Annotated in this window: 40 protein-coding genes and 1 pseudogene; 32 read left to right on the top strand and 9 right to left on the bottom strand. The window is 30.7% G+C overall.

Going from position 1 to position 57,671, the window contains the following annotated elements; translation table 11 throughout:
* Positions 1 to 103 precede the first annotated feature (103 nt).
* Complete coding sequence (locus tag BLV79_RS06685) at positions 104 to 1,192, top strand: FIST signal transduction protein (protein WP_074717347.1); 1,089 nt, start codon at positions 104 to 106, stop codon at positions 1,190 to 1,192.
* A complete protein-coding gene (locus tag BLV79_RS06680; RefSeq protein WP_083354487.1) occupies positions 1,143 to 2,195 on the top strand; it encodes a methyl-accepting chemotaxis protein in 1,053 nt (350 codons plus the stop codon). Before BLV79_RS06685 ends, BLV79_RS06680 begins: the two co-directional genes overlap by 50 nt.
* 120 nt (positions 2,196 to 2,315) lie before the next feature.
* Here BLV79_RS06680 and BLV79_RS06675 read toward each other — a convergent pair whose 3' ends face one another.
* Positions 2,316 to 3,743 carry an RsmF rRNA methyltransferase first C-terminal domain-containing protein gene (locus BLV79_RS06675; RefSeq protein WP_074717345.1) on the bottom strand — a complete coding sequence of 476 codons (1,428 nt, stop codon included), beginning with the start codon at positions 3,741 to 3,743 and terminating at the stop codon, positions 2,316 to 2,318.
* 150 nt (positions 3,744 to 3,893) lie between these two features.
* Here BLV79_RS06675 and BLV79_RS06670 point away from each other — a divergent pair, with 150 nt between their 5' ends.
* Positions 3,894 to 4,286 (top strand): Fur family transcriptional regulator, encoded by a 393-nt coding sequence (locus BLV79_RS06670; RefSeq protein ID WP_083354486.1) that lies wholly within the window; start codon positions 3,894 to 3,896, stop codon positions 4,284 to 4,286.
* A 146-nt stretch (positions 4,287 to 4,432) separates the two neighbouring features.
* Here BLV79_RS06670 and BLV79_RS06665 read toward each other — a convergent pair whose 3' ends face one another.
* Positions 4,433 to 6,208 carry a helix-turn-helix domain-containing protein gene (locus BLV79_RS06665; RefSeq protein WP_074717344.1) on the bottom strand — a complete coding sequence of 592 codons (1,776 nt, stop codon included), beginning with the start codon at positions 6,206 to 6,208 and terminating at the stop codon, positions 4,433 to 4,435.
* A gap of 643 nt (positions 6,209 to 6,851) precedes the next feature.
* Here BLV79_RS06665 and BLV79_RS12435 point away from each other — a divergent pair.
* Positions 6,852 to 11,267: an alpha-amylase family glycosyl hydrolase gene (locus BLV79_RS12435; RefSeq protein WP_083354485.1), complete on the top strand. Its 4,416-nt coding sequence runs from the start codon at positions 6,852 to 6,854 to the stop codon at positions 11,265 to 11,267.
* Between the two features lie 223 nt (positions 11,268 to 11,490).
* On the opposite strand, the gene BLV79_RS06650 is transcribed toward BLV79_RS12435, so the two are convergent.
* On the bottom strand, positions 11,491 to 12,456 hold the full coding sequence (locus BLV79_RS06650; protein WP_074717343.1) for a LysR family transcriptional regulator: 966 nt from the start codon (positions 12,454 to 12,456) through the stop codon (positions 11,491 to 11,493).
* Between the two features lie 162 nt (positions 12,457 to 12,618).
* Here BLV79_RS06650 and BLV79_RS06645 point away from each other — a divergent pair, with 162 nt between their 5' ends.
* Genes BLV79_RS06645 through BLV79_RS06635 form a run of 3 tightly spaced genes read left to right on the top strand, consistent with a single transcriptional unit; the run spans position 12,619 to position 16,909 of the window.
* Positions 12,619 to 14,352, top strand: coding sequence for an ABC transporter ATP-binding protein (locus BLV79_RS06645; protein ID WP_074717342.1), 1,734 nt, complete (start codon positions 12,619 to 12,621; stop codon positions 14,350 to 14,352).
* Positions 14,345 to 16,114 carry an ABC transporter ATP-binding protein gene (locus BLV79_RS06640; RefSeq protein WP_143470226.1) on the top strand — a complete coding sequence of 590 codons (1,770 nt, stop codon included), beginning with the start codon at positions 14,345 to 14,347 and terminating at the stop codon, positions 16,112 to 16,114. The genes BLV79_RS06645 and BLV79_RS06640 overlap by 8 nt, the downstream gene beginning before the upstream one ends.
* A 15-nt stretch (positions 16,115 to 16,129) precedes the next feature.
* Complete coding sequence (locus BLV79_RS06635) at positions 16,130 to 16,909, top strand: Cof-type HAD-IIB family hydrolase (RefSeq protein WP_074717328.1); 780 nt, start codon at positions 16,130 to 16,132, stop codon at positions 16,907 to 16,909.
* A 182-nt stretch (positions 16,910 to 17,091) separates the two neighbouring features.
* Here BLV79_RS06635 and BLV79_RS06630 read toward each other — a convergent pair whose 3' ends face one another.
* Genes BLV79_RS06630 through BLV79_RS06620 form a run of 3 tightly spaced genes read right to left on the bottom strand, consistent with a single transcriptional unit; the run spans position 17,092 to position 20,307 of the window.
* Positions 17,092 to 18,243, bottom strand: a complete 1,152-nt coding sequence (locus BLV79_RS06630) for an ABC transporter permease (protein WP_074717327.1) — start codon at positions 18,241 to 18,243, stop codon at positions 17,092 to 17,094.
* On the bottom strand, positions 18,230 to 19,312 hold the full coding sequence (locus BLV79_RS06625) for an ABC transporter permease (RefSeq protein WP_074717326.1): 1,083 nt from the start codon (positions 19,310 to 19,312) through the stop codon (positions 18,230 to 18,232). Before BLV79_RS06625 ends, BLV79_RS06630 begins: the two co-directional genes overlap by 14 nt.
* A 50-nt stretch (positions 19,313 to 19,362) precedes the next feature.
* Positions 19,363 to 20,307, bottom strand: a complete 945-nt coding sequence (locus BLV79_RS06620) for an ABC transporter ATP-binding protein (RefSeq protein WP_074717325.1) — start codon at positions 20,305 to 20,307, stop codon at positions 19,363 to 19,365.
* Between the two features lie 147 nt (positions 20,308 to 20,454).
* On the opposite strand from BLV79_RS06620, the gene BLV79_RS06615 reads away from it, so the two are divergent.
* The 17 genes from BLV79_RS06615 (at position 20,455) to BLV79_RS06535 (ending at position 42,279) form a co-directional block, all read left to right on the top strand.
* Entirely contained in the window at positions 20,455 to 21,570 is a 1,116-nt protein-coding gene (locus BLV79_RS06615) for a sensor histidine kinase (RefSeq protein ID WP_074717324.1), read from the top strand.
* A 9-nt stretch (positions 21,571 to 21,579) separates the two neighbouring features.
* The gene (locus BLV79_RS06610) at positions 21,580 to 22,215 is read left to right on the top strand and encodes a response regulator transcription factor (RefSeq protein WP_074717323.1); all 636 of its coding nucleotides are present in this window, start codon (positions 21,580 to 21,582) and stop codon (positions 22,213 to 22,215) included.
* A 271-nt stretch (positions 22,216 to 22,486) separates the two neighbouring features.
* On the top strand, positions 22,487 to 24,283 hold the full coding sequence (locus BLV79_RS06605; RefSeq protein WP_074717322.1) for a methyl-accepting chemotaxis protein: 1,797 nt from the start codon (positions 22,487 to 22,489) through the stop codon (positions 24,281 to 24,283).
* A gap of 346 nt (positions 24,284 to 24,629) precedes the next feature.
* Complete coding sequence (locus tag BLV79_RS06600) at positions 24,630 to 26,312, top strand: endo-1,4-beta-xylanase (protein WP_074717321.1); 1,683 nt, start codon at positions 24,630 to 24,632, stop codon at positions 26,310 to 26,312.
* A gap of 110 nt (positions 26,313 to 26,422) precedes the next feature.
* Positions 26,423 to 28,474 carry a family 43 glycosylhydrolase gene (locus BLV79_RS06595; protein ID WP_074717320.1) on the top strand — a complete coding sequence of 684 codons (2,052 nt, stop codon included), beginning with the start codon at positions 26,423 to 26,425 and terminating at the stop codon, positions 28,472 to 28,474.
* Between the two features lie 134 nt (positions 28,475 to 28,608).
* The gene (locus BLV79_RS06590) at positions 28,609 to 29,523 is read left to right on the top strand and encodes a LysR family transcriptional regulator (RefSeq protein ID WP_074717317.1); all 915 of its coding nucleotides are present in this window, start codon (positions 28,609 to 28,611) and stop codon (positions 29,521 to 29,523) included.
* Positions 29,524 to 29,611: 88 nt separating this feature from the next.
* Complete coding sequence (locus BLV79_RS06585) at positions 29,612 to 30,727, top strand: 5-methyltetrahydropteroyltriglutamate--homocysteine S-methyltransferase (RefSeq protein WP_074717315.1); 1,116 nt, start codon at positions 29,612 to 29,614, stop codon at positions 30,725 to 30,727.
* A gap of 274 nt (positions 30,728 to 31,001) precedes the next feature.
* Positions 31,002 to 31,835 (top strand): NUDIX domain-containing protein, encoded by an 834-nt coding sequence (locus BLV79_RS06580; RefSeq protein ID WP_074717312.1) that lies wholly within the window; start codon positions 31,002 to 31,004, stop codon positions 31,833 to 31,835.
* Positions 31,828 to 32,361: a cysteine hydrolase family protein gene (locus tag BLV79_RS06575; RefSeq protein ID WP_074717310.1), complete on the top strand. Its 534-nt coding sequence runs from the start codon at positions 31,828 to 31,830 to the stop codon at positions 32,359 to 32,361. The genes BLV79_RS06580 and BLV79_RS06575 overlap by 8 nt, the downstream gene beginning before the upstream one ends.
* Before the next feature lie 21 nt (positions 32,362 to 32,382).
* Positions 32,383 to 33,840, top strand: a complete 1,458-nt coding sequence (locus BLV79_RS06570; RefSeq protein WP_074717308.1) for a nicotinate phosphoribosyltransferase — start codon at positions 32,383 to 32,385, stop codon at positions 33,838 to 33,840.
* A 276-nt stretch (positions 33,841 to 34,116) separates the two neighbouring features.
* Entirely contained in the window at positions 34,117 to 34,443 is a 327-nt protein-coding gene (locus tag BLV79_RS06565) for a CAT RNA binding domain-containing protein (RefSeq protein ID WP_074717306.1), read from the top strand.
* Complete coding sequence (locus BLV79_RS06560) at positions 34,433 to 35,989, top strand: glucose PTS transporter subunit IIA (RefSeq protein ID WP_074717304.1); 1,557 nt, start codon at positions 34,433 to 34,435, stop codon at positions 35,987 to 35,989. Before BLV79_RS06565 ends, BLV79_RS06560 begins: the two co-directional genes overlap by 11 nt.
* A gap of 128 nt (positions 35,990 to 36,117) precedes the next feature.
* A complete protein-coding gene (locus tag BLV79_RS06555; RefSeq protein WP_074717302.1) occupies positions 36,118 to 37,554 on the top strand; it encodes a glycoside hydrolase family 1 protein in 1,437 nt (478 codons plus the stop codon).
* A gap of 227 nt (positions 37,555 to 37,781) precedes the next feature.
* On the top strand, positions 37,782 to 38,654 hold the full coding sequence (locus tag BLV79_RS06550) for a Cof-type HAD-IIB family hydrolase (RefSeq protein WP_074717300.1): 873 nt from the start codon (positions 37,782 to 37,784) through the stop codon (positions 38,652 to 38,654).
* 67 nt (positions 38,655 to 38,721) lie between these two features.
* Entirely contained in the window at positions 38,722 to 40,080 is a 1,359-nt protein-coding gene (gene trkA / locus BLV79_RS06545; RefSeq protein WP_074717298.1) for a Trk system potassium transporter TrkA, read from the top strand.
* Between the two features lie 46 nt (positions 40,081 to 40,126).
* Entirely contained in the window at positions 40,127 to 41,569 is a 1,443-nt protein-coding gene (locus BLV79_RS06540) for a TrkH family potassium uptake protein (protein WP_074717296.1), read from the top strand.
* A 206-nt stretch (positions 41,570 to 41,775) separates the two neighbouring features.
* Positions 41,776 to 42,279: a CarD family transcriptional regulator gene (locus tag BLV79_RS06535; RefSeq protein WP_074717294.1), complete on the top strand. Its 504-nt coding sequence runs from the start codon at positions 41,776 to 41,778 to the stop codon at positions 42,277 to 42,279.
* A 195-nt stretch (positions 42,280 to 42,474) separates the two neighbouring features.
* Here BLV79_RS06535 and BLV79_RS06530 read toward each other — a convergent pair.
* A pseudogene (locus BLV79_RS06530) lies at positions 42,475 to 42,837 on the bottom strand (metal-dependent transcriptional regulator); the annotation flags it as partial.
* A 424-nt stretch (positions 42,838 to 43,261) separates the two neighbouring features.
* Between BLV79_RS06530 and BLV79_RS06525 the strand changes: the two are divergent.
* The gene (locus BLV79_RS06525) at positions 43,262 to 44,239 is read left to right on the top strand and encodes a putative ABC transporter permease (protein WP_074717290.1); all 978 of its coding nucleotides are present in this window, start codon (positions 43,262 to 43,264) and stop codon (positions 44,237 to 44,239) included.
* A gap of 112 nt (positions 44,240 to 44,351) precedes the next feature.
* On the opposite strand, the gene BLV79_RS06520 is transcribed toward BLV79_RS06525, so the two are convergent.
* Together BLV79_RS06520 and BLV79_RS06515 are read right to left on the bottom strand one after the other, a co-directional pair.
* Positions 44,352 to 45,890, bottom strand: coding sequence for a L,D-transpeptidase family protein (locus BLV79_RS06520; protein WP_143470225.1), 1,539 nt, complete (start codon positions 45,888 to 45,890; stop codon positions 44,352 to 44,354).
* Between the two features lie 10 nt (positions 45,891 to 45,900).
* Positions 45,901 to 47,148 (bottom strand): 6-phosphofructokinase, encoded by a 1,248-nt coding sequence (locus BLV79_RS06515; RefSeq protein WP_074717288.1) that lies wholly within the window; start codon positions 47,146 to 47,148, stop codon positions 45,901 to 45,903.
* Positions 47,149 to 47,306: 158 nt separating this feature from the next.
* On the opposite strand from BLV79_RS06515, the gene BLV79_RS06510 reads away from it, so the two are divergent.
* The 7 genes from BLV79_RS06510 (at position 47,307) to radA (ending at position 57,229) form a co-directional block, all read left to right on the top strand.
* A complete protein-coding gene (locus tag BLV79_RS06510; RefSeq protein ID WP_074717286.1) occupies positions 47,307 to 48,341 on the top strand; it encodes a S66 family peptidase in 1,035 nt (344 codons plus the stop codon).
* A 116-nt stretch (positions 48,342 to 48,457) separates the two neighbouring features.
* Positions 48,458 to 49,561, top strand: coding sequence for a DUF1002 domain-containing protein (locus tag BLV79_RS06505; protein ID WP_074717284.1), 1,104 nt, complete (start codon positions 48,458 to 48,460; stop codon positions 49,559 to 49,561).
* Positions 49,562 to 49,592: 31 nt separating this feature from the next.
* Entirely contained in the window at positions 49,593 to 50,891 is a 1,299-nt protein-coding gene (locus BLV79_RS06500) for a glycosyltransferase family 2 protein (RefSeq protein ID WP_074717282.1), read from the top strand.
* A 55-nt stretch (positions 50,892 to 50,946) separates the two neighbouring features.
* Entirely contained in the window at positions 50,947 to 52,266 is a 1,320-nt protein-coding gene (locus BLV79_RS06495; protein ID WP_074717280.1) for a hypothetical protein, read from the top strand.
* A 33-nt stretch (positions 52,267 to 52,299) separates the two neighbouring features.
* Positions 52,300 to 54,744: an ATP-dependent Clp protease ATP-binding subunit gene (locus BLV79_RS06490; RefSeq protein ID WP_074717278.1), complete on the top strand. Its 2,445-nt coding sequence runs from the start codon at positions 52,300 to 52,302 to the stop codon at positions 54,742 to 54,744.
* A gap of 582 nt (positions 54,745 to 55,326) precedes the next feature.
* Positions 55,327 to 55,740, top strand: coding sequence for an endosialidase (locus tag BLV79_RS06485; protein WP_074717276.1), 414 nt, complete (start codon positions 55,327 to 55,329; stop codon positions 55,738 to 55,740).
* 103 nt (positions 55,741 to 55,843) lie between these two features.
* A complete protein-coding gene (gene radA / locus BLV79_RS06480) occupies positions 55,844 to 57,229 on the top strand; it encodes a DNA repair protein RadA (protein ID WP_074717274.1) in 1,386 nt (461 codons plus the stop codon).
* Positions 57,230 to 57,671: the final 442 nt, after the last annotated feature.

Genomic DNA, 57,671 nt, shown 5'->3' with positions numbered 1-57,671 from the left:
ACATGTGTGTGAAAATGAATTGAATTATTCTAAAAAGAAAAGATGATAGTTTAATTTTTTTATGGACATATATATAACGATGGATGGTCAAGGAGGATTATACATGAAGACATTTGTTGGTAGTGGAAGTGGTCCAGTCAGTAAAGCACTTCAAGAAGCTACATCGGGATTACAAAACCCTAAGATGATAATGTTTGTTGCACCTTACGAACAGATGGCTGAAACAGCTAGAATTATTAAGGAAAAATATCCTAAAACTCAGTCAATCGGAACTTGTGGTACAAGTCTCGAAAATGGTGCTGTATCAGATAATGCTACAGTAGTTGTTGGATTTTTTGAGGATGTTGTAGTTAGATGTGGAGTGATTCATGAATTGAAAACCTGTCCACTTGCATATATAAAGAGTGTTCAAGATAATGTTACAGCTGTTTCTCCGGGTGTTGAAGATTCTGTTTTTATTGAGTTTTGTACTAATAATGAGGAGAAACTTGTTTCGACATTATATACATATCTTGTAAAGAAAAATCTTCCATTGCTTGGAGGAACTACGTTTGGAGTCCCAGATGGAAAAGAAAATTTAGTTGCGTATGAAGGTAATGTTTATGGTGATTCGTGTGTTTATGCAATAATTAAGAATACAACTGGAAAAGTTAAAACATATAAAGTTAATATTTATGAAAAAAATGATAGAATTTCTCATTTTGCGACAAAAGTTGATCCAATAACAAGAACATTATATGAATTAGATGGAAGACCAGCAGCTGATGTTTATAGCGAGGCTTTAGATGTACCAAAAAATAAAATTATAGATAATGTTTTAAAAAACCCAATAGGACGTGTGGTTGAGGACAGAGTATATATATCTTCAATGTATGAATTAAAAGGGAATGGCGGTTTAGTAAATTACAAACAAATTAATAAGAATGATTGTATTTATTTTTTGAAACTTGGTGATTATGATGAGATAGAACATAAACAGAGAGAAGAAATAAAGAATGATTTTAGAAAAATTTCTTTTGTTTTTTCTGTTGATTGTATATATAGGTATTTGTTATATAAAAATGAAAATTATATAGGTACTTATGCAAAAAATATGGCAGCGTTAGGTCCACATGTAGGAATTGTTAGTGGAGGAGAGCAGTATGTTAATCAGCACTGTAATCAGACTTTGGTTTGTGCAGTGTTTGAATAAAAGAAGGAGGAAATGGGCAATGTTTGGATGGGGCAAAAATAATGTTGAAAAAGAGATAGAAGATAAAGCAATTTCCAATGACAATAAAAAAACAATAGAAGATAGTCTTACAGCTTTTTCTTTTATTAGTAAAACTGTAATTGAAAAAAAAGATAATTTGGCAGATGAAGAAGCAAATACTATTAAGGAATTAGACAAAGTAAAAAAATCTTATACACAGGCAATTGAGAATAATGATAAAATAAGCAGTTCAATTGATAATATCGGGCAAGAGTTTTTGAAAGTTGGAGATTCTTCAGATGAGTTTAATACAGTTATGAAAGAAGTAATTAATATTTCGTCAGGAGCTATTAGTGATGTCCATAATTTAATTACTAGTTCAGAAAAAATGGAAGAACAATTTAAAGAAATTGCTAAGATTTATGAAGAATTCCAAACAGGTTTTGAAGAGATTCAAGAAGCTACTCAAAGTATTATTGGTGTTGCAAATCAGACCAATTTATTAGCACTTAATGCATCAATTGAGGCTGCAAGAGCAGGTGAGCATGGAAAAGGATTTGCTGTTGTAGCAGATGAGGTTACAAAGCTTTCGATTGATATAAAAGAATTAGTTGGAAATATCAATAAGAGTATGGATGGATTACAACATAGTTCTGATTTATTGGCAAATTCTATTGATGCTGCAAAAATTGCACTTGAGGATTCAAAAAAACAAACAGATAGTACAGAAAAAGTTTTTAATGATATTACAAGTTCAGTTGCAAGAGTAGAAGGCGTTGGAAATGATATTAAAGCAGTAGTGGATAGCTGTGATAGTTTAGTTAGAAATATTCAAGATGACATGTCATCATATGAAGTTCAATATAGTTATGTTTTAGATAATCTTGAAGAACTAAAGAGTATGCTTACAAAGAAAGGCTTCTTGTATGAAGATATATCAAATATTATGGTACAGGCAGAGCCGCTGATTAATAGAATAAAAAAAGCATCTGATATAAAGTAACGTAGGCATAAAAAATATAGAACCTATCACTTTAGATTAAGTGTTGACCTTTCTTAGTTGGAATATGTCAAGATTAATATAAAGTGGTAGGTCTTTTTGTGTAACTATAAATGAATGTTTTTAAATATTTTTTCTTAAGCCTTTTGGATAGTGATTTTTCATGGTTTTTCCAGCAACTTTGCCCCATCCAAGAGAGTAACCGTTAACAGTTATTAAATACCAGCCTTTTTTTAAGTCGCAAGGGAAAGTTTCGCCTGCGATAAATTTTTTGGCTAAATCATAATCAATGTCATAAGAATTTTTTACAAGGTTGCTCGATAAAAATAGTGCAAGGGCATGCGAAGGTTCAAATCTATTTTTTAAGAAAGTTCCAAGATGTAAACCACGACGCAATAATTTAATACCACTAAGCGAAGGAACTCCATTAGGTACTAAATAGAGTTGATCTTTAAAGAGCTCTAATTTGCCATCAAGAGGTAATTTACAAATTGTATCATTGAAAAAGTTGTAATAGCTTTCCAAATTATTATTTTTATTGCCAAAGTTTTTGTTGTTTCTTTGGTAGTTTGGTTTGCTTTGGAGTTTTTCATTTGTTTGTTCAAGGACAGCCACAAAATGTCCCTCGCCTTTTAATAGGTGAGGCCAAAGACGTATTGTTTTTTGGATTTCAGTTTTATAAAAATCATAATCATCTTCTGAAATAATACTGCTGTTAGTTATTAGTGTTTTATAGTAATCAAGGTTACCATGTGACATTCCATTGTATTTATCAATATCTACAATTCTAAAATCGTTGTGTCTTTTGAGAAAACGATAAATAGATCCTTCGTTTTCTTCAGGAGCAAATGTACAAGTTGAAAAAACGATTCGTCCGCCTGGTGCTAACATCTGTGCAGCACAGTCCAAAATCATATCTTGTCTTTCACTGCAAATTTGTACGTTTTCAAGAGACCATTCATCTGTTGCATTTAAGTTTTTTTTGAACATACCTTCGCCAGAACAAGGTGCATCTACCATTATTTTGTCAAAAAAAACAGGAAAAACTTTTGTAAGCTTTTCAGGGGACTCGTTGGTGACGATTGCATTAGCAATGCCCATTCTTTCAATATTTTCAGATAGGATTTTACAACGTTTTGTATTAATTTCATTTGAAATTAAAAGACCAGTGTTGTTCATGGTGGAAGCAATTTGTGTGCTTTTTCCACCAGGAGCAGAACATAAATCAAGAACATAGTCACCTGGTTTGGCATCTAAATATGCAGCAGGAGCCATTGCACTTGGTTCTTGAATGTAGTAAACACCAGCTTCATGATATGGACTTTTGCCAGGACGATCTTCATTTTCATAAAAATATCCGTTTTTAGCCCAAGGTACTTCTGTTAATTGAATATTGTCAATATTTTTATCTTTAAAATTATCGTAGTCTGCTTTAAGCGAGTTAAAACGTAGACCATGTTTTCTTTCTATTTCATAGCTAGCAAGGAATTTATCGTATTCATCGCTAGAAAGCATTTTTTTAATTCGTTCTAAAAAAAGGTTAGGTAACATAAACATCTCCTAAATTAGTATATATATAAAGTTTGATAAAACCTTAAAGAGTATATCACATTTTTGTAAATTTTGCATTATTGAAAAGCAATAGTATGAATGATATAATTATTAATAAAATCGAGAATAATTACTATTTTGGAGAGATAAATGATTGTAAAAAAAAGTAAACAAAGAGATGCAATTTATAATTTTTTAAAAACAAGAGTAGATCATCCCACTGCAGAAGTTGTGTATTTAAATGTTAAACAGGAGTTTCCAAAGTTGAGTCTTGGAACAGTTTATAGAAATCTAATGCTATTGACAGAATTAGGGCAGATTCAAAGATTACAGATTGGGGATGGTTCAGATCATTTTGATGCTAATGTAAAACAGCATAGTCATCTAATTTGTAGTAAGTGTGGATGTGTGTGTGATTTGCCATATTGTGAAGAGTTAAATAATTTAGATGAAAAAATGGATAATATTTTTCAGGGCAAAATTCAGGGTCATAGTCTTGTGTTTTATGGATTATGTGAAGAATGTTGCAAGAATAATCAATAGGATATAATATAGAGAAAAAGAAAACCTTGGAGTAGTTTTAAATCAGTGTTTTATGATGAAAGACTGTCACAAGGTTTTATTTTTTATTTAACATTTCAGATGTTTATTTTATGTTTGCTTATTAAGTTTATTTATTACATTGCAGATTATATTTGTTTGTTTTTACAAATTAAATTGTTGTTTAAATCTGCCATATATTGTTCAAATGCATTTCGAAGATGTGGATGGGTGAAAAGAAAATGTATTGCAGGAGCTTTGCTCTTAGATACAAGTACCCATTTACCACCTTGACTTGAAATTAGGATGTTTTGCTGATTAGTATTTTCATTAGACTTAATAATATAATTTGGTACTTTGTCAGCATAACGTCGTGTTAATTCTAAGTGTTCTAAATACTCGATGTAGCTATATGAAATTGTCTTTTCGTAAAAAGCCTTAGAAAGAGAGAGCGATGGTTTGTTTTCCTCAAATTCTTCTTTAGATAAAATAGGAAATTCATCAATTAAGTAAGAGTGTTTGCATGATTGTGCAACAATCTTTCTACATTTTTGGGTTGTACTTATGATTTTTTCTCTGTCATCTAAGCTAATGCTATTGTGATCTAAAATTCTTTCTAATAAGCTGTCTGAAATAGTATGTAGTGGTAATGTTGGCAAAATCTCGTGTCTTGTTCCTTTTTCTTTTGCATTTTCAGAAAGAAAATCAAAAAAGTCTTTATATCTATCAGCCTTATATATTTCCATTAAAGGTAAAGCTTCATCAAATATCGCGTTCATTCTTTTTTTGTAAAAATTTAACTCATTTTTTATACGTGAAATATAAAAATATGATAAATTACCAGTTGATCTTAAATTTTCACCAAAGAATGAAAGATGTGGCGAATAGAATTCAAAATGATTAAAAATACCAGGACTAATATTATCTATATAGTATGATTTAATTTGTCCGGTAAGATAAAAAGGAATCCATGTACGCATACCCTCAAGAATGTTTTCAATAGGTAGATTAATATTGTGAATAATATTAATTTGAACATTTCTGATTAAAAGTAGCGCAAAACAGCTTATAAATAGTTGCAAATATTCTCTGTCTTGAAAGTAAGATGAGAGTGAAGAATCTGCAAAAAAATAAACAGGTCCCTGGCTGGTGTTTGATAGCATATACTTAAATAAATCAGCTGTAAATTGCTTGACTGCCGAACTAGAAATGTAAGTTTTGCACATAGGCAATTTAGTTGGTTCCGATTGTATGTGTTCAGCCATTAATCTATAAGCGTCAGTAAATTCATTAAGATTAAATTCGTCAATTAACGTTACAAATTCACTAATTATATCATTATAATCAATTCTTTGAGAATGATTAACTTGATTAGAACACATCCATTTGCTGATGATTTTTACAAAATCTTCCTCTTTTGTGATATCAATTACAGATTTTTGTATAATATTTGAAAGTTGAAGTTTGTCAGAATCACGTCTGTAGGTGTTGAAAAGATAGTGTCCTACGTTTTCTGAAAAAAGCTTAACATCTGCTGGATGACGTTGAGCTGTACGTATTCTAGAAATATAAGAAGGATCAAAATTCAAATATTTAGCTATGGACGAAACATTAATATTCATAGTCGATAGAATTAAACTAAATTTTTCAGAAAAAATATCATAGTCGACGTTATTATTGCTAAATGTATCTATAAATGAATTTTCGATGTCTTCTATTGATCCTATTTGTATATTTTTATCGCTGGCAATTTCTTTGATACCGGTTGCCAATTTATTTATTGTGTCACTATTCAAATTTGGCACTCTCAAACCATTTTTGTAGCGACTAATAACTGCAGCTGAAAGGTTAGTAGCAATTGAAAGCTCCTTAGCAGTGCAATTTAATTGTTGTATATATGATTTTAATTGATCTTTAAATTCCATTTGTTGCCCCTTTTATTTATTATTGTATGTAATATGCCTAAAATAATACACAAAAGAGAGTCGATGCATAAAAAATAGACAATTCAGTTGACAATATGTAAAATGTAACAAAATTTTGACAATATTGCCGTTGATAAATATTAAGTGTTCTGAAAAAATAAAATACATACAGATATAGTATAGAGGAATATCTAATATAATGCAATATTTTAACAGTTGAAAATTACCATTTTTGACATTGACAAGAATGGTAAACGGCTTGCAAAAGTAACACAAAAGTTATATTATAATTTGGTAAGTTATACTAAAGATTTTAGTTGATGTACAATTAAGGGGAGAGTATTGTATATAGAGCAAAGAAACTAGGTTATTTAATGCAGCAAGATAATCTAGTTTCTTTTTTTATATTTGGGCACATATTGCTAAAGCGAAACGATTTTTCTTTTTTTAACATTTCCAGAATGAAAATTTTAACATTCAAAAATATATCCAATTATTACAAAAAAATAACAATATTGAAAATTCACAAAAAATAAATATTATTTTGTGAATTTTTTGCATTGAAAGCAGACTTAAAAGTGAAGTACAATAATGTTACGAAATATTTCGAAAAAGGAATGAGCGATACAAAGGGGGAAATAGTTTGAAAAAAAGAAAGGTTTTAAAGGAATTATTGACAGGTGCGATAACCGTAACAATGTTTGTGACATTGATGTCACCGGTTTATGCAAAAACAGATAGCGAGTTGGTTAATCAGATTAAACAGACTAATCTAGAAGCTACGAATGGAAAAACTGTGCTTACTAGCGATGTTGTATCTACAAATGATACAAATCTGCAGATTGCGACGAATATTAAATCAATGGTACAGGTTGAAGTTGATGGCCAATATTATAATCTTGAACTATTTCAAAATAATTTGTTCGAAACTTCTATTGAATTGAAAAAAGGAAAACATATAGCTAATTTATATGTAAATGGAAATGAAGTAAAAAATGGAGTAGAAGTTTCAGTTGACAAGGATGTCGAAAAAGTATTTTTCCGTTTGGAAAATGGTGAATTAAAATTGTCAAACAAAGATGAAATAATTCATAAAGAAAGCATCGTAGGAAATTTTAATGGAATTGAATTTTTAAAGGAAAAAGGAAACAATAACACAAGATATGACATCGATGCATGGAATCCAGCAGCTGACAATGCTGAATTAGAATATGTCGGCGGTGGAATCTATAAGAGAACATTTTATTTTAAAAAATTAGATAAAGATGTAACAATAGCTGATGGAGGTTATAAAGTTGCACAGGATAATAAATGGGATGTTTCTTATGGAGATAATGGTAATAATGTAGAGGTAACTATACCAAAGGGAAGTGAGCAGTTTACAGTATTCGTTGATACAATAAATGGAAAAGTATATGATTCAATTCGAAGCGGTGAATTTGATTTAGTGCAAAATAGTGGAAATATTAAGAAAAATTCATTAGAAACAAGCGTTTCGATTATTGGAACAGTTAGAGATTCAAAAACAGATGATTGGGATATTTCAAAAGATGGCTATGAATTTAAACAGATTTCAGATAACATCTATGTTTATAACAAGGTGCTAAAAAAAGGACATTATGAGTACAAAGCTGTTTTTGACAAACAAAACTGGTATGAGGTAGGAGATAATAGAAGCTTTGATGTTAAGGACAAGCAAGAAAATGTAGTTATAATATACAATAACAAAACAGGTTTATTGTATGATTCAATTAATGACGAAAAGGTTGTAGCAGATACTCTAAAGGTAGAAACATCAAAAGTTGATGCAAAAGTAGTTGCTAATGCAAATGGAACATATACTTTTGTTTATCCTGAAAAAGAATCTAAAAAGATTAGTCTTTTTTATGGTAAAAAGGATACACAAGGTAAGGTAGATTTTAAGGAAGAGATTTTAAATTACAAAGGCGGAAATAAGTACACCTCAAGTGATATTTTCTTAGGAGATGAAAAATCAGAGGTTGTATATTATTACAAAGTTGATGGAGATAAAGTTGTTCCATCAGATGCAGAAAAAATCAATATCAATGATGAAGAATATGCAAAAATTGATAAGCCACAGTTTATGGGAAGAAATGTTTCTGTACCTGGAACATTTCCAGGAAAAAGCTGGGATCCAACATCAAACCGTATGACATATAAAGGAAATGGTTTATACGAAATTGTATTTAAAAATGTACCACCAGCTAACTATCAATATAAGATAGCTGTAGATGGAAGTTGGAATGAAAACTATGGTGCTGATGGAAATAAAGATGGATCAAATGTTTCGGTTCAGGTTTCCAAAACACAGGATGTTGAAGTATATTATAATGATTTTAGTCATAAAATGGTAACAAATGTTGATTATGTTTTTGCAGATATTTCATTATCAGGCACGAATATTCCAGATGGAACTAAATTAAAAGATGATGCATTGACAGGCATTTATTCTGCAAAAGTTAAATTGCCAGCAGGAAAATACAAAGATATAACAGCAACATTTGAAGGTAAGAGTTTTGTTTATCCTGAGTTTGAACTTCCACAGGAAAAAGAAGTAACATTCTATTTCGATCCTTCAACACAGATTTATTATAATGATGCTTCAGATGAAAAATTAAATGTAGAAGATATTTATTATGATTCAAAAGATTCCAAATATAAGAGTGTCTATGGAGCAGTTGCAACTAAACAAAAAGTTAAATTCTCTATTGATACAGGAAAAGATGCAAAAGAGGTTAAACTTGTTGTAAAAGGAGTTGATAATAAAACAATTTCTTTAAAGAAAGATTCTAAAGAGACGTCAAGATGGAGTGTTACCACTAAATTTGATAAGATTGGAGAATATCAATATTATTTTGTGGTTTCAAACGGATCTTCAGTAAAGGTTTATGGAGATGATGATGGATACTATGGAACAGGAATGGTATCAGATATTTCTCAAATTAAGCCATATGACTTGATTGTTTATAAGAAAGGCTTTAAAACACCGGATTGGATGAAAAATGGAACAATTTATCAGATTTTCCCAGATAGATTCTACAATGGTGATAAATCAAATGATGAAGCTCAAAAGTCAGCAAGAGGAGCATCTGGTTACGAGATGGTAAAAGATTGGACATTGCTTCCAGAAAATCCAGAACAAAAAAATCTTTTGCCAAAAGAACAATATGAAAAACATCATGCACTCTGGGGCGATGGAATTTGGAATAATGAAATTTATGGAGGAGATTTAAAAGGCATTACTAAAAAAATTGATTATTTAAAAGGATTAGGAGTTAGTGTTATTTATATTAATCCTGTATTTTCATCAATTTCAAGCCATAGATATGACACAAGTGATTACAAGAAGATAGACCCAATTTTAGGTACACAGGGTGATTTTGATGAGCTAGTTAGAGTGGCAAAGAAAAATAACATGCATATTGTTTTAGATGGTGTATTTAACCACGTTTCAGATGATTCTGTTTATTTTGATAGATATTATAAATATCTAAAAAAAGGTGCTAAAAAGGTAGGTGCATATCCATATTGGGCACATGTTTATGATTTGATGAATGAACAAAAAATGGATAAGGAAACAGCTATTAAAGAAACTGAAAAATTCTTTAAGAAAAAATATAATATTAAAGATTTCTCTTATGCACAATGGTTTGCAATCGATGGTGACAACGTGCTAGAAGATGATAAGGGAAATGCTGTAACTGATAGTATTGGTGAAAGAAAAGGTAAACCAGTTTACGCTTACGAAGGCTGGTGGGGCTACGATAGTATGCCAGTTATTAAGTCTACTAATGGTTCTGAATATCAAACTGGAGATTGGGGCAAAGAAATTATTGGAAATAAGAAAGGCGATGCAGTTTCTCAGTATTGGTTAAAGAAAGGAACAAGTGGTTGGAGACTTGATGTTGCTAATGAAATATCTGATGAAACATGGAAACATTTTAGAAAATCTGTAAAAGCATTAGATGAAGATAATGTTATAATTGGTGAAATATGGACAGATTCTTCAAAATATCTTTTAGGAGATATGTACGATTCAGTAATGAATTATTGCTTTAGAGATTCAGTAATTGGTTTTGCAAAAGGAAATAGCGCCTCATTAACAACAAAGGACATGGAAAAATTAAGAGAGCGTTATCCTAAAGAAGCATTTTATGCAATGATGAACTTAGTTGGTTCACATGATACAGCTAGAGTTTTATCTGTTTTAGATGGTGTCGAAGATGATAGAAAGCAAAAAGAAGAAGATAAGGCATTCCCATCATACGAGACAACTTCGGATGTTGCAAAACAAAGACAACATCTTGTTTCTTTGATTCAGTTTACTTATCCAGGTGCTCCTACAATTTATTACGGAGATGAAATTGGAATGGTTGGAGCAGATGATCCTGATGATAGACGTGCATTTGAATGGGGCAAAGGTAACAAGGAACTTGTCAATTGGTATGCTAAATTGTCAGGAATCAGAAAAGCTTATAAGACGTTAAGAACAGGTGATATTAAACCATTTACAACAAACGACAATTTATTATCATTTGTAAGAAGTGATGAAGATGATGATATGATAGTACTTGCTAATAATAGTGAAATTGAACAAGAAGTAACGATTGATTTAAAGGCTTTAGGTATTAAAGACGTCAAAAAATTGTATGATGTAATCAATAAGAAGAACATTAAAGTAAAAGACAACAAGATTACTGTCAAGGTAAATGGATTAAATGGTGTGATTTTGGCTACAAAAGAAAGAAAAGTTAAAGTAGACAAAAATGCATTAAAACCAGCATACGATGCTAAAGCAGCAGAAAAGAAAGATACCTCACAGGAAGAAAAAGCAAGGAAGCAGAAAGAAAAAGAAGAAAGAACTAAGAAAGAACAGGAGGAAAAAGCAAGGAAGCAGAGAGAAAAAGAGGAAAGAACTAAAAAGGAACAGGAGGAAAAAGCAAGGAAACAGAAAGAAAAAGAAGAAAGAACTAAGAAAGAACAGGAGGAAAAAGCAAGAAAGCAGAAAGAAAAAGAAGAAAGAATGCGTAAGCATTAAGTTTTAAGTGTTATTAGTTTGCATAATATATTATACCCCCAATACCCCCATAAAATATGTAAACTATAATACTTAAAAATGTAAAAAATTAAAAAAAATAGAAAAATATTTATACCCACCCCTCAATCCCCTAAAATGGATGCTTGTATCTTCAACATTTATTTGTTCAGAAAATTTTAGAACAATAGAGAAGTGTTGAAATATAGCATCCATTTTATTTTATCTAGTTGATTTTGGTATTATTTGTTTTGTTTTTTATTTTTTCAAGATCTTTTAATAAAAGAGAAACGGAGCTAGACGAATATTTTTTTTTATTTACAATTGCGCATATTGTTGATGAAATAAATGGTTTATTTATTTTTTTACAAATCATTTCATCAGAGTAATCTACCTGATCAGAAATAATAGATTGTGGAACAATAGCTATTCCCATATTGTTTTGAGCCCACAAAAAACAGGTTCGTGCATCGTCGGTAATGCAATAATAATTCGGAATAATGTTTTGCTCAGAAAAATATACATCTAGGATTTTTTTCCAACGTTTATAAATAATAAGAGGCTGGCTTGCTAGAATTTTATCTATATTTTCATAATCAGCTAACATTCCATTCGCAGAACAGGTTGACGTTTCCTTAGTGTATGTACTGCTTTGAGTAGTTTCAGCAAAAAAACGTTCATTGCCTACGGCATAAAGATTATTATTCTCTAATTCTAAAACCTGAAAATCCTTTGATTCTGTAAAAGGAGTTCGAACTATGGCAATATCTAAATGTTTTGAATTAACCATATCGACAAGAGTATAGGTGTTTTCTTCAGTTAATATAAAATTTATATCGGGATATTTTTTTGCAAAAGGCATGATAATTTTTTGTAAAACATAATTGTTTATTGATGAAACTATACCGATTCTAATTGTTCCACGAGTACCACTTTTGGTGTCGACTATTTCTTTTTTTAAATCCTCCGTTAATTCAAGAATATTTTTAGCACGATTGTAAAAAATTTGTCCGGCATCAGTAAGTGTGACTTTTCTAGAACCACGAATAATTAGTTTAGTATTAAGCTCTTCCTCAAGAAGTTTAATTTGCATACTAAGAGGAGGTTGTGTCATGTGAAGTTTTTTTGCAGCAGCATTAATTGTTCCTTCATCTATTATGGTTGTAAAATAAAGCATTTGTTTTGTATCCATATGTTCTCCTTTTTGATGAAAAAGTGTATTAAATCTAATTATAATACAAAAGATATACAAAAAATATATAGTATGTATTTGTTTTTTATTATTTTAATATAATTGGTTAGATGATACAATAAAAAAGTATAACAAATCAATATTTTGAAGAAAGGATTGATAATGAAATCTTTATTAGTTTATTTAAAAGAGTATAAAAAAGAATCTTATTTAGCACCTTTATTTAAGATGTTAGAAGCAACTTTTGAATTAATTGTTCCACTTGTAATGGCTAGAGTAATTGATGTAGGTATTAGAAATTCTGATGTGCCTTACATTATAAAGATGTGCTTAGTGCTTGTTGCTTTTGGAATATGCGGATTAGCTTCATCCATTACAGCACAGTATTTTGCTGCTAAAGCGGCAACAGGATTTGCAACTAAAGTGCGTCATGTTCTTTTTTCGAAAATTCAAGAATTTACATATTCACAGCTTGATAAATTTGGAACAGATACATTAGTTACAAGAATGACAAGTGACATTAATCAGTTACAGTCAGGTGTAAATTTGGCGTTACGTTTATTTTTACGTTCGCCATTTATAGTATTTGGGGCTATGATTATGGCATTTACAGTTGATTCAAAATCAGCAATGATTTTTGTAGTAACGATTCCGGTATTGGCTGTTGTAGTTTTTGGAATTATGCTTACTACAATTCCACTTTATGCAAAAGTACAGTCTAATCTCGATAAAATCATGACAAGTACAAGAGAAAACTTATGTGGAGTTCGTGTAATTAGAGCATTCAATATAGAGAAAAAAGAAAAACAAAAATTTGAAGCTAATAATGAAAAACTAAATTCATCACAGCAGTTTGTTGGAAGAATTTCAGGTTTAATGAATCCACTTACTTATGTGATTGTTAATCTGGCAACGGTTTATTTGCTATATAAAGGAGCAATAAGAATAGACAAAGGTGTTTTGACAAGTGGTCAGCTTATTGCACTTTTAAATTATATGTCTCAAATCTTAATTGAACTTATTAAATTAGCAAATTTAATTATCCAACTTACAAAAGCTGTAGCATGTGGTAACAGGATAGAAGATATTTTAAAAGAAGAACCAAACATGAAAGAAGGTTCTGTAGAGCAGATTGATTCGGATAATGAAGAAATTGCAGTAGAATTTAAACATGTATCGTTACGTTATGATGAAGAAGCTGGATTAGCGCTTGAAGATATTTCATTTTCAGCAAAAAAAGGACAAACAATCGGTATTATTGGTGGTACAGGAAGTGGAAAATCTTCTCTCGTTAATTTGATTCCTAGGTTTTATGACGTAAATGAGGGTTCGGTTAATGTTTTTGGAAATGATGTAAAAGAATATAAGAGTTCTATTTTAAGAGAAAAAATAGGAATGGTACTTCAAAAAGCTGAATTGTTTGCAGGAACGATTGAAGAAAACCTTCGATGGGGTAATCAAAACGCAACAAAGGATGATATCGAAAGAGCACTTGATATTTCACAGGCAAAAGAGTATGTTCAGGCCAAAAAGGATAATATAAAATACTTTGTAGAACAAAATGGAAGAAATCTTTCAGGCGGTCAAAAACAACGTTTGACAATTGCAAGAGCTCTTATGAAAAATCCAGAGATACTTATTTTAGATGATAGTGCTTCAGCGCTTGATTTTGCGACAGATGCTAAACTTAGAATGGCAATCAAAACTTTAAAAAATAATTTGACAACATTTATTGTTTCACAAAGAGCAGCATCAGTACAGTATGCAGATTTAATTTTAGTTCTTGATGATGGCAAAATTGTTGGTCAGGGAACACATGATGAATTGATAAAAACTAATGAAATATATCAAGAAATTTATTATTCTCAGTTCCCAAAGGAGGAAGTTGATGGCTAAAATGAATAAGATAAATCAAGGACAAAAAGAAACACTTAAAAAAGTTTTAAAGTATATTAAACAATACAGAAAGTATTTGATAACTTCTATGATTTTGGCTTTTATAACGGTTGTTTTAACTTTATATATTCCAAAAATCACAGGACAAGCTGTCGATTATATGATTGGCAAAAACAATGTTGATTTTAAGGGCGTAATTACAAAAATTGTTACAATAATTACGTTTGTAATTATAACAGGCTTGGCACAATGGTTTATGAATTTATGCAATAATAAAATGACTTTTTGTGTAGTAAGGGATATTAGAAATGATGCTTTTAAGAAAATAGAAAAATTACCTTTAAAGTATATTGATTCACATTCATATGGTGAAATTGAAAGTAGAGTTATTGCAGATGCGGATCAGTTCGCAGATGGTTTGTTAATGGGATTTACTCAATTGTTTACAGGTGTGATTACTATTTTAGGTACATTATTGTTTATGTTTAGTATTAACATAATAATTACTTTTGTTGTTATTTTGGTGACACCTTTATCATTTTTTGTTGCCGGTTTTATTTCAAAGCATACATTTCAAATGTTTAAAAAACAGTCAGAAATAAGAGGCAAACAGACCGCTTTTATAAATGAAATGATAGAAGGACAAAAAGTTGTAAAAGCATTTAACAGACAGCAAATCACATTGGAGAAATTTGATGAAATAAATGATAAATTAAATGAGTGTTCTTTAAAGGCTACATTTTTTTCATCACTAACAAATCCAAGTACAAGATTTATTAATAGCTTGGTTTATACTGGTGTTGGTATTGCGGGAGCAGTTTCAGCAATCAATGGACGGGTCACAGTAGGTCAACTTAGTGCTTTTTTAAGCTATTCAAATCAATATACTAAACCGTTTAATGAAATATCAGGAGTTGTTACAGAATTACAAAATGCAATTGCGTGTGCAGCAAGATTATTTGAATTAATTGAAGAAAAAGAAGAGATTAAAGAAGCTGATGAGGCTATAGTCCTAAATGATGTTGAAGGAATTATTGGAATTGATAATATGAGTTTTTCATATGTGCCTAATCAGCATTTGATAGAGAATTTTAATTTATCTGTAAAACCAGGTCAAAAGGTAGCAATTGTAGGCCCAACAGGTTGTGGGAAAACAACTCTAATTAACTTATTAATGAGATTTTATGATATAACAGCCGGGAAAATCACTGTAGATGGAAATAATATCAAAAATGTAACTAGAGGCTCATTAAGAAATAGTTACGGAATGGTATTGCAGGATACTTGGTTAAAAAGTGGAACAATTCGTGACAATATTACAATGGGGAACCCATCTATAACAGAAGAAGAAATGATAAATGTTGCAAAAACATGTCATATTCATTCTTTTATAAAGCGTTTACCTAAAAAATATGATACAATAGTTTCGGAAAATGGCGGCGATTTTTCACAAGGACAAAAACAGTTGCTTTGTATAGCAAGAGTAATGATGAGTAAGCCATCTATGTTGATTTTAGATGAAGCTACATCTTCAATAGATACTAGAACAGAAATAAAGATACAAGAAGCTTTTGAAAAATTAATGGAAGGCAAAACGACTTTTATCGTAGCACATCGACTAGCCACCATAAGAAGTGCTGATATTATTTTGGTAATGAAAGATGGTTCAATTATAGAAAAAGGAAACCATAAGTCATTAATGAATAAAAAAGGTTTTTATTATGAGCTTTATCAAAGCCAATTCCTTGGAAAAGAAATATAGTTTTAAGGAGATATTATGGTTAAATTAGTTGCGACAGATATGGATGGTACTTTGTTAGATAGTTCTAAAAATATGCCAAAAGATTTCAAAAAGTGGGTACTTTCACATTCGGATATTAAAACAGTTATTGCAAGCGGAAGACAGTATTACACTTTAGAAAAAGATTTTATGGATATAAAAGATAATCTTATTTTTATTGCAGAAAATGGTGGACTTGTTTTCGAAAAGGGTAAAATAATCTATAAAAATGAAATTCCTAAAGATGATATTGCAAGGTGTGTAAAATTTATTGAACAATTTCCTACAGCACATATGATAATTTGTGGGGCAAAAAGTGCATATATGCATGATAGTACTTCAGCTGATGTTATAAAAAATGCAACAATGTACTATGAAAAGTTAGAGTATGTCAGTGATCTTTTGAAAGCAGCACAAGAAGATGATATTGTCAAAATTGCTGTGTTTTTTGAAAACAAGGAGGCAGAGAAATTTTATGAAAAATTTAAAGCTGTTCCCAAATCATTAAATGCTGTTCTTTCAGGTATCAGCTGGATTGATATAGCATGTAAAAATGTAAATAAAGGTGTTGCAATTAAGGCTATTCAGGATACGTTTTCTATAACCAAAGAAGAAAGTATGGCTTTTGGAGATTATTTAAATGACTATGAAATGTTAGCAAGCTGTGCGCAAAGTTATGCGATGTTAAATGCACATGATAAAGTTAAAGAAGTTGCAAATTATATTACAAAAAGTAATGACGAAGATGGCGTTATGTGTGTATTAAGACAATTGTAGTAAAAAGAGTGTTTTTTTACAAATTTAAATAAAAATAAAGCATAAATAATAACATTATAAATTTAAAAAGAAAATCTAAGTAAGAAAATAACGTGCTTAGATTTTCTTTTTTTATTAAAGTTCGTCTCTTATTATATTTCATCAAGTATTAAAAGCTATCTAATACATATATTTTTTAATAATTAAAGCTCATCTTTATATCTCATTCTAATAACTGTAACTGCTGCCAAGTAGAAAACAAATGCATAAATAAGTTCGATTCCAATGTAATGAAATGTTTGTATAATGCTACCATTACTGTAGTTTTCTGCAAATTCGCATCCTTTGATATACCAAAAAGATGGTAGAAAATGAGATATTTTTAATACGTTTTCACCAAGGTAATTGATAGGAATAAAAATACCACCTAAAAAACTAAAGAATAGAGCAACTATATTTGTAACAGCAGAAATATAAACATCTTTTTTTATAATTTGGCCAAAGAAATATGCAAGTGAAAGTGTCATAACCATATAGCCAAATGCATTTAGGAAAAATAGAGCACCGTTTATTGTGAAAATGCTTTGCCCAATAATTATAAATGAAAGTATAGCAAATACAGAATATATAATTAATCCAAGTGTTGCAATTCCTAGAAAAATTTCAAAATTTTTCTTAGAGAAATGATACGAAGAACACTGAATTCGAGCTGCTAATTTTCTGGTGTTTAGTACTTTTAAAATTGATATTCCACAAATAAATGCCGTACAAATAAAAATGTAACCTAAATATGAAAAGAAATAATAGCGCATTGTAAAAGTTGAAGACTTTTTACTAACAAGATTTACTTCTGCGTGTATTTTAGATATTTTTTCAGCATAAGAGAGACTTTCGCTAAGGCTATGTCCCTGGTTTGAATAGGCAAGAGCTGTGGATAAATATCTATTAATTAAATCTTTCATCATGTTTGATGTCATAGTATTTGAAATTGAGTAGGTATCTATGCAGTTGTTGCCATTCTTTTTAATAAAATCCTCTGAAAAACCCTTAGGAATGATTACTACAGCGTCAACACTTCTGAAAAATAAATCATCCTGAATTGTTTCTTTTTTAAAGGAATTAATATTATAGCTTTCTGTGTTTTCTTTAATGTATTTGCTTAAAAGCTTACTTTCGGTAGTGCAATCCTTATCGCAAAGTGCAACAGTTAATTTTATATTTTTATATTCACTTTCAGATGGCGATGCAACTTTAGCAAGAAAAATCATAGTAATACATAAAAATATAACAATATATGTAATTAGTTGCCCGATTTTTGATCTTAATATTTTCAAAAATAGATTATATATTGGCATAACGGTTCCTCCTAATAAAAAAGTAACTTACAAGGCAAAGAATAAATGCAATTGCGCCTAGGTAAAAAAGGTTTGTATAATAACGATTTAAAGAGTCATATACATTTAAAGAATAAAGTGCATCTGACATTACAGTTGCAGGGTTTAGGCGATTTAAAATTGGGTAATTATGCTCAATCATAATTCGGACAGAAGGAGCACAAAGATCATCGGCAACTGAAAGTATCATACTAAAAGAAGTGGCCAAACCCAACTTACCACCAAGTGTTTTAGGAAACGAAAGGGAACCTATAAGGATTCCAAGTGAAAGACCACAGGCATTTCCGAGTAATAAAACAGGAAAAATTTCTAAAATTCTATCACCAAAATTTATTCTTAAAATATACTTCATATAAAAGAATGCAAGTGAAGAAACTAAAAACTGGAAAAATAAGCCAGCCAAAAATTCAGCTAATATAATTATTGAGCGTGGCGTTGGTGCGATGCTTCTTCGTGCACCTAGTGACGATAAATTCCCTTGAAAACAGTAAATTTGATCGATTCCACTAAATACTGCAAAAAGGCTAGACATTGCAAGTACAGCGTAAAAACTAGAAACTAAATTGTCTTGAGTGCCATGAGTTTTTAATTTGTCACGACAAGCGTAAACATTTGTAAAATTCATGGTTTCACGTTTTTGCAGGTACTCATCTAAAAAAGTGCTAAGTACAGATTCTTTTAGATTATTTCCTTTTACGGAGAGAGATATTTTATCATCAACATAGAAAATACCTACAATTTTTTCATCATCAAGTGCCTGTAGAGCTTTTTTTTCGTTCATATCTTTAAGTTTTAAAATAGCATTGTCGCCATCTGACATTACATCTAATACCTGATCAAAAATTGGATCGTTATGGTGATGTATAACAACAACAGGTATAGGTTTAGCTAATTCTGTTGTTTCTGTAATGTTTCCAAAGGCTGCGTACATGAAGCTAGATAATGCGATAGGAAACAATAATGTCCAAAATAATATATCTTTTTTCCTAAGAAAAGTAATAAAACAATATTTAAAATAATGAATAAACATGATAAACCTCCTAATTATCTTTAAGTATAGTCTTGACATTTTTTGAGATGTTATACATTATCTCTTAACTCAGTTCCTGTAATTTCAAGGAATACATCATTTAAAGTAGGGGTTTCAGAAGATATCCTTCCTAAATTACCAGGATGTTTGCTTAAAATATTCATAACATGAGCTAAATTGTTGCGACCACCTTTAAAAGTAAGATTTAAAACATTATCATTATAGGAATAACTAGAAAAGTTAGGAAGCTTAGCAAATTCTGAAGAAAAATCTGATGCTAAATCAGCTACTTCAATCGTTATCTTTTCAGTTTTATGAATCATTGCTTTGAGTTCGTCTTTTGTTCCCATCGCAATGCTTTTGCCTTTGTCCATAATTACAATTCTTGAACAGAGTTGCTCAATTTCTTCCATGTAGTGTGAAGTATAAATAATTGTTGCACCTTTGCGATTTAATTCTTTTATTCCATCAAGAATTTTATTTCGACTTTGTGGATCTACAGCAACAGTTGGTTCATCGAAAAAAATAAGTTTTGGTTTGTGAGCAATTCCACAGGCAATGTTCAATCTTCGAAGGAGACCGCCGGATAGTTTTTTAGGTTTAAATTTATAAAAATCTGTAAGTTCTACAAAGTTTAAGGCTTCTTCAACATATTGCTTACGAATTTTTTTGTCTTTTATATATAGACCACAAAAATAATCAACATTTTCATAGACAGTAAGATCGTCAAAAACAGCAACATCTTGCATAACTACGCCAATATCTTTTTTTATATCATAAGAGGTAGCCTTCATTTCTTTTCCGAAGACTTTAATTGAACCCTTATCATATGTTAAAAGAGCTAAAATGCAGTTGATAGTTGTAGTTTTTCCAGAACCGTTTGGGCCAAGTAATCCAAGAATTTCACCCTCGTCAACTGTTAAATTAAAATGATCAAGTGCAACAAGTTCTTTGTATCTTTTTACAAGGTTATTAATTTCAATTACATTAGACATAAGTTTTCCTCCAATTTATTTAATATTCTAATAATATAATTTACATGGTATATTTTTTATGATTTAATTATATAAAAAGTATAATTATTGTATAAGTGAAGAATGTCAGTAATTGTAAGTGACAAATGTCATGAAAATGGAGGAAAAATGAGACAAGAATTATTAGATAAGGGGATAGTTTTTGCGTGTGGCTTTTTGTCTTTATATATTATAGCTGCAGATGAAGCCATAGTAATTGCGAGTTTATTAGCAATTATTATTACATTATTGCCAAATATAAAATTTGGTGTTGAAAAATGTGACATAACATATTTAGTAGAGTTTTTTGGGATATTATACATTTTAGCAGGAATAAAATGGTTGGTATGCTTTCCGTTTTACCCATTGATTGCCTACGATTTTTTTAAGAAAAAAAGATATATTGTTATCGGGGGCATTTTTGCTATTTTAATGTATTATCTTCTTATAGCACAGAATTTATATTCAGATGTAGAGTCTATTGATAAGCAAAAAGAAATATTTATCTATACTATATTACTATTACTTATTAGTCTTAGATTATCTTTTGTTTCTCAAAAACGTGGAATATTAACTGAAAAAATAAAAAAAATGCGAGATGATAATCAAGAAAATGAAAACTTTTTAAAAGAAAGAAATAAGATTTTGTTAGAACAGCAGAATGTTGAGATACGTATGGCTACTTTAAAAGAGAGAAATAGAATTGCGCGAGAAATACATGACAATGTTGGTCATATGCTAACAAGAGCAATTTTGCAAACAGGTGCATTAAAAGTACTTGAAAAAGAAGAAAAGTTAAAAGAGCAGTTAAATGACTTACAACAGACATTAAATGTTGCTATGAATAATATTAGAAACAGTGTGCATGATTTGCATGATGATTCAATTAATTTAGAAAAAGCAGTAAAGGAATTGATAATGGCTTTTCCAAAGTTAGATATTGACTTTGAATACGAAGTTGAAAATCAAATTGATAAAAATATTAAATATGGTTTTCTCGCAATTATAAAAGAGGCTTTGACTAATACCTTAAAGCATAGCAATGGAAATAAAGTGAGAATCGAAATAGTAGAAAATCCAGGTTTTTATAAACTTGTCGTTACAGATAATGGAACAGAGATTCAAGAAAATTTTGTTGGAGGAATGGGAATTTCTAGCATTCAAGAAAGAGTTGAAACATTGAATGGAGTATTAAGGATTTCAACAGACAATGGATTTAGGATTACTATCACAATTTTTAAATAGGAGGACATAATGAAGAAAAAAGTAATTTTAATTGATGATGATAAATTAGTTACAATTTCCTTAAAAACAATTTTAGAGAATAATGGTGAGATTGAAGTGGTAGCAACTGGAATGGACGGAGACGATGCAATTGAATTGTATAAAAAATATAAACCAGATGTGGTTTTGATGGATATTCAAATGAAAAACAAAAGTGGTTTATCGGCAGCAGAAGAAATTTTGCATGAAAATAATAGTGCTAAAATATTATTGTTAACAACATTTCAGGATGATGAATATATAGTAAAAGCATTAAATATAGGTGCAAAAGGATATATTTTAAAACAAGATTTTGAATCAATTGAACCAGCAGTTATTGCGGTTGCAGCAGGTCAAACTGTTTTTGGAGGAAAGGTTATGAGTAGAATTCCTCAATTAATGGGAAAAGATAAAGGCGATAATAGTTTGATTTTTGAGGAAAAGGGAATAAATGATAAAGAAATGGATATAATTAAACAAGTCGCAGACGGCAAAAATAATAAGGAAATATCGGATATTTTGTGCCTTTCAGAAGGAACAGTTCGTAATTATCTAAGTGTGATTCTTGAAAAACTAGAATTAAGAGACAGGACACAACTTGCAGTATTCTATTTGAAAAACAAATAATCTATAACTTAATATTATATCATATTCGCTGAAACTAAGTCGATTGACATATTTCACAAAACATAAATAATAAACTCTTTATAATTAAAAGATAAAGAGTTAAAGAGAAAAATACGAAATAACTCATGGAGCGGTTGTCTTAATTTTTATGTTATTAATTTGTATTTTTTAATTATATTTTTATAAAGAATTCATTTACATGAAAATCAATAAAAATTTTATAATAATAACTTAATTATGCGAAATATAAACTACGGCAGGAGGATGTAATATGAAAAAAAGAGGTTCGTTGAAACTGACGATAATTATGGTCATTGTACTAAGTGTTGTTATAACAGCTACAGTTATAGATATTTTCTCAATAAATAAAATTATAGCAACAAATAAGTCTCAGACCGCATCTTATAGGGAAAGACTTTTAGAAGATCAAAAAATCGCTTTAAAAAATGAGGTTCAGGTTGTAGTAAGTTATATTGAACATGTCTATGAAAAACAACAGAAAGGTAAGATTTCAGAAAAGGAAGCAAAAAACCAATGTGCTGATTTTGTTAGAAATATGAAGTATTCTGACGGAGAGGGATATTTTTGGATTGATACATCAGAAGGAGTGAATGTTGTTTTACAGGGAAGAGACATTGAAGGTAAAGATCGTAGTGATTTAGTTGATCCAAATGGTGTAAAGTACGTTCAGGCCATCCTAGATGCAGGCAAAAAAGAAGGCGGTGGATATGCTGAGTATAGTTTTGCAAAAGAAGATGGAGGAACACCATTACCTAAATTAAGTTATTCGGTTCAGTTTAAACCATATAACTGGGTTATTGGTACAGGTGTATGGATTGATTATATCGATCAATTAGAGTCTGAATATGTTAAAGAGGCCAATGTTGCATTGAGAAATAATTTGATTCAGACATTTGTGATTTTGGTAGTTTTGATAGTCTGTGGTACTATTTTCGCAATATTCTTTGGAAGACGTTTGATAAATCCAATAATTATGATTACACATCAGATGATGTTAATGTCTAATAGTGATTTTACAGAAAATGACGAGTTAGCTAAAGTTAGAAAGATAAAACGCCATAATAATGAGGTTGGACAAATCGCAGAAGCGCTTGATGTAATGCATGAAAATATCAGAAATCTTATGATTAAAATATCGGATACAACGGAATATGTGGCATCTGCAGCAGATGAATTATCAGCAAGTGCAATTCAATCAGCAGAAGCAAGTGAAATGGTGGCAGAATCATGTACTAGTGTAGCAGATTCATGTACTATGCAGATATCATCAGTTTCAGATACAAGTAATCAAACACAACAACTAGTTTCTAATATGCATAATTTTGAAGAAGCTATAGTTAATACCGGAAATTTAGTAAAAGAAACGAATGATTCGGCTGCAAAAGGTGCATTGGATATGAATAACGCAACAGAGATGATGAAAACAATTAAAGAATCTGTTGAGTATACATCAGGTGTTGTTGAAAGCTTAGGTGAAAAATTAAAGAATATTGATACGTTTGTAGATACTATTGCAGGTATTGCAACACAGACAAATTTACTTTCGTTAAATGCAAGTATTGAGGCCGCAAGAGCGGGTGAAATGGGTAAAGGATTTGCGGTTGTAGCAAGTGAGATTAGCCAACTTGCTGAACAATCAAATCAGGCAGCAAGCAATATTACTGAGTTAATTAATGATATTACAAAACAATCAGAAGAAGCCGTAGAATCAATGAAGAATGGTGCGAAAAATGTTATGGAAGGTAGTGAAGTTGTTGATGAGGCTGGTTCAACGTTTAATCATATTCATGACATGGTACTTTCAATCTCTGAGCAATCAGATAAGATGAGCGAAATTGTTGGAGATATTAGTCAAAGTACGGATTCAATAGAAAACAATATTGAAAGAATTGAAGAAATGAGTAAGCATATTTCGGATGAGACACATAATGTATCAGCTGCATCAGAAGAGCAAGCAGCATCTACTCATGAAGTAGCTAGTGCATCAGAAAAATTAGCAGAAAGTGCACAAGGATTACAAGGATTTGTATCGAAATTTGATTTTTAAGGTGAAAAATGTAAAAATATTTTGTATAAATTAATATATAAAAATGTAAATAATCATGGTGAAATGTACAAAATCACCATGATTATTTTTATGTAAAATTAAAATGGCTTATGAAACAACGTAAAAGTTAAATTAAAATTAAATTAATTCAAAGATAATGAAAATATATAAAAAATACAGAGTATTGCAACTTTTAACAATAAATGTTAGACTAATTGAGTGATTAATCATTAAGAAAAATTAATTCAAACGTTTGTAATTAAAGCAAAAACAATTAAAAAAATGCAAATTCGATAAAAAACAAAGCAAATAAATGTTTTTTCGAAATGTGTTTGGAGGAAGGTTTATGAAGAGAATTTTAAATTCACTATTATGCTTTTGCATGGTAGTTACAGCTGTTTTATGCGGTTCTAATCCAGTTAAAGCAGCATCAATCCCTAACAATGCTAACTTGCTAAATACATATGGTTCAGTTTTTGACCATGTTGGTACAGCAATCGAAGCACATGAAATTCTAAATCCTAATAAATTAAATTATGCTTCAAAAGAGTATAACAGTATTACAGTAGGAAATGAAATGAAACCTGATTACATCTTAGGATGGCAGGCAAATACTATGTCAGTTCAACAGGCTAAACAGATGGGCTATTATATTCCAAGCAACTATAGAGAGCAGACAATTCCAAGACTTGATTTCTCAACAGTTGATAAAATGTTAAAAGCTTGCTATGACAAAGGGTTAAAAATGAGAGGTCATACATTTGTATGGCATAGCCAGACACCAGACTGGTTCTTTAGAAGAGGTTTCACAAAATACGGTAATTATGTAAGTCAGGCTGAAATGGACGCTAGAATGGAGTTTTATATCAAAACTTACATGAACCACGTTTGCCAAAGTAAATATGGTAGCATCATTTATGCATGGGACGTTGTTAATGAGTATTTACATGCTAATTCAGCACCTTCAGGATGGCAGAAAATTTACGGTAGCAACCTCGGTTCTAGAGCACCTTTCGTAAAAAAAGCATTCCAGTATGCTTACGAAAGCCTTGAATACTTCAAACTTACAAACAAAGTTCATCTTTTCTACAATGACTATAATACATACATGGAAGTTAATGATGTAATTAACTTAGTTGATTATGTAAATAGTGGTAAAAAAGTTTGTGCTGGTGTTGGTATGCAATCACACTTAAGCTCAAATTATCCTTCACCTGCTTACTATAAACAGGCTTTACAGGCATTCTGTAGAAAAGGATATGAAGTTCAAATTACAGAATTAGATGCTGGTGGTAAAAATGATACAGACCAGGCTAATTATTTCTACAATATCATGAAGGCAATCCTTGATTGTAAAAAAGCAGGTGGAAACATTTCTGCAGTAGTATGGTGGGGATTAGCTGATGATACATCATGGAGAAGAAATGAAAAACCATTATTATATTCAAGAGATGGTGTTAAAAAACCTTCATACAATGCTGTTTTACAGGCATTCTTTGATTCTGGATATAAAATGGGAGGAAATAATCAGCCAAGTAACCCACAACCAAGTAACCCACAGCCAGGCAATTCTAAAGGAAATGTCAGACTTTCAGATGGCTGGTATTACATCAAAAATGTAAATTCACAGAAATATTTACAGGTAGCTGGTAACAGAGGTGCAGCTGGTACTAACGTTGAGATTGGACACGGAACAGGTGTACAAGGACAAAAATGGTACTTACAGAACACATCAGATGGTTACATTACTTTAAAGAGTGGTTTAGGTAACTTCATGTTAGATCTTGCTTATGGTAAAAATGAAAATGGTACAAACCTTCAGATTTACAATGCAATGGGACACGATGCTCAGAAATTCTATTTACAAAAAGCAAATGGAAACAACGTAGTTACTATTGCAACAAAAGTAAGTAATGGATCAAAGAGTGTTGATGTATATAACTTCGGTAAAAACGATGGTACAAATGTATGCCAGTGGAGTACATCTGGTAATGTAAATCAACAATTTATCTTCGAGCCTGTTAGATAATTTTATATATTTATGATTATATAGTATTTATAAATATATAGCACTGATTGGCAAGAAAAATTTTAAGACTGTCAGATATATTTTGGCAGTCTTTTTTATAGGAGGAAACTATGAAAATAAAAACATTAGGTATGTCACTTTTGACGCTTTCCTTAGTTACAAGTATTATGGGGGCATCAGTATTGCCTGAAAAACTTACTGTTACAGAAGAAGTTAAAGCAGCAGATGCAAGCTCTGCTTTTAACGGAATCCGTTTGGCAAAAGGTTTAAAAGAAGGAAACAATCCTTGTATAACACAAAAATATAGTGCAGATCCATGTGCAATGGAATATAACGGAAAAGTCTATGTATATTCAACAAATGATGGAACAGTCAATCCAAATGGTGGATATGTAAAAAAGAATACATATGAACAAGTTAATCAGATTAATGTCATGTCTTCAGAAGATATGGTTAACTGGACAGATAATGGCACAATTAATGTAGCTGGTAGGAATGGTGCAGCAAAATGGGCAACTAACTCATGGGCTCCATGTGCAGCACATAAAAAGATTAACGGAAAAGAAAAATTCTTTTTATATTTTGCAAATAACGCAGGTGGAATTGGAGTTTTAACAAGTGATTCGCCAACAGGACCATGGAAAGATCCAATTAATCGTCCACTAATTACTAAATCAACTCCAAATTGTGGAAATGTAACATGGTTATTTGATCCAGCTGTACTTGTAGATTCAGATGGAACAGGATATTTATATTTTGGTGGAGGAGTTCCTTCAGGAAGAAATGCTAATCCTAAGACAGCAAGAGTTGTAAAATTAGGAAGTGATATGACAAGTTTAGCAGGGGTTCCACAAGAAATAGATGCACCATGGATTTTAGAAGATTCTGGAATCAATAAAGTAGGTAATACATATTACTATTCATACTGTACAAACTGGGCAGGTGGACCTTTAGGAAATGCAAAGATTGCATATATGACAAGTAACAGCCCAATGGGACCATTCAGATATCAGGGCGTTTGCTTAGATAATCCAGGTTCATTCTTTGGAACAGCAGGTAATAATCACCATTCTATCGTTCAGTTTAAAGGTAAATCATATATTATCTATCATTCAGAATGGTTAAATAAAAAAATATATGGTTCACAAATGGGTTATAGAACAGCACATGTAGACGAAATATCTATGCAAAATGGTCGTATTTCACCAGCCAGAGGTACTTTAAAAGGTGTAAACCAAATTTCAAATGTAAACCCATATACAGTAAATCAGGCAGAAAATATGTTAGATCAAGGTGGAATAAATGTCTATGGTTTAGGTGATACAGCAGTATCATATAACAGAGGATCATGGACTAAAGTTTCAAAAGTTGCATTTGGTAATGGTGCAAAAAATATAACAATTACAGCAGGTTCTAAAAATGGTGCGGTTATTAAGGTTGTTGAAGGTTCACTCAATGGACGTACAATTGGATACGTTACAATCCCAGCAACTAATAATGCATATTCATACAGAAATGTTACTGCAAGTGTGAATGTAAGTGGCACAAAAGATATTTATTTTGTCGCTTCAGGAGATGTTGTTGTTGATAAGTGGCAGTTCTCTACATCAAACAATCAGCCAAGCAATCCAGAACCAAGCAACCCACAGCCAAGTAACCCACAACCAAGCAACCCACAACCAAGCAACCCACAGCCAGGCAATTCTAAAGGAAATGTCAGACTTTCAGATGGTTGGTATTACATCAAAAATGTAAATTCACAGAAATATTTACAGGTAGCTGGTAATAGAGGTGCAGCTGGTACTAACGTAGAAATTGGACACGGAACAGGTGTACAAGGACAAAAATGGTACTTACAGAACACATCAGATGGTTATATTACTTTAAAGAGTGGTTTAGGTAACTTCATGTTAGATCTTGCTTATGGTAAAAATGAAAATGGTACAAACCTTCAGATTTACAATGCAATGGGACATGATGCTCAGAAATTCTATTTACAAAAAGCAAATGGAAACAACGTAGTTACTATTGCGACAAAAGTAAGTAATGGATCAAAGAGTGTTGATGTATATAACTTCGGTAAAAACGATGGTACAAATGTATGCCAGTGGAGTACATCAGGTAATACAAATCAGCAGTTTATTTTTGAAAAAGTAAATTAGTTATTATAGTTAATAAATGATAATAACTGATTAAAAAAAATATAATCAAAGAGAGGACCTCATTTTATATAGATTCTTTTGAGAAAGCATATATAATTTCGAGGTCCTTTTTAAAAACAGAGGTAGGAAAATACATGACATTACAACAGTTAAGATATTTAGTTACAGTGGCTGAATGTGGAAATATTACAGAAGCAGCTGAAAAGTTGTTTGTTAGCCAACCAAGTTTAAGTGTGGCAATACATAATCTTGAAAAAGAAATGGGTTTAGTTGCTTTTGAAAGAAGTTCTAAAGGTGTAGTGGTTACAAGAGATGGAGAAGAATTACTATCATTTGCGCGAATGTTGCTAGAACAAGCTGAAATTATGCAGGATCACTTTAAAAAACAAGAAAAAAGTTTACCAAAATTTAGTGTTTCGTGCCAACATTATTCTTTTGCGGTAAATGCATTTGTGGATACAGTAAAAAGGTATGATGCAGATAGTTACAGTTTTATTCTAAGAGAAACCCAAACAGCAGAAATAATAGATGATGTGGCAAGGGGAAAAAGTGAACTAGGAATACTTTATTTGTCACAATATAATGAAGACGTTTTAAGTAAATTGATCAAAAAAAAGGATTTGATTTTTGAGGAATTATTTGTAGCAAGCCCACATGTATTTATTTCTGATACACATCCTTTGGCAAAAGAGAAAGAAATAAAAATAGAACAGTTAAAAAAATATCCATATTTGGTTTTTGAACAGGGTGATAAAAATTCATTTTATTTTGCAGAAGAATTTTTAAGCGTTTTAAGTATGCCAAAAACTATACAAGTGAGAGATAGAGCAACTTTGTTTAATCTAGTAATAGGCTTAGATGGTTTCACGGCAAGTTCTGGAATAATTGATTCAAATCTTAATTCATCAAGAATAATTTCTAAGAAATTATCCATGGATTGTGTTATGAGAATAGGGATAATAAAACGTCCAAATTCTATTTTGAGCCGTTTTGCAACTTATTATTTGTTGAGATTGAATGAGATACTTGACGATAGTTTAAAACTATGATAAATGTAAAAAAAATATATTATAATAAAAATAATTTATGTGTTAGAATATGATTCATAAAATAATTATTAAATTTTAGGAGGATTTTATGAATAGTGTTTTAACAAAAGTGAAGTATGATTTTGTGGGAAGTTTTTTAAGACCACAGGCATTAAAGGATGCGAAAAAAGAATTAAATGAGGGAAGAATAACAAGGGAAGATTATGATCGTATTGTAGAGTATGAAATAATCAAATTAGTGAAAAAACAAAAGGAATTAGGATTTAATATCATTACAGATGGTGAATTTAGACGTAGCTATTGGCATTTAGATTTTATGTGGGGATTTGAAGGAGTAGAGCATCGAAAAGGTGGAAAAGGTGTACAGTTTAATGGTGAGGTTGCAGCTTTAGATGACACATTTTTAAATGGAAAAATCAGAGCAAAAGCACATCCATTTGTTGAATATTATAAATTTTTAAAAAAATATGAAGATGAAAATACAATTGCAAAATACACAATTCCGGCGCCAGCACAAATGTATCAGCAAATGATAGTTCCACAGTATTATGAGATTACAAAAAAATACTATAGAGACAATGAAGAATTAATAAATGATATTGCTATAGCATATCAGGATGTAATCAGACAGTTTTATGATGCAGGATGCAAAATATTGCAATTAGATGACTGTACATGGGGAGCAATCGTTGGTGATGCTGCAAAACAAAGATATCAGTCATTAGGAATAGATATCGAAGAAGTAAAAGAACAGTTACTTAAGGTAAATAATCTTGCTTTAGAAAACAGACCAGAAGATATGATAATTAATACTCATATTTGTCGAGGTAATTATCATTCAACTTTCTTTACAAGTGGCGGATATGAATCAGTAGCAGATTATGTTTTTGCAAAAGAAAATGTAGATGGATTATATCTAGAATATGATGATGAAAGATCAGGTGGGTTCGAGCCATTAGCAAAAGTTTCAGAAGATAAAAATGTTGTTTTAGGATTAATAACAACAAAAAAACCGGAGTTAGAGGATAAGGAATTCATTAAAGAGAGAATTTATAAAGCAGCAGAATATATAGATTTGGATAGACTATCTTTGAGTCCACAATGTGGTTTTGCATCATGTGAGATAGGTAATAAGTTAAATGAGGAAGAGCAATGGGCTAAATTAAAGCTGGTAAAAGAAATTGCAGACGAAGTGTGGGCATAAATGAAATATAACTTATAAAATGGTGTTTCATTTATTAAATAAACTTTTATTAATAAAAATGGTTTTGCATTATATAATTTAAACATAGGGGAATATAATTCAAATAAATACAAATATTTTTTTAAAAAGACATTGTGCGAATTCAGGCAATAAGCCTTGTATTTGTATGATGTCTTTTTTATAGTCAAAAAAACTAAAAAGGGGGTTGACTTTGAAACATATCCATAGTATTATAATTACAGTCAAAGTGACTAATAAAAAGAAGGTAGATATTATGAGTAAACAACAAACAGAAAAAGAGTTTTTAAAAGCATATAATCCTAATAAGTATGAGAGACCATCTGTTACAGCAGATATTCTTGTTTTTACAACGATTAAAGATGAATTATATTTGCTTATGATTCAGAGAAAGTCACATCCGTACAAGGATTGTTGGGCAATTCCGGGAGGATTTGTATCAATGGACGAAACTGCTAAAGAAGCAGCAATACGTGAGTTATATGAAGAGACAAGCGTAAAAGATGTGTGTTTAGAGCAACTATATACATTTTCAAAGGTGGATAGAGATCCTAGAATGAGAGTTATTTCTATTGCATATATTGTGATGGTTCCTTTTGAAAAGTTGCAGTTTAAATCAGGTGATGATGCGAAGAATGCAAGATTATTCTTAGTCAAGGCACAAGCTAATAATGAATTTGAACTAGTCTTAAAGAAAAAAGATAAGATAAATGCAAAATGTACAACAGATTTTCAAAAAGAATTAGATGAAAAAGAAGAGGATTTTGTTTTGCGGGAAAAAGATTTGGCATTTGATCATTATGAGATTATAAAAATGGCAATCAAGAGAATGCGTGGGAAAATCAAATATTCAAACATAGCATTTTCATTTTTGAATGATTTGGATGATTTTACATTGACTGAACTTAGATATATCTATGATGCGATAAATTCGCAGAAAGCAGATATAGGCAATTTTAGAAGATTTATCAAAAGAGAATACGAACAAAAAGGATTTATTGTTCAAAATAATTCAAAAAGAATTGAAAGAGGTAGACCAGCCACAACATATAATTGGGCTAGAGAAAGGAGTTTGATTTTTGATGAGTAAAGTGTTAGTTGTTGTAGATATGCAAAATGATTTCATTGATGGTTCGTTAGGAACGAATGAGGCATGCCAAATAGTAGAAAATGTAGTTGATAAAATTAATCGTTTTGATGGTGAGATAATAGCGACTTATGATACACATCAGGTTAATTATTTAGAAACCGCAGAAGGCAAAAACTTACCTGTTAAGCACTGTATAGAAGGTACAAAAGGGTGGGAGCTAAATCCTAAAGTTAAAGATGCTTTAGAACAAAAAGAAAAAACTAACAAAATAACATACATAAAGAAACCAACATTTGGATCGGTAGAATTAGGAGAAATCCTTTTGGCTAAGAATCCAGAAGAAATAGAACTCGTTGGATTGTGTACAGATATATGTGTTGTATCAAATGCTTTAATTATAAAGGCAAATTTACCAGAAACATTAATATCAGTTGATGCATCATGTTGTGCAGGTGTAACAGTAGAAAAACACAAAGCTGCAATAGAGACAATGTCAAGTTGTCAAATTAAAATAAAAAATTATTAGCAAAATGCTTAAGGAGAAAAAATGGATATCAAGAAGAATAACATATATTGTAAAAGAAATATTGGAATGATGATGGATTTATACGAGCTAACTATGGCTAATGGATATTTTAAACAAGAAAATGCACAAAAGAAAGTTGCATTTGATGTGTTTTTTAGAAGAAATCCTGATCAAGGTGGATTTTCAGTTTTTGCTGGATTAGAGCAAATCGTAGAGTATATAGAAGGACTTCATTTTAGTGATGATGATATAGAATATTTAAGAAGTTTACATCTTTTTACAGAAGATTTCTTGGAATATCTAAGAAACTTTAAGTTTACAGGAGATGTATATGCTTTTAGAGAAGGAACAATTATGTATCCTAATGAGCCAATTATCACTGTTGTTGCAGATTTAATACAGGCTCAAATAGTTGAAACAGAAATACTAGCGCAGATTAATCATCAAAGCTTGATTGCAACAAAGGCAAGAAGAATCGTAAAAGCTGCAAATGGTCGTCCGGTTTCAGATTTTGGTGCAAGACGTGCACATAATAATGATGCAGCAATATATGGTGCAAGAGCTGCATTTATTGGAGGTGCAAATGGAACAGCTACAGTGTCTGCCGGTCAGTATTTTGATATTCCAATTGGTGGAACGATGGCACATAGCTGGGTAATGTATTATGAAGATGAGCTTACAGCCTTTAGAAAATTTGCAGAAATATATCCAGATAACTGTATTCTTTTAGTTGATACATATGATGTAGTAAAATCAGGTATTCCAAATGCAATTAAAATTTTTGACGAAATGAAAGCCAATAACATTCAGTCAAAGAATTTTGGAATTCGTATAGATAGCGGTGACCTTGCATATCTTACAAAAGTAGCAAGAAAAATGTTAGATAAAGCAGGTTACAAAGATGCTAAAATTGTTATTTCAAATAGTTTAGATGAATATACAATTACTTCTATTTTGAGCCAAGGTGGTCAGGTTGATTCATTTGGTGTAGGCGAAAGAATGATTACATCAAAATCGGAACCAGTATTTGGTGCAGTTTATAAACTATGTGCAGTAGAAAATGAAGGAAAAATGGAACCTAGAATTAAGATTTCTGAAGCTATAGAAAAAATAACAAACCCTGGCTTAAAAGAAGTCTATCGTATATATAATGAGGATGGTCAGGCAATTGCTGATTTATTGGCACATAAGGATGAAGAAGTTAACATGGAAAATGTTTATAGATTTATCGATCCAGAGAAACCATGGAAGAAGAGAGAATTTGTAAACTGTACAGCAAAGAAACTTCAGAGACTTGTTATTAAAGAGGGTAAACGTGTTATAGAACCTGAAAAGGTAACAGACATCGCCGCTTTTGTAAAAAAACAGCTTGAAACTGAAATCTGGGAAGAAGAACAACGTTTTGAAAATCCACATAAACATTATTTAGATATGACAAAATCATATTATGAAATGAAAATGAATATGTTGGATAAATAAAAGAACATCTAAACGAAATTTAAAATGTATTTTACCAAAGATTTAGAAAATACATTTTGGGTAAAAAAATGTAAAAATTTTACTTTTATTAACGAACCACTTGCATAACAACCGGCAAGACTGTATTGCAGATTTAATAATCAATAGTAATCTATAGCAATAGATTAGATTGATTATTGAGGCAATATGGTCTTTTTTGGTTTCTATAACCGGAAAGGTAGTACTCGAAAAGTTTTTGTTATAATTTGTTTTATCAATATGATTGAGGGGCCCTATATGATAATAACAAAAGTGATTAATAATAACGTAGTAAGTTCTCATGATGAAAAAGGAATTGAAGTCATCGTCATGGAAAAAGGTGTTGGTTTTCAAAAAAAAGCAAAAGATAAAATTGAAAAAAGCAAAATTGAAAAAGTTTTTCATTTATCTAATGAGTTGCAGGATAAACTTGCCGAATTAGTGTCAAATATACCATATGAATATTTGGTTTTGACAGATGAAGTTGTTGCAGAGGCAGGAAGTGTGCTTGGCAAGAAATTATCAAAAAATATTTATTTGACTTTGGCAGTTTTTAGCATTACAGATTGCAGGAATGGATGTTAGCACATGTGGAACTTATAAATTATGGTATTCAATTGGTGATGGATTCTTTTATTTTTTACCAATAGTACTAGGTTATACAGCTGCTAAAAAATTCAAATTAAACGAATTTATAGGTATGTCACTAGGTATTGCATTAACGTATCCATCGATTGTTGCAATGAAAGATGCCAAAGCATTAGGACACGTATTTAAAGGATCGCCTTTTGAAATGGGATTCTCAGAAAGTTTCTTCGGAATTCCAATTATTATGCCATCAAGTGGATATACATCTACAGTTATCCCAATAATTTTGGCAGTAGCATTGGCTGCTCCTTTAGAAAGAAAACTTAAAAAAATTATACCAGACGTTGTTAAAACATTTTTTGTACCATTAATTGTTTTAGGAATAATGGTTCCTTTCACATTCCTAGTTGTAGGACCTGTTTCAACAGTAATTTGTAATGCATTAACAATAATCTTTAAAACACTCTACGGATTACCAGTTGTAGGTGGTTTGATTGCAGGCGTTTTAATTGGTACTTTATGGCAAGTATTTGTTATGTTTGGTGTTCATTGGGGATTAGTTCCACTTGGAATGATTAATTATGGTACCTTAGGATATGATTACGTATTGTCACCTTATTTTTGCGTATCATTTGCGCAGACATTTGTAGTATTAGCAATTATCTTAAAAACAAAAGATAAAAAACTAAAAAATATCTCGATTCCAGCATTTGTGTCAGGTTTATTTGGCGTAACAGAGCCATGTATTTATGGTGTAACCTTACCAAAGAAAAAACCATTTGTAGTATCATGTATTGCAGGTGGAATTGGTGGTGGAATTATTGGTTTTATGGGTGTTAAATCTTATACAATGGGAGGCCTTGGCTTATTTGGATTACCAAGTTATATTAATCCTAAAACAGGAGATGTATCAAGCTTAGTTTGGGTATTAGTTGCAACATTAGTAGCATCTGTATTAGGTTTTGTAATGACATTTTTAACATATTCGGATGGTGAAAAAAAGAGAAAGATTACAAAATCGGAAAATGAAGGAGCAAAATCTAATCCAGTTTTAACAGCACAAACTTTTGCAACACATGAAACAGCTCCAGCACAAGAAACAATTGTAGCACCAGTTACAGGACACAGAAAACTATTATCTGAATTAAAAGATCAGGCATTTGCAACAGAAGCATTAGGAAAAGGAGTAGCAATTGAACCAGAAGAAGGCAAATTAGTCGCACCTTGTGATGGAGAAATAACAGCTTTTTTTCCAACAGGGCATGCGTTAGGCTTAAAAACAGATAATGGAGCAGAAATATTGATTCATGTGGGAATGGATACTGTTAAGTTAAATGGTGAAGGATTTAAACCTTTTGTAAAACAGGGGCAAAAAGTAACAAAAGGACAATTACTTTTAGAGTTTGACATTAATAAAATAAGGGCAGCAGGCTTAGAGGCCACAACACCAATTATTGTGACAAATTCGTTCGATTACAGTGATGTTGTCTATACTGATGCTGATAATATAGCTATGAATGATGATATTCTATACTTAGTATAATTATATGTAATAAATAATATTGTTTTATATTCAATTGCTGCATGTGACAGCTTATGGAAAGTTACCTTAGTTTAAGTCGCATGCAGTATAGCTAGCATAACAGAATAAGGACTAGAAGGGAGAAAGAAATGAGAGCATTAAGAGAAAATTTTTTATGGGGTGGCGCAACAGCAGCCAACCAGTTTGAAGGAGCATGGGATGTTGATGGAAAAGGTCCATCAGTATCTGATATGTGTACAAATGGAACTAACAAAATTTCAAAAAAAATAACAACTAAAATCGAAAAGGATACTTTTTATCCAAGTCATGATGCAATAGATTTTTATCACCATTATAAAGAGGATATTAAATTGTTTGCAGAAATGGGATTTAAAGTGTTTAGATTTTCAATTGCATGGACAAGAATTTTTCCAACAGGAATGGAAGAAAAACCAAATGATGCAGGTCTAAAATTTTATGAAAATGTAGTAGATGAATGTAAAAAATATAATATTGAACCATTAATTACAATTTCTCATTATGAAATGCCATATGCATTAGTTGAAAAATATAATGGATGGTATGGAAGAGAATGTATAGAATGCTTCGAAAGATTTTCAAAAGCTGTGCTTGATAGATTAGCAGGAAAAGTAAAATATTTTCTTACATTTAATGAAATTAATGCAGGAACAATGCCTATGGGAAATGTATTGTCACTGGGAACAATAAAAGGGTATTCAGGTCCAATTTCTGAAATAAAAGATAATCCTCAAATTCGTTTTCAAGCATTACATCATCAATTTGTTGCCTCTGCAAAAACTGTAAAATATGCACATGAACATTTTCCAGAAGTTAAAATAGGTAATATGATTTGCTTTATAACAATGTATCCATATACTTGTAATCCAACTGATATTTTGATGGCTCAAAAAGAGATGCAAATGAAAAACTATTTTTGTTCAGACGTTCAGGTTAGAGGATATTATCCAGCATATGCAGACAGATACTTTGAAGAAAATAATATCATTATAAAAAAAGAAGCAGATGATGATAAAATTTTAAAAGAGGGAACAGTTGATTTTTACACATTCAGTTATTACATGAGTAATTGTATAGGAGAGGTGAACGATGTAAAAAAAACAGGTGGAAATATTGGGTTAGGTTATAAGAATCCATATTTAAAAGAATCTGAATGGGGCTGGCAAATTGATCCGAAGGGATTAAGATACACGTTAAATGAAATATATGACAGGTATCAGATTCCAGTGATGATTGTAGAAAATGGACTTGGTGCAAAAGATAAATTAGAAGAGGATGGTTCAATTCATGATGCATATAGAATTGATTATTTAAGAAGTCACATAGAGCAAATGATTGAAGCTGTAAAAGATGGAGTGGATTTAATGGGCTATACTCCATGGGGATGTATTGATTTAATAAGTGCATCAACAGGAGAAATGGCTAAAAGATATGGATTCATTTATGTCGATAAATATGATGATGGAACAGGCGATTTATCTAGACGAAAAAAAGATTCATTTGAGTGGTATAAAAAAGTAATTGAATCAAACGGTAGTATCCTATAGTAGGAAGTATTCTATACTTGAAAAAATACTATAAAATTATAAATTTTAAAGGGCTGGGGATTGTGTGACATCCTTAGCCTTTTATTGCGTTAAATAGAATTTGATATAAAGTTGATTTTAAAAAATAATCAGTGTATAATTTTGGTTTATAGCGATAAAGTGTTCTTTGGCATGCAAATATTTTTTGTATATGAAGATTCATATAAAAGAGATGAGAGGAAATATTTATGGTTAAGAGTAAAAAAATAATTTTTTTTGATATTGATGGGACATTGTCTGATTTTACAGGTAATATTCTACAAAGTACCAAAGATGGTATAAAAAAACTTAGAGAAAATGGGCATTTGGCGTTTATCTGCACGGGAAGGAGTAGAGCTCAGATTAATAAACAAATTTTAGATATTGGTTTTGATGGTATTGTTGCAGCAGCAGGAGCATATGTTGAGTTTGATGGAAAAGAAGTATATCATAGCGTATTTGGTGAAGATAAAACTAAATTTTTAATTAATTTTATGACACAAAACAATATATCTTTTATTATTCAAACAAAAGGAGGCTGTTTTTTATCTGAAAAAAGTGGATATGATTTTAAAAGGGTATTTGCAAGACGTTTAAAAAATGATTTAGGAATAATAAAAAAAGAAGAGGATAATTTTAATTGCATCGAAGAGGTAGTAGGTGGAATAAAGATTGATAATGAGGTCGATAAATATTATATAAAATATCCAGATACAGAAAGTATGATATATTGTGATTCGTGCTTCTCTGTCGATGATACAAGAAAAGCTTTTGAAGGAATGGAATTAAAAGTTACACCTAGTAGTTTTAAAAAACCAGATAATTTTTCAGGTGAAATTACTTTGATAAAAGAAAATAAAGGCAAAGGAATAGAAAAAATTATTCAATATCTTGGAATGAAAAAAGAAGATACGTTGGCGTTTGGAGACGGGCCAAATGATATCGAAATGCTTGAATTTGTTAATTGTGGAATTGCAATGGGTAATGCAGTAGAAGAAGCAAAAAGTGTTTCAGACTATGTAACAGATGATGTTGAGCATAACGGAGTATATAACGCATTAAAAAATTTTGAATTAATATAAATTTGAATTAATATAAATTTGAATTTTCGTAGAATAATTATTTGTACAATGAATAATGGAGGAACGGATGAAAATTATTGTAATTGGCTGCGGCAAAGTTGGTAGAAAAATAGTAGAGGAACTCTGCGATGAAAATAATGATGTTACGGTTATTGATTTAAAAAAACAGGTTGTATCTGATGTGACTAGTAGTTTCGATGCTATGGGAGTCGTAGGTAATGGAACAAATCATTTAGTATTGAAAGAGGCAAATATAGAAAATACGGATTTGTTAATTGCAGTTACTCAATCAGATGAACTCAACCTGTTGTGTTGCCTTATAGCTAAAAAAGCCGGTAATTGTAGCACTATTGCGCGTGTGCGTAATCCAATGTATAACAATGATATTAGTTATATAAAGGAAGAATTAGGATTAACAATGACAATAAATCCGGAAGAGGCAGCTGCAACTGAAATTGCTAGAATTTTACGTTTTCCATCTGCCAATAAGATAGAAACTTTTGCAAAAGGGAAAGTAGAATTATTGAAATTTACAGTTGATTCAAAATCTATTATGCTTGGAAACTCACTTGAAGAGTTTGCAAGTAAATTATCATCAAATGTATTAATCTGTGCAATTGAGCGAGGTGAAGATGTATTTATACCAAATGGACAATTTGTATTTATGGAAAATGATATTGTTACAATCGTCGGTTCACCTAAGGATGCAAAGAATTTCTTTAAAAAACTGGGAATCAAAACACATTCTGTAAAAAATGCATTTTTAGTTGGAGGGGGTAAAATTGCATACTATCTTTCAAAAAATCTACTCTCTATGGGGATAAAAGTAAAAATTTTTGAAAGGAATCGTGAAAGGTGTGAAGAATTGAGTGAGCTTTTACCCGAAGCAGTAATAATTAATGCTGATGCAACGGATAAAGAAGTATTGAGAGAAGAGGGCTTAGAAGGAAGTGCAGAAAGTTTTGTCGCGCTAACTGGAATTGATGAAGCAAATATCTTTTTATCTCTTTATGCCAAAAAGAAATCTAAAGCGAAAGTAGTAACAAAAATAAATAGAGTTGAAGATAACGATATTGTAAATGATTTTAATTTGGGAAGCGTTATTTCGCCAAAACTTTTAACAGCTGAGTACATTTTGAGATATGTAAGAGCCAAACAAAATACGATAGGAAGTAATGTTGAAACACTATATAGAATAATCGAAAATAAGGCAGAAGCCTTGGAATTTCATATTTGTGAGGGCGCACCGGTAATTGGTATTCCGCTTGAAAAGCTTCGTTTAAAAGATAATCTTATAATTGCAAGTGTTAATCATAAAGGAAAAATTATTACACCAAATGGTCAAACACTAATTAATGTTGGCGACACAGTAGTTGTTGTTACAACGCAAAAGAATCTAAATGATATAAAGGATATTTTGTTATAAAATAGACTGTAAATAAAAAAACAATAAAGAGCAGTTGGAGGAAAAAATGAATTTTGGAATTATAAGGTATGTCTTAGGTATGGTTGTAGATTTAGAAGGCATCTTGTTATTGTTTCCATGTCTGGTTGCATTAATATATCATGAGAAAGAAGGCTATTCTTTTTTTCTTGTAGCAGTGGTGTGTTTGATTTTGGGAACAATATCAATTATAAAGAAACCAAAACATAAAGAGTTTTATTCAAAAGAAGGCTTTGTAATAGTTGCTCTTAGTTGGGTTGTTTTAAGTATTTTTGGAGCATTGCCAATGTTTTTGTGTGGAGATATAGAAAAATATATAGACGCATTGTTTGAAACGGTATCAGGTTTTACTACGACAGGTGCAAGTATTTCTGAAAATGTTGAATTGTTTTCGAATTCAACTAATTTTTGGAGATGTTTTACACACTGGATAGGTGGAATGGGCGTGTTGGTTTTTATACTTGCAATAACTCCTTTAAATAGTGGTTACAATATGCACATAATGAGAGCAGAAAGTCCAGGACCTTCGGTCAGTAAAATAGTTCCAAAAGTTAAAGATACTGCCAAAATATTATACAAAATATATTTTACTATGACAGTTTTACAATTTTTTTGTTTGATAATTGCAGGTATGCCAGTTTATGATTCGATTTGTACGGCTGTAGGAACAGCAGGAACAGGTGGATTTGGTATAAAAGCGGATAGTATGGCTAGTTATAATGCAGCAATTCAAGTAATTGTAACGATATTTATGATATTATTTGGAGTAAATTTTAATGTGTACTATATTCTGCTAAAAACAAAAGAAAAAAAATTGGCATTTAAGATAGAAGAGGTTAAAGTTTATTTTTTAATTATTTTTTTGGCAATAGCGTTAATAACAATAAATGTTTGCAATAATGTAAAAAATATTACATATACCATTAGACATACAGCATTTCAGGTCGGGTCAATTATAACTACAACTGGATTTGCAACAAAAGATTTTAATACGTGGCCTCAATTATCACGTGCAATTCTTGTTTTGATAATGTTTATAGGTGCTTGCGCGGGAAGTACAGGTGGAGGAATGAAGGTTTCTAGAATATTGATCCTCATTAAATCAGCCAAAACGGAATTGAATTATTTTATGCATCCACGCTGTGTAAAAACTATAAAAATGGATAAAAAAGTTGTTGAAAAAGACCAAGTAAGGGATGTACATGCTTTTTTTGTTACCTATGTTTTGATATTTATAGTTTCGCTTTTAATAATTAGTTTAGACAATTTTGACGCTGTTACCAATTTTACGTCTGTAGCAGCAACATTTAATAATATAGGACCAGGACTTAATGTTGTTGGACCAACAGGCAATTTTGCACAATTTTCTGTATTGTCAAAAATTGTACTAATGCTTGACATGTTGGCAGGAAGATTAGAAATATATCCAATGCTATTATTATTTATGCCAAAGGCATGGCGCAGGAATTGATGTAAAAGACATACAATTTGTACAATTTCAAAATGTTTTGTAAATAATCTTATCAAATATTATAAAATGTGATATAATATAAGAAGATAATCTCGTAATAAACTGTCGGACGTTTTTTGTTGTATCAATTAACACAGATTTGTCCAAACATTCGTAGATTTTCTATATTTGTAGGATGGGGAGATTATTTTGAAAGGAAGAAGAATATGTTTGAAATTGGAGAATTTGTAGTAAGCGCTAATAATGGAATCTGTAGAGTAGAAGATGTAGTTAATTTGGATATGACATCACCTCATAAGAAGTATTATCTCTTGATTCCGGTTGAAGAAAAAACAGCTAAAGTTTACATTCCAGTAGATAACGAAAATCACAAGATTCGTGAAGTAATGGACAAGGATCAGGCATGGAAGGTTATTGAAAAGATACCTGATGTTGAAAAACTTGAGATTACAAGTGACAAGCAAAGAGAACAGAAATACAAAGAAGCTATTCAAAGTTGTAATCCAGAAAAATTGATTGCAATGATTAAAAATGTTTCTGAGAGAAACAAAAAGAGAAGTGCTCAGGGTAAGAAGATAACAGCTATTGATGAGCGTTATTTCAAAAAAGCAGAAAACAATTTATATACAGAGTTGGCTTTTGCGTTAGGAAGAGATAAGCAAGAAATGCAAACTGTCATAGCTGACCATTTAGAGAGCATTGCACAATAATAATTAGCTTGAATATAAAAGACTATAAAAGATTAATTTCTTTTATAGTCTTTTTTAAAAATATTATTGCTTTTCTTCAAGTTCTTCTTTATCTAACAAAGATCCATTTAATACAATTTTTTTTGCATTAAGAAAATCTTCACCATTAACTACTGTATTATCAGAAAGTATTTTATCTGCTAAAGGTGTTGTTTTTATATACTCTTTAAGTTTAGAGAATGTCTCTTCGCTTAAATCATGTTCGATTCGACATGCATCTTCAGTTGCAGTGTCAACAGAAACGCCTAGAGCAATAAGTGATTTAGTTATTAAAGTGTGTCTTTCAAGAATCATATTAGCAATTTTTTTGCCTTCGTCAGTTAAGTAAATGAATCTGGAATCATTTACAGTAATTAAATTCTTTTGTCGAAGGTTTTTCATTGCGATGCTAACACTAGGTTTTTTGAATCCCATATACTTTGCAATGTCTACAGCACGTACTACAGGTAATTTGTGACTTAAAATTAATATAGTTTCTAGATAATCCTCAGATGATTCATTGTGTGTTGTATGAGTCATACTTTTCCTCCTAAATAATCTATTAATTCTATGGTTTGCCAAATGTTTATAAAAAATATCAAGCAAAGAATAGTATTATTTATAATAATTAATTATTCTTGTTATATTATAACATAATAATAAATGTTTAGCTACTAAAAAAAAGTTATTGACATATAATAAATATTAGAATATACTAACAATGTAAGCAGTAAACTATTTATTGTAAATACTTTCACTACTATTGATCGTTAAAAGCACATTTAATGGTCAAATTTCGAAATGTTCAAAATGTTTTTAAGGAAATGCACGGGGAATGATTCAAAAAGTCATACCCCGTGTTTTTTTATTACAAATAAAGAAAGCATCCGTTGGCAATGAGTTGACACTTGATTTTAAAATACCTATAATTGTTTCTATAAAAAAAATGTAGGAGATTATTCTTATGATAGTAGCAAGATTTTTTGTCTGGTTTTTGATTTTTAGTTTTATGGGATGGATATATGAAAGTATATATTGTACCGTAAAGAGTCATAAATGGGAGAACAGAGGTTTTCTTTTTGGACCAGTTTGTCCAATATATGGAATAGGTGGAATAGTTTGTAGTCTGTTGTTCTCAGGTATTTATTTAAAAAATATGACAAATCTTGAAATTTTTATTTATTCATGTATAGGTAGTGCAATATTAGAATATACTACTTCATGGGTGTTAGAAAAAGTTTTTCATGCAGTGTGGTGGGATTATAGTGAGATACCATTAAATATTAATGGAAGAATTTGTTTGCCGGCTACATTTGGATTTGGATTCGGTGGATTGTTGGTAATTCATTATATTTTTCCGTTTGTTGATAGAATTACAAGTAATATAGGTGAAATATCGATGACTGCAATGGCGATTATAGGTGCTGGTGTTATTAGCGCTGATACAGCTGTTACAATTAGTGCGATAACGGGATTGACACAAAATGTACAGACCATAGAAGAAAATGTCAATCTACAAATGGAAGCGTTATATGCTACTATAGAGGGATCAATAAAGGGTTCGATAAAAGGAACTAAAAATAAAGTCGTTCAAACAACTGATGTCATCTCAAGTACAATGAAAGTGTTGCCACATACAGTTAAAGAATTACCAAGTACAATGAAAGATTTTTCAGGAAATATGTATGCAAGCTTTGCAGAAAAATTACATAGAAATACATCTGATGAAAATTATCTTGAAGAAATGAAGAAAGAAGAAAACTCAAAGAGAGAAGAATATACAAATATTGCAATGAAGAACGTTGCTAAATTCCTGAATAAATCACAAAAGCACGTATTACATAGTGTAAAAAAATTTACTAATACAAGTAAAACTCATAGAGCAGCTCAACAATTAAAACTTATTGAAAGAGAATTGAAAAGAGAAAAAAATAAAAAATAAAAATCAAAAAAACCATTAAATGACGATACACTTTAACATTTAAAAAACATTTACAGTATATTGAATGTTAAGTCGTCAAATAATGGTTTTTATTATGCCCTAATTAACCTAATTAATTAGCTTTTTTAGCTGCTACTTTTTGAGCCATTGATGTTTGACCTGGAGCAGCATATGAAAATGCATTTGAAATCTTAGCATTTTCTGCTGTTAATACAACAGGTTCTCTGTAATATGCAACAACAGGTGTTTTCTTCTCAACTATTTTATAAAGCTTTTCTGCAACACTTGGTGGAACGTTGACACAACCATGAGATCCATTTGTTTTGTAAATATTACCGCCAAAACTTGAACGCCATGTAGCATCATGAATTCCTACGTTATATGCAAAAGGCATAAAATAGGTTACATTCGATTGATAATTCTCACCAACTAAAGTTGCAGGACTCTGTTTATAAACAATTTTGAATACACCATCAGGTGAACCATTGTTTTTGCTTATGTTTCCAGAAACAATATCAGTTTGTAACTGTAAAGCCCCATCTTTGTAGTAATATAATTTTTGATTAGTATAATCAATCTCGATATAAGTTTTTCCTATATCATCTTTATCACGATATAATCCAGTTTGTTCATATTCAGGTTCACGATTGAATCCTTTTTCGTTTTTTAAAGCATCATAAAGCTGTTCAGTTTCCTTATTCTTATTGATAACCCATCCGTAGTCGCCACCACCGATTTTAACTACATCACCAGCGGTTGTTTTAAAATCGCGAACACGACCGAATGTGTTATATTTTGAAGCTAAAACATAAGTAAATGAAGCAACTTTATTACGGTTTAATGAAACTTCACCACTTTTCGTGATGTCAAGCATACTGATTATATCTGAATCAGATAAAGTATAATTTTCAGAACCAAATTTGTATGTTAGTTTTAAAGAACAATACTTATCAACTTTTTTGATGACATCTTTTACAGATGGATCATCATTAGTTATTTTAGGATGTTTGTAACAATTCTTTCCTAAAACAACAGTTGAATTTTGAGAATCAAGAGCAGTCTTGATTTCTTTTTCAATTTTATTGTAAATAGGATAATTTCCATCAGATGCTTTTATAATGGTAAAACCTGATTTGGTTTGTTCAAAATGTGCATCAACAGGTTCTTCAATTTTACTTTGATCGAAAATAGCTAATTTTTTCACACAATTTTCTAATTTAGTTTCATTATATGATGCAGATGATTTTAAAGTGTAATTTGATTTCTTAAAAATATTTAATGGCCAAAGAAAAGAATTCTGTTCTTTTAAAAATTTTTCTTCTTCACCATTTGATTTGTAAGAATAGTCAATATCACTTCCGTTAATGGAATATGAAACTTTATTTTTATCTTTTATTGTAATTGTATAAGATTTAGAAGAGTCAGTTTTTTTTGAAATGACATAGTCTGCAGTTTTAAAACTGATGTCTAAATCTCCAATTTTAGAATTAGGATAAAAATGTTTCATAAAGTAGATACTTACACCAATATAAGCTATAAGTGTAATTCCTAATATTCCCCACAATAAATATTTTCTAATTGAGGTTTTAGTTTGTTGTTTGGCTGAATGCGCTGATCCAGCCTTAGTATTTAGTTTTTCTTCTTTTAGCATGATGATTAGTTTATTTTTCACTCCTTTTGTGTAAATGAGACACATCCATATACGTAGGTAATCCATTAGAATATTTAATGGAAACCTCTCCTTGGATAAGTGGTAGTAAATAATTAAATAATTCTTTTGTTATGTTATTTCCCTCTTTATTTATCCATTCGACTGGAACAGATTTTGCCTCATTTGCAATATTTTTTATTACAGCATAATCATATTCGACAGTATACGGATCATTAGATAAACGCTTGATTACAACCATTGCAGCGGTTACACCATTACTAGCAAATTCGACGGCTTTTTTTCCTTGCACAAAAGCTTCATCAAGATCTGTTTTGGATGCAATGTGAGAAGCACAACGTTGTAAAACGTTTATTTCAACTGATCTAACTTTGACTCCTATTTGTTCTTTTACAAGGTATTCTAAAGTTTTACCTGCACCACTTAATTGAGCATGACCAAATGTATCTTCAGCTGTTTCGCCGGCAGAAATATAATTTCCATCTTTATCTCGAATTCCTTCAGAAACAGCAACAATTACATTGTTAGTAGTCTTTAATTGTTTCTTAACATCTTCAATAAATTGTTCTTTATCGAAAGCTACTTCTGGAAGATAGATAAGGTGAGGTGCCATGCTATATTTATTTCTGGCAAGCGCAGAAGAAGCGGTTAACCATCCTGCATCTCTACCCATTATTTCAACAATTGTGACACTTTTTACTTTGTAGATATATGTGTCGTGTGAAATTTCAAGAATAGATGTTGCTACATATTTTGCAGCAGATCCAAAGCCTGGAGTATGATCTGTCATACATAAATCATTGTCTATGGTTTTTGGAATACCTATAATTCTAATATTACTATTGATTTTTTTTGCATAATCAGATAACTTTAGTACTGTATCCATTGAATCATTACCGCCTATGTAGAAAAAAGCGCTAATTTGTAATTTCTCAAATTGAGAAAAAATCTGTTCATATGGATGGGAATCATCATCAAAATTAGGTAATTTGTGACGGCATGAACCTAAATACATAGCAGGAGTCGATTTAATCTGATCAATAATAGTTGAATCCTGTTCAACTATCTGACTAAGATTTAGATATCTTTCATCTAAAATTCCTGTTACGCCATTTAACGCACCGTAACAAATATCATATTTTTTTGATTCTACAGTTGCTGCAATTACACCAGCAAGGCTAGAGTTAATTGCTACAGTTGGTCCACCTGATTGAGCAACTAAAACATTATTTTGAGTCATAGTAATCTCCTTTATATTTAATACACTATCCATAATATTGTAGTATTAAATAGGTAAGTGCGCAAGTGTCAATAAATGAGAAGAATATGCCAAAATAATGTACTTTATTGTGTAAAATAATAAAAAAATAAATAATTTATATTTTTAGGAGAGAAAAAATGAGATATCCTCAAAGTTTAAAAGAAAAAAATACAATAGGTTTTGTTTCGCCATCTTTTAGTTGTGCGATAGAACCATACAAAACAGCCTTTAAAAATGCACAAAAAAATTTTGTAGAAATGGGTTATGGACTTGATTTGGGTTATAACTGTTATATAAACAAAGGAATTGGAATATGTAATACTCCACAAGAATGTGCAAAAGAGCTTCAGGAAATGTATCTGTCCGCTAAAAATAATGTTTTGATATCATGTGGAGGCGGTGAATTAATGTGTGAAATTTTGCCATACATTGATTTTGAAAAATTAAAAAAAGCACAACCTAAATGGTTTATGGGTTATTCGGATAATACCAATTTTACATTTTTAAGCACAACTATACTTGATACTGCGGCAATTTATGGACCATGTGCAGCATCATTTGGAATGAATCCTTGGCATAAATCAATAAAAGACAGTTTGGATATATTATCTGGAAAAATAAATAAAGTAGAAGGATATGATGGTTGGGAAATTGAGTCATTCAAAACTGAAGAAAATCCTCTTGAACCATATAACATAACGGAAAAGGAAAACTATGTATATTATCCAACAGACTTAAAAGAAAATGGAGTAAGCTTTAGCGGAAGATTATTAGGCGGATGTATGGACTGTCTAAGTATGCTCGCAGGTACAAGATTTGATAAAGTAAAAGAGTTTAATGAAAAATATAAAGAAGACGGGGTAGTGTGGTTCCTAGAGGCGTGTGATTTAAATGTAATGAGTATAAGACGCGTATTGTGGCAATTGAGGGAAAACAGATGGTTTGAAAATACAAAGGGATTTTTAATTGGTAGACCTATGCATTTTAATGAACCAGATTTTGGAATTGATCAATATCAGGCTGTAATAGCAGCTTTAAAAGAATTTAAAGTTCCTATAATTATGGATTTAGATATTGGACATTTATCGCCAATGATGCCATTGATTTCAGGTGCTAACGCTAGAATTATTGCAAAAGGCAATAATATTAGCATAGAATACTTATATAATTAACAAAATTTCTCACAAAAGTGATATACTGTAGTTGAAGTGTTTGTTTTTTAGACACAATATGTACAAATCTTTGTTATATATTGATTTTTGATTATATCTAGAGGAGGATGTGACAAATGAAAAAAAGAATGTTAAAGCTAATGAGCATTCTAATGGTTAGTTCCGTTATTTTTATGAATGAAACATCAGCTATATTAGCATCAGGTAGCGTTGCAAAGCAAGAAACATCAAGTGAATCAAAAAATGATAATGGTCAGGATTATAAAACTGATCAGGATGAGAAAACAACATCAGATAATAATAAACAATCAACAAATAGCGATACAACATCAGACAATAATCAAAATACTACATCAGATAACACTACAAAGCCACAAGCTGAGGTCAAAGAAAAAGGTGATGATGTAAAAGTTAAAGAAGGAGATAAGCCATACTTGTCATTAGGTAGTGATTTATCTCCTGATCAGAAAAACACAGTGTTACGTTTAATGGGAATTGATCCAAATAAATTAGGTGATTATGATGTTAATTATGTAAATAATACAGAAGAGCATCAGTATCTTGATTCAAAAATTTCTTCGAGTCAAATTGGTTCAAGATCACTTTCTTCAGTTGTAGTAACAAAAGCATCTAAAGGATCAGGAATTAAGATTTCAACATATAATATTGGCTATTGTACAGTAGGTATGTATAAAAATGCATTAGCAACTGCAGGAATTCAGGATGCAAATATTATTGTTGCTGCTCCATTTAAAATTTCAGGAACAGCTGCTTTAGTTGGAACATTTAAAGCATATAAAAATATGACAGGCAAAGATTTGGATCAGAAAGCCGTAGATGCTTCATTAGAAGAAATTGTAACAACAGGTCAGCTAGAACAAAGCGCTGATGGTAAAAAAGAAAATATAGAAGCAATGATTGCAGATTTGAAACAACAGGTTGCAAACAATCAGTTAAAAACAGACGATGACATAAGAAAAGCTATTGATGATGCAGCAAAGAAATACGATGTTAAGTTATCAGAAAAAGATATCGATAAATTACTAAACTTATTATCAAAATTAAAAAAATTAGACATCGATTGGAGTGCTGTAAAAAACCAAGCTCAAAATTGGGCAAACAAATTAGGTATCAGCATGGATGATGCTTCATCATTTTGGGACAAAATTGTTGAATTTTTCAAGAGCCTTTGGGATTTTATAGTAGGTCTTTTTAGTTAAAACTTTAATCGATGTGATTAAAGGGGGAACTATGGATAAAATTGGAGTTGTTGTATGTAATTATAATAAATCAAAAGATTTAGATAATTGTATTACATCGATTTTGGAGTCGACTTGTAAAGATATAGAAATATATGTTGTCGATAATGCTTCAAAAGATAATTCGTTAGAATTGTTGCATAACAAATACGAAGAAAAAGTGTACATTATAGAAAATACACAAAATTTAGGCGGTTCTGGAGGCTTTAATACAGGCCTAAGAGCCGTTATGAAAGAAAACTTTAAATATTTAATGTGTATAGACAATGATGCAATGATTGATGAAAATGCTATAGAAAAATTGAAAGAATTCTTAGATGAGCATGAGGAGTGCGGAATGGCATGCGCAAAAGTATATAATACCTCTAATCCAAATATTGTTCAACAATATGGAATAAAGGTTGATTTTAATGATTTTTGCGTAAAAAGTCCATATGCAGGGCGAATAGAAGATGGAACGATGCCAGATTATGTATATTGTGATGCTGTTCCTGCATGCGCACTTATGCTTAGAAAAGAAGTAATAAATGAAATTGGCGTCATGCCAGAAGAAAATTTCTTATATTGGGATGATACAACCTGGTGTAGACGGTGCACAACTGCAGGATATAAAATAGCATGTGTAGGTGATGCAAAGGCATTGCACGCAATGGGTGCAAAAAAGGAAGTTGAAAACACATTTCCAACTTACTACGCGTGGAGAAATTGGATTAAATTCTATATTGAGTTCACTAAAGATGAAGAGTTAGAAAGAATGAGCGAAGTGTTTTTAAGAAATCTTTTTGTTGCATTATATGATAGTGAATATAACGAAGAAACATATAGAATTTCAACAATTATGGCAGCGTTTAATGATGCTATTTATGGAGTTTATGGCAAAGCTAGGGATGGAATTATAGGCAAAATCAAAAATCTATATAAGAGAGAAAAGAAAATTATAAAAAGATATAAGATAATTAATATAAAATCAAACAATTTAGTAGAAGATGCACAAAGATTAAAGCTTAAATTAGAACGAATTGCATTAGAAATGGGAAAAAATATAATTGTTAGAGTGGATGGTTTAGGCAAACCGGATATTGTTATGTGCGATTATATTTTTATATTAGACGACCTTAGTTTAGAATATATATATGCAGACAAAAATGAAAATATTTTATTAAATGAAGAAGATACTTTTTATGTTATGAATTTTGCGTATTCAAAAAAAGTTTTCCACGATATGTATAAAGAATTATTTATTAGACAAGCAAAATATTTACGAGATAAAGAAAAAAATGGCTTTAGTTAGTCTAAAATAATATCGATTAATATATTGAGAGATAGTTTGTTTATGGGGGAATTCTATGAAAAATATCAAAAAAAAATTGTTTATTCTAGCAATGTTTTTATCTATAATTAATGTTCCAGAAGGTATAGTTGATGCAAGTGCATTAAGTATTGATGTGCCAAAAGAAAAAATAAATAAAGGCGATAGATTCACAATTTCCTTGACAATGTTTGATGGAGCATCTTCATATGTTGAATTGGATTTTGATGAAGAAATTATCAAATTAGAAAGTAAAAATCGCGTAACTAAAGAAAAAGGCGTTGGGAAAGTAGTGCTTGATGTTGAAAATGAAAGAAAAAAAGGTTCCACAGAGATGTTATTAGATTTTGTGGCAAAGAGAAGTGGAGTAACTACTGTTAAAGCATGTGCTTTTTCTTCAAAAGATAAAAGTGGAAAAGATAAAGCCATAAATGCAGCGGCTAAAACAGTATATGTTGAAAACGCTAAAACGCTATATGAAGAAAACGATGAAAATAATGATGAAAACAACTTAGAATACGATGAAAAAAAAATTCTTTTTTATGGAAATAATAGTTATGAAATTGAATCAATAATTCCCTCAAAAATTATTCCAAAAGATTTTATACAGACAACTATCAGAATAGATAATAAAGAATATGCAGCTTTAGAAAACTATAAATTAGGAATAAAACTATTATATTTGAAAAAGCAGATTTTTGGTTTAAATAATTTAAAAAAAGTAAAAAACGACCCTGCATTATTTATATATGATGAAGACAGAAAAGAGATATTCCCATTTTTGGAAATTTATACAGAAGATGAGAGTATAATTCCAACATTTATAGAGAAAGCTGATATACCAAAAAAATATTTTGAAAGAGAAATAGTGATAAAGAATCAAAAAATAAAAGTTTTAGCATCTAATTATGATGAATTTTGTCTTGTTTACTGTTATAATGGTAATGGAAGTAGAGGATGGTATAAATATAATGTGAGCGAGGGGAAATTTATGAAATATGTTAAAAGTTTAAGTGCTGAACGCTTTTTTGATTCAAAAGTTGGAAAAGAAGTAATTAACATAGTTGGTAAAAATGTAACCAAAGCGAAATTAAATAACTATCATTACTTTATGATAGGTGCATGTTTACTTTTTTTGTTTAATATTTTAGTTAAAATCAAAAAAAATAACAGGCTGAAAAAGCAAATTATGTGCATGAACTATTTTTCGATAGAAGAACAATCTGTAGATGATGTATTTCACAATTATGAATACAGTAAAAAAGATTTACAGAGTGTCAAAGACAAAGATGAATTCGAAAGAGAAAGCCGAAGCTTAATAAAAAATTCGGATTTAGAATTTATTGATGGAAAATAGTACTAAAAAACTTGTATAAGGAGGCTAAAATACTTGAAAGATTATACACAAAAAGCCAAAAAATCATTAGAGAATGCTAGACAAATTTCAAAGAATTTACATCATAATTATGTTGGAACAGAGCATTTACTAGCAGGATTATTAAAAGAAGCAACCGGAGTGGCAGCTCAAGTTTTAAAGTTAAATAACGTTGAGTATGGTAAAGTAGTGAATATGATTGAAGATTTCATATCACCAGGAGAGGATCTTTTAGTAGAAGATAAGGATGGCTATTCTCCAAGAACACAGAGTGTTTTAAAGAACGCAGAGGCTGAAGCTGAAAGATTTAATTCAGATAATATTGGAACAGAACATCTTTTGATAGCACTTATTAAAGAAGGAGATTGTGCCGCAACAAGATTATTTAACAGTTTAGGTATAAATAATCAAAAATTGTTTGTAGATATTTTAACAGCAATTGGGGAGAATCCATCTGAATATAGAGATGAATTTCAAAAAAATAAAACAAGTCAGGTTGAGGGAAGTACAACTCCAACTTTAGACCAGTATTCAAGAGATTTAACAGAACTAGCTAGAGAGAATTCTTTAGATCCTGTAATTGGAAGAATGCAGGAAAATAATAGAGTGATTCAGATTTTGAGTAGACGTGGAAAGAACAATCCATGTCTTATTGGAGAACCTGGAGTTGGTAAAACAGCTATTATTGAAGGAATTGCTGAGAGAATAGTCAGTGGAATGGTCCCTGATACAATTGCTGGTAAACGATTAGTTGCTCTTGATATGTCTGGACTTGTTGCTAAATCCAAATATAGAGGAGAATTCGAAGAAAGAATAAAAAGAGTTATAAAAGAAGTCTCGGAAGCTGGGAATGTCTTATTATTCATTGACGAGTTGCATACAATCATTGGAGCAGGTGGGGCAGAAGGTGCGTTAGATGCTTCAAATATTTTAAAACCGGCTTTGGCTCGTGGAGAGGTTCAAGTCATTGGTGCAACAACAATAGAAGAATACAGAAAGTATATTGAAAAAGATGCTGCATTAGAAAGAAGATTTCAACCTGTTATGGTTGACGAACCTTCGGAAGAAGAAACTGTTGAAATATTAAAAGGCATTAGAAAAAATTATGAGATACATCATAATGTTGAAATACTTGATGAAGCTTTGGTGGCAGCAGTTCAATTGTCAGAAAGATATATTAATGATAGATTTTTGCCAGATAAAGCAATAGATATCATAGATGAGGCTTCAGCGAAATGCCGATTGGGATTTTCGGATAACTATGAAAAAGTTGCAGAAATTAAAGCCGAGATTATCCGAAAAGAAGAAAGTTTAGAAAACGCTTTATCTGAAGGAGATATTGAGTCTGCAAAACAATTTAAACAAGAAAAAGCAGATTTGAATAAACAATTAGATAAAATTACAAAAAATCAAAAACAAAAAATTAGAAGGAAAAAAATTATTGTCGGCGAAAAAGAAGTTGCAGATGTAGTTGCTGAATGGACTAAAATACCAGTGACTCGCTTAACGGAAAAAGAAGCTTCAAGATTAAAGAAATTAGAGTCAATTTTGCATAAAAGAGTTATAGGGCAGGATAAAGCAGTTGAAGCAGTTGCAAGAGCTGTACGTCGTGGTCGTGTAGGATTGAAAGACCCTAAACGTCCTGTAGGTTCATTTTTGTTTTTAGGACCAACAGGTGTTGGTAAAACTGAAATATCAAAAGCTTTAGCAGAGGCAGTATTTGGAAAAGAAGATGCAATGATTAGAGTTGATATGTCCGAATATATGGAAAAACATAGTGTGTCAAAATTAATTGGTTCACCTCCAGGATACGTAGGACATGATGAAGGTGGTCAGCTTAGTGAAAAAGTTAGAAGAAATCCATTTTCAGTTATATTGTTTGATGAAATAGAAAAAGCTCATCCTGATGTTTCCAATATTTTATTGCAAGTGTTAGATGATGGTCATATAACAGATTCGCAAGGAAGAAAGGTGGATTTCAAAAATTCTATCATAATAATGACATCCAATGCAGGCGCTCAATCAGTTATTGAACCAAAGAAACTTGGTTTTACAGCAGTTGATGATGAAGAAGCAAATTATGATAAAATGAAATCAAATGTAATGGAAGAAGCTCAAAGAATTTTCAAACCAGAATTTTTAAATAGAATAGATGAAACAATTGTATTTAGAACATTGACTAAGGATGATATGAAGAAGATAGTTAGTTTGCTTTCTAAAGAATTAATAGAAAGAGCAAAAGAACAACTTGATATAGAATTAGTTATTAGAGATGGTGCAAAAAACTTCATCGTTGAAAATGGTTATGATAAAAAATATGGTGCTCGTCCATTAAAACGTAAAATTCAAGATGAAATAGAAGACCGCTTAGCAGAAGAAATAGTTAACGGTAACATAAAAAATGGCGATAAAGTAATAGTGACTACTTTAAATAAAAAGATTCATATTGAAAAAGGCTAATTTATTAGCTTTAAACATACTAAAATAGTAAAAACGTAGAAAAAAGAAACAACTAAGCACAAATAAAACGACAGGCATAAAATATGAATATATAAAAGAGATAAACATTTATATTAGTAACATAACAACAATCACAGCAATGCCATAAACAGCCAAGCTACATATACATACGAATAAGAAAATGTGCAAAAAAACATACAGTATAGACGACTATTTTGAAAAAGATTAAATTTTTCTTAAATAGTACGTTTATATGGTAATTGAGCATGAATTGTTATATAATACAGGTGTATTTAAAGTGTATTGTGTATATTTGTTTAAAATAAGGAATCATTACTGTTATTGATTAATAAAATGGCATATAAAACAATTAGTAATTAATCAATAGAATTGGTTAGAGAAGTTGATTCTTATAAATTTTTTAAATGAATGTATAGTAAAAGATGTATAATATTTAGGAGGTACGTGCATGATGGATAGGTTGAATATGTGGATATAACTTCAAGTGTGACGAATGTGAACTTTGATGTTATAAGTTTATCAGATTCATATAAAGAGTTGTGTAGGTACAGGAGGTTAAAAATGGCTGTAGTAAGTGAATTAATACGTAAAGAAGAAAATGGTGCATTAAGTTTTGGAGACTATACATTAAGAACAAAAGCAAAACTTGATAATTTTGATTGTCAAGGGGATCTTTATAAAGTAAAAACATTCAATGAAATCACAAAACTTGAAAAAAATGGAATGTTTGCATATGAATCGGTTCCAGGAACAACCGTAACTAATTTCGTTAAAACAAATGAGAGTGCTTCATTTAATGTTGAAGGTGCGGAAGATGCTCAAATAACACTTGGTTTAGATGAGGATAAAACATATAATGTAAAGATTGATAATAAAGATGTTGGTAACATTAAAACAGGATTAGGTGGCAAACTTAGTATTAGTGTTGAATTAGAAAATCAAGATTCTGTGAAAGTTGAAATTTTTGAAGTCTAATATTTATTAGAGGTAACTGAGTACAAGATTTATGATAGAAATATAGCAGAAGTATCAGATTCTAGAAGAATTTCTAGAATCTTTTACTATGTAGAGGTAAAAGATGAAACAAAAATCAAAAAAAACGATATTTTATTGCCAACAATGTGGTTATGAGTCTACAAAGTGGTTGGGGCAGTGTCCCGCCTGCAAGGAATGGAATACTTTTGTAGAAGAAGTGGTTGATAAAAAAAGTATAAGTTCATCGGGTAAAATAAATACAAGTGTAAAAAGAGAAACTCAAACATATGTGTTAAATGAGATAAAGATAGATGAACAAGATAGAATGATGACAGGAATGAAAGAACTCGATAGAGTTCTTGGGGGAGGGATTGTAAAAGGCTCTCTTACATTAATTGGAGGAGATCCTGGCATAGGAAAATCGACATTATTGTTACAGGTTTGTCGTAATTTGTCATCGCAAGGGGAAAATGTTTTGTATGTATCAGGAGAAGAGTCTCCTCAACAAATTAAAATAAGAGCAGATAGAATTGGTAAATTTACAAACGAATTAAAACTCTTTTGTGAAACAAATCTATCTACAATACGTGCGACTATAGAAAAAGAAAAACCAAGTGTTGTAATAATAGATTCAATTCAAACAATGTATGATGAAAATGTTACATCAACACCAGGAAGTGTTTCACAAGTTAGAGAGGCGACTGCGGTTCTTATGCAAATAGCAAAAGGAATGAATATAAGTATGTTTATTGTTGGACATGTTACAAAAGAAGGTGTTGTTGCAGGGCCAAGGGTTCTAGAACATATGGTAGATACTGTATTGTATTTTGAGGGGGATAGACATGAATCATACAGAATATTAAGAGGTGTAAAAAATAGATTCGGTTCGACAAATGAAATTGGTGTCTTTGAGATGAGGCAGATGGGACTTGTAGAGGTTGAAAATCCATCGGAATTTATGCTAAGTGGAAAGCCAAAAGATGCATCAGGGTCGGTTGTGACATGCTCTATAGAAGGAACACGCCCAATTCTATTAGAAATTCAGGCACTAGTATGTCATAGCTTTTTTAACAATCCTAGAAGAACTGCGACTGGTTTAGATTACAATCGTGTCAATTTGCTCATGGCTGTAATTGAAAAAAGATTAGGTGTTCGTCTGTCAGATTGTGATGCGTATGTAAACATAGCTGGTGGCGCAAAACTAAATGAACCAGGAGTAGACCTTGGAATTGTTATAGCGGTTTTATCTAGTCATTTAGATATAGCGGTAGATGACGGAATAGTTTGCTTTGGCGAAGTGGGGCTTAGCGGTGAAATAAGGAGCGTAAACAGTGTTGAACAGAGAATAAATGAAGCAAAAAAATTAGGTTTTAAAACATGCATTGTGCCAGAAGTGTCTAAAAGAAAGCTAATTGAATCAAAAGATATAAATATTATTGGTGTAAAGAATTTACAAGATGTACTTCAATTATTATCATCACGGAAATAAGAATTGTCATAAAAAACACCATACCCCCCACACAACCTTCAGCTCATACGCCATACAGCCCATATACCCCCACATGACTTTCAGTTCACACACCATACAGCCAATATAACCTACAACACACTCAATCAATATATCTTATGGCATAATTATATAAAATACATAAATTATCTATACGCGCATTTTATGAGATGTTTTAAAAGTTGGAAAATTCAGAATGCAGACTGAAAAAAATGTAAGAAAAAGAAAAATGACAGACTTTGATAAAGTAGAAAAAAACTATTGACTAGAGTTTAAAAAAATGTTAGTATAATTGAGCTGACAGCGAAGAGCTCACAAGCAAAAAGAAACTTAAACATAAACGCTAAAGTAGATGTACATAAGTATGACTGTTAAAGCGGTTTGCAGAGGCTGATGCACTAAAGTGAATGTGCAGAGGTGATGC

It is taken from the genome of Lachnobacterium bovis DSM 14045, from assembly GCF_900107245.1.
In the GTDB taxonomy this organism is placed as follows: domain Bacteria; phylum Bacillota; class Clostridia; order Lachnospirales; family Lachnospiraceae; genus Roseburia; species Roseburia bovis.
Note: the sequence above shows the minus strand (reverse complement) of the source record. Positions and strands in the feature narration are given on the sequence as shown.

Excerpts from the sequence above, each read along its gene's own strand:
- BLV79_RS06505 (WP_074717284.1), top strand. The coding sequence starts at position 48,458 with ATGAAAAAAAGAATGTTAAAGCTAATGAGCATTCTAATGGTTAGTTCC.
- BLV79_RS06510 (WP_074717286.1), top strand. The coding sequence starts at position 47,307 with ATGAGATATCCTCAAAGTTTAAAAGAAAAAAATACAATAGGTTTTGTT.
- BLV79_RS06650 (WP_074717343.1), bottom strand. The coding sequence starts at position 12,456 with ATGGATACAAAACAAATGCTTTATTTTACAACCATAATAGATGAAGGA.
- BLV79_RS06600 (WP_074717321.1), top strand. The coding sequence starts at position 24,630 with ATGAAGAGAATTTTAAATTCACTATTATGCTTTTGCATGGTAGTTACA.
- BLV79_RS06535 (WP_074717294.1), top strand. The coding sequence starts at position 41,776 with ATGTTTGAAATTGGAGAATTTGTAGTAAGCGCTAATAATGGAATCTGT.
- BLV79_RS06675 (WP_074717345.1), bottom strand. The coding sequence starts at position 3,743 with ATGTTACCTAACCTTTTTTTAGAACGAATTAAAAAAATGCTTTCTAGC.
- BLV79_RS06615 (WP_074717324.1), top strand. The coding sequence starts at position 20,455 with ATGAGACAAGAATTATTAGATAAGGGGATAGTTTTTGCGTGTGGCTTT.
- BLV79_RS06630 (WP_074717327.1), bottom strand. The coding sequence starts at position 18,243 with ATGCCAATATATAATCTATTTTTGAAAATATTAAGATCAAAAATCGGG.
- BLV79_RS06580 (WP_074717312.1), top strand. The coding sequence starts at position 31,002 with ATGAGTAAACAACAAACAGAAAAAGAGTTTTTAAAAGCATATAATCCT.
- BLV79_RS06565 (WP_074717306.1), top strand. The coding sequence starts at position 34,117 with ATGATAATAACAAAAGTGATTAATAATAACGTAGTAAGTTCTCATGAT.
- BLV79_RS06560 (WP_074717304.1), top strand. The coding sequence starts at position 34,433 with ATGGATGTTAGCACATGTGGAACTTATAAATTATGGTATTCAATTGGT.
- BLV79_RS06585 (WP_074717315.1), top strand. The coding sequence starts at position 29,612 with ATGAATAGTGTTTTAACAAAAGTGAAGTATGATTTTGTGGGAAGTTTT.
- BLV79_RS06570 (WP_074717308.1), top strand. The coding sequence starts at position 32,383 with ATGGATATCAAGAAGAATAACATATATTGTAAAAGAAATATTGGAATG.
- trkA (WP_074717298.1), top strand. The coding sequence starts at position 38,722 with ATGAAAATTATTGTAATTGGCTGCGGCAAAGTTGGTAGAAAAATAGTA.
- BLV79_RS06525 (WP_074717290.1), top strand. The coding sequence starts at position 43,262 with ATGATAGTAGCAAGATTTTTTGTCTGGTTTTTGATTTTTAGTTTTATG.
- BLV79_RS06540 (WP_074717296.1), top strand. The coding sequence starts at position 40,127 with ATGAATTTTGGAATTATAAGGTATGTCTTAGGTATGGTTGTAGATTTA.
- BLV79_RS06620 (WP_074717325.1), bottom strand. The coding sequence starts at position 20,307 with ATGTCTAATGTAATTGAAATTAATAACCTTGTAAAAAGATACAAAGAA.
- BLV79_RS06640 (WP_143470226.1), top strand. The coding sequence starts at position 14,345 with ATGGCTAAAATGAATAAGATAAATCAAGGACAAAAAGAAACACTTAAA.
- BLV79_RS06555 (WP_074717302.1), top strand. The coding sequence starts at position 36,118 with ATGAGAGCATTAAGAGAAAATTTTTTATGGGGTGGCGCAACAGCAGCC.
- BLV79_RS06610 (WP_074717323.1), top strand. The coding sequence starts at position 21,580 with ATGAAGAAAAAAGTAATTTTAATTGATGATGATAAATTAGTTACAATT.
- BLV79_RS06500 (WP_074717282.1), top strand. The coding sequence starts at position 49,593 with ATGGATAAAATTGGAGTTGTTGTATGTAATTATAATAAATCAAAAGAT.
- radA (WP_074717274.1), top strand. The coding sequence starts at position 55,844 with ATGAAACAAAAATCAAAAAAAACGATATTTTATTGCCAACAATGTGGT.
- BLV79_RS06495 (WP_074717280.1), top strand. The coding sequence starts at position 50,947 with ATGAAAAATATCAAAAAAAAATTGTTTATTCTAGCAATGTTTTTATCT.
- BLV79_RS06685 (WP_074717347.1), top strand. The coding sequence starts at position 104 with ATGAAGACATTTGTTGGTAGTGGAAGTGGTCCAGTCAGTAAAGCACTT.
- BLV79_RS06605 (WP_074717322.1), top strand. The coding sequence starts at position 22,487 with ATGAAAAAAAGAGGTTCGTTGAAACTGACGATAATTATGGTCATTGTA.
- BLV79_RS06635 (WP_074717328.1), top strand. The coding sequence starts at position 16,130 with ATGGTTAAATTAGTTGCGACAGATATGGATGGTACTTTGTTAGATAGT.
- BLV79_RS06680 (WP_083354487.1), top strand. The coding sequence starts at position 1,143 with ATGTTAATCAGCACTGTAATCAGACTTTGGTTTGTGCAGTGTTTGAAT.
- BLV79_RS06485 (WP_074717276.1), top strand. The coding sequence starts at position 55,327 with ATGGCTGTAGTAAGTGAATTAATACGTAAAGAAGAAAATGGTGCATTA.
- BLV79_RS06625 (WP_074717326.1), bottom strand. The coding sequence starts at position 19,312 with ATGTTTATTCATTATTTTAAATATTGTTTTATTACTTTTCTTAGGAAA.
- BLV79_RS06590 (WP_074717317.1), top strand. The coding sequence starts at position 28,609 with ATGACATTACAACAGTTAAGATATTTAGTTACAGTGGCTGAATGTGGA.
- BLV79_RS06550 (WP_074717300.1), top strand. The coding sequence starts at position 37,782 with ATGGTTAAGAGTAAAAAAATAATTTTTTTTGATATTGATGGGACATTG.
- BLV79_RS06645 (WP_074717342.1), top strand. The coding sequence starts at position 12,619 with ATGAAATCTTTATTAGTTTATTTAAAAGAGTATAAAAAAGAATCTTAT.
- BLV79_RS06575 (WP_074717310.1), top strand. The coding sequence starts at position 31,828 with ATGAGTAAAGTGTTAGTTGTTGTAGATATGCAAAATGATTTCATTGAT.
- BLV79_RS06595 (WP_074717320.1), top strand. The coding sequence starts at position 26,423 with ATGAAAATAAAAACATTAGGTATGTCACTTTTGACGCTTTCCTTAGTT.
- BLV79_RS06665 (WP_074717344.1), bottom strand. The coding sequence starts at position 6,208 with ATGGAATTTAAAGATCAATTAAAATCATATATACAACAATTAAATTGC.
- BLV79_RS06670 (WP_083354486.1), top strand. The coding sequence starts at position 3,894 with ATGATTGTAAAAAAAAGTAAACAAAGAGATGCAATTTATAATTTTTTA.
- BLV79_RS06520 (WP_143470225.1), bottom strand. The coding sequence starts at position 45,890 with ATGCTAAAAGAAGAAAAACTAAATACTAAGGCTGGATCAGCGCATTCA.
- BLV79_RS06515 (WP_074717288.1), bottom strand. The coding sequence starts at position 47,148 with ATGACTCAAAATAATGTTTTAGTTGCTCAATCAGGTGGACCAACTGTA.